The following is a 45,254-nucleotide window of genomic DNA, read 5'->3' on the forward strand; positions in this document are numbered from 1 at the left end:
GTAGCGCGCGAACGTCCCCTGCGCCGTCGTCACGTCCGCCCCCTCCAGAACGGCGCTCGTCGTCGGACCCGCCGCAGGCAGGATCGACGAGCAGCCCGAGAGCAGGATCGTCGCCAGGGTCGCCGCCGCGGCGCTGGCTTTCAGCGAGACCGGAACGGAGGGAACGCGCAGCATATGTGTCCTTGCCGTCCCGGCGCGGGCCTGTCGCCCGGCCCGCAGGATCGATCGGTGATGGAGCGCAGCCAAACCCTGCGATCGGCTTAAGGGCCGCCGCATCGGGCCTGACGCCTCAGGTCCGGGTGCTCGTCGAACTTTGCGGTCGCACTGTGGCACGGCCAAGTTTCGGGCACGGCCAAGTTTCGGGCACACCCGAGTTTCGGGCCACGCCAGGCTTTGCCGCCGTGGATGGGGCGGCGGCGTCCTTGATGCTGCCAAGATCTCGGTTCTAAACCGGGCCGTCGCGGCGCCGGGCAATGATTCCAGCGGCCGACGCCGCGAAGAGACTGCGATCCGGACCTCGTCCGCGGTCGAAGATCGTCGGGAAATCAGGTGAGTTTTCCCGGCTGTTGCATCGAAGACATAGCCGCGCCCGATCGCGCGGCTCATCTTCCGGACCGAATGGACGAGCCGTTCCGCTTCGCCGGAGTGGCGTCATGTGGGGTGAGCACGTGGGATCGAGCCTGACTTCGAGCATCGACCAGTCTCCCCGGGCTTCCGGCCCCCGCCCGTCGCCGGCCCGGCAGGTCTTCCTGTTCCTGCAGGGGCCGATCACGCCCTTCTTCGCCGAGATCGCCACCGCCCTCGAAGGGCGCGGCCACCGTTGCCTGCGGGTCAACCTGTGCTTCGGCGACCGCCTGTTCTGGCGCCGCCCCGGCGCGGTGAACTTCACCGGCAAGCGCGACGCCTGGCCCGCCTTCATCGCCGACCTGATCGACCGCGAGGGCGTCACCGACATCGTCCTGCTCGGCGAGCAGCGGTTCTACCACAAGGTGGCGATCACGGCCGCCAAGGCCCGCGGCGTGAAGATCACGGTGACCGATTTCGGCTACCTGCGCCCGGACTGGATCACCCTCGAGCGCAACGGCATGTCCGGCGAGAGCTGCTTCCCGCGCGATCCCGACGCCATCATGGAATTGGCCCGCCAGGCCCCCGAGCTCGACCTGAAGCCCCGCTTCAAGGACGACTTCAAGACCCAGGTCATGTGGGACATGGCCTATCATTTCTTCAGCAACTGGCTGTGGTTCCTGCACCCGGGCTACCGCTCGCACCAGGTCCACCATCCGGCGATGGTCTACATCGGCACCGGACTGCACATCCTGCGGGCGCGGCGCGACGGCCTCAAGGCGAACGCGCGCATCGCCGAGGTCCAGGCCTCCGGCGTGCCCTATTACGTGCTGCCCCTGCAGATGGAGAACGACTTCCAGCTGCGGGCCTATTCCCCGTACTTCGACCTGAAGACCCCGATCCACGAGGTCATCAATTCCTTCGCCCAGAACGCCCCGGCCGATGCCCGGCTGATGGTCAAGGTCCACCCCCTCGATCCGGGCGTGCGCAACTGGCGCCGCATCGTCGCGCGCTCGGCCCAGAAATGGGGCGTCGCCGACCGGGTCGACTACCTCGACGGCGGCGACCTGCCGAAGCTCCTCGAGAAGTCGAAGGGCGTCGTCACCGTCAACAGCACGGTCGGCCTGTGGGCGATGCGGGCCCAGACTCCGGTCATGACCCTCGGGCAGGCGGTCTACGACATCGATGGCCTGACCTTCCAGGGCAAGCTCGACGACTTCTGGACCGGCGGGACCACGCCGCGCCAGGACCTGTGGAACGCCTTCCTCAAGGCGATCGTCGCCCACATCCAGATCCGCGGCGTCTACTACAAGCGCGAAGGGCTGGATGCCGCCGTGCAGGCGGCGGCCGCCAAGCTCGATCTCGCCGACGGTGCCTGGCTCGAAGCGCGGGCGCGGGCCGCCCGCGGCGCGCGCGACACCCGCTGGACCGGCGAGCAGGCCTTCGGCATCGAGCGACTGCAGAACGCCTGAAGATCTTCGATCGCGGTCGGCGCGGCCTGCGGGGCGAGAAGCCCCGCAGCGGTGCGCTTCAGCCGTTCCGGTGCAGCAGGCGCCGGAAGGCCAGCGACCAGATGTGCTTGAGCGCCGCCTCAAGGGTTGGCGCGCGGCGCGCCAGTCCCGGGTCGCCGTCGGCCAGGCGCCGCACCACCACCTCCGGCGGGCAGGCGAGTCCCGTGCGCGGATCGAGATAGCGCGTGTAGCGGATCAGCGCCCCGGCCACGAGTTCGTCGAGGGTGAGCCTGCGCGTGCGGCGTGGGCACTCCGGGCTCCGGGTCAGGCCCCAGCCCGCGTAGAACGGCAGGCCGTGGGTGGTCACCGGCTTGCCGCGCAACAGCGCCTCGAACCCGATCAGCGAGGTGATGACCTCCACCGAATCGGCCGCCTCGATGGCATCGGGGGCCGAGACGTCGCGCAGGACCACGTCGGCGAGGCGCTCCAGCTCCGCCGGCGCGATGCGTCCGGGCCGCAGGCCCGCCTCCACGTCGGGATGCGGCTTGAAGGCGATGACCGCGCCGGGGTTGCGCTCGCGGGCGATGCGCAGGAGTGCAGCATTGGTGCGGATCCCGGTCGCCCCGAGCCGGATCGAGGCGTCGTCCTCCACCTGGCCCGCCACGAGGACCACGGGCCGGCCCTTCGGCAGCGCCGGCATAGCCCCGCTGCCGACGTTGTACTTGCTGATGCGCGCCTCGACGATGGCGGCCCGCAGGCGGACCGCCCGCTCGAGCACGGCCGCGTCGAAGTCCTCCGCCTCGAGGAGCCGTTCGAGGTCGCTCGGCGCCGTGGCGTCGTAGTAGATCCCGGTGCCGTCGAGGACGTAGGAGGCCCCCGGCCTCAGGGCGACCCCGAGGCCGATGGAGCGCAGGAAGCCGTCCTCCATCCGCACCAGCGGCACGCCGGCCGCGCCGCAGGCCGCCTGCGTCTCGGCGGGGGCCCGGCTCGACCAGGCGACGACGCGGCCGTAGCCGGAGAGGTCGCCCGCCGCCACCGCCGCTCCCTTGCGGGCGATGACCGGGGCGTTGCCCACCGAGGACAGGGTCTTGCGCAGCCACGGATGCTTCCAGGCCGGAAACCCGAGGCAGAGGGTACGCACGGCGTTCTCGCGGTCCCGCACCACCGAGAGGCCGAGGATGGCGACCGCTTCCTCGAAGCTGCAGGGCTCGCCGCCGTAGGGCTCGAAGTAGCGCGACGACACCAGGTAGCTCGCCGCGAACACCTCCTCGGCCGTGCGTTCGCGGGTGCGCCGGGCGAGGTCGAGGCGGTCGTCGGTGAAACCCCAGCCGGCATAGAAGGGCATCCCGAAGCAGGCCACCGCCCGCCCCGCCGTGGCCGCCTCGAAGCCGACGTGGCTGGTGACGACGTAGACGACCGCCCCCGCCTCCACCACCGACCAGGCCGCCACGGGATCGCGCATCAGCCGCGCTCCCTTCTCCGAGGCGATCCCGTCGAGGTGCCCCGGGCCCGACTGGTAGGGAGCGGCGGGGTCCATCACCACCACCACCTGCGCGCCCGGGTTCTCGGCGATGGCGGCGTCGAGCATGGCGGTGAAGCGCCCCTCCCCGGCCAGACCGAACCCGATCGAGGGATCGCCGCGGGGCTGATCGACCACCACGACGACGGGCTTGCCGGAGGCGTCGCCCTGGCGGGCGAGGGCGGCGCCGAGGTCGAGCCGGCGCGGGTCGTTGTCGACGGAGATCGCCAGCCGGCGCAGTTCGGCCAGGCCGGCCCCGGCGCGCGCGAGCAGGGCCGGGTCCTCCCAGCCGCCCATTTCGAGCATGACCTCGAGCTCGCTCGGCGCGGTGGCGTCGTAATAGACCCCGAGGCCGTCGACGATGTAGCTGAGCGAGCGGTCCCTGGGTCTTGCGGGCAGGCGCAGGAACCCCTCCTGCCAGCGGTCGGTGAGACGCACGCGGCGGGAGACCGGCTCGCTGGCGAGGCGCGGCACGCCGCGCTGCCCGCGCTGGCCGGGCGGCGCCGCCTCGGCCGAGAGCGTCCGCGGCCACAGGCGCTTGACCTTGCCCTGATCCATTCGGGTTCCCGTCTCCAGGGTCGATCGCGACGGCCGGTCCGGCGATACCGGAGGTCGCCCCTCGCTCCCCGCGCGCGGGCCGCCCGTTCGCCGACGGGCCGGGAGCGGGCCCGGTCCGTGCCGGGATCGACGACATGAGTGGCCCTTGCCGTACCGACACACCGCGCCGGACGTCAAGGCGGAGCCGGTTTGCCGCTGCCCGCGGGACTGGGCTATGCCTCGCAAGCTCCAATCCCCAACGGTCGATCCATGCCCGTCATCCTGATCACCGGCGCGTCGAGCGGCATCGGCGCGGCCCTCGCCCTCCATTATGCGGCGGCCGGCACCACCCTCGTCCTCAACGCCAGGGGCCTCGCCAGGCTGGAGGGCGTCGCCGAGGCCTGCCTGGCCAAGGGCGCCACGGTGCTCACCGAATCCCTCGACGTGCGCGACCGGGCGGCGGTCGGCGCCTGGCTGGCGCGGATCGACGCCGCGCACGGGCTCGACCTCGTCATCGCCAACGCGGGCATCAACGGCGGCGACCCGTCCGGCGGCGTCGAGACCGAGGCCGCCGCCTTCGAGACCGTGGACGTGAACCTCAACGGCGCCCTCAACGTCGCCCTGCCCGGCGTCACCCTGATGCTGGCGCGCGGGCGCGGCCAGATCGCGTTGATCTCCTCCCTCGCGGCCTTCGCGCCGCTGCCGGACGCGCCCGCCTACAGCGGGACGAAGGCGGCCCTTCTCGCCCATGGCCTCGCCCTGCGGGCCAAGCTGAAACCCCACGGCGTGCGCATCAACGTGGTGACGCCGGGCTACGTGAAGACCGCCATGGGTGGCGACTACGAGGGCTGGCGGCCGATGGAGATGAGCGCCGAGGAGGCCGCCCGGCGGATCGCCAGGGGCCTGGCGCGGGACGACGAGATCGTCGCCTTCCCGCAGCCGCTGGCGGCGCTCGCCCGGCTGTCTGCCCTGCTGCCGGAGCGCCTGCGCCGGCTCGGCATGCGCGATTTTGCGTTCAAGGTCGGCAAGGCGAGCCGCACGCCGCAGGACGGGCCGAGCCGATGAGCCGCCCGCGCATCGCCCTGTTCGTGCTGGAGGCCCTGCCCAACGCCCGGGCCGTGCGCCGCTTCGTCGCCGAGCATGCCGCCGACATCGCCTTCGTCGGGCTCTCCAACGCGGAGCGCCCGAGTACGGGCGGCCTCGTCGGCCAGGTCCGGCGCCATCTCGCCCGCTCGGGGCCGGGATTCCTGCCCTACCTCGCCGTGAACTTCGGCCTGCCCGACCTGCTGGCGCCGGCCGCCGGCCTGATCCAGCGCCTGGCCGGCACCACCGGCCGGGCGGGGGCGACCCCGCTCAGGGCCCTGTGCCGGGACCTCGACATCCCGACCCTGCGGGTGGACGACGTCAACGGCACCGAGGTCGCCGCGACGATCGGCCGGCACCAGCCGGACCTGATCGTCGCCTTCCACTTCGACCAGATCTTCTCGGGGCCGACCCTGGCGCGGGTGCGGCTGGGCGGGCTCAACGTCCACCCCGGCCTGCTGCCGCGCCATCGCGGGCCGGTGCCGACCATCCACGCCCTCGCCGAAGAGCCGCCGGCCTTCGGCGTCACCGTCCACCACCTCGCGGTGACCATCGACGCCGGCGCGATCCTCGCCCAGGAGGCGGTGGCCCTGCCGCCGGGCACCACGGCCACCCGCGCCTCCGTCCTCCTGCACGAGCACGGACGCATCCTGCTCGACCGGGTCCTGGCGCGGATCGACCTGTCGGGCGCCATCCCGGAGGGAGAGACGGCGGCGGTGCTGCCCTATTGCCCGTTTCCCGACCGCAGTCTTTTGGCCGACCTGAAGCGCCGTGGCCGCAAGCTGACCGACCGGGCCGACCTGGCCGACGCGCTGGCGCTCCATACCCGCGGCTGAGGGGCGGGGGGAGCCCGTCGCTCAGTGCCCGTCGAACTCCATCAGGGTCCGCACCGGAACGTCGAGGTCGCGCAGCTTCTGGGCGCCGCCGATCTCCGGCAGGTCGATGACGAAACAGGCCGCCACCACCTCGGCCCCGATCTGGCGCAACAGGTTCACCGCCGCGCAGGCGGTGCCGCCGGTGGCGATGAGGTCGTCGACCAGGAGCACCTTGTCGCCCGGCTTGATGGCGTCGACGTGGATCTCCATCTCGTCGGTGCCGTATTCCAGCGCGTAGGCGATCGAGACGGTGGCGTGGGGCAGCTTGCCCTTCTTGCGGATCGGCACGAAGCCCGACGAGAGCTGGTGGGCCACGGCCCCGCCGAGGATGAAGCCGCGTGCTTCGATCCCCGCCACCTGGTCGATCCGGCCGCCGGCATAGGGATGCACCAGCGAATCCACCGCGCGTCGGAACGCCCGCGGGTCGCTGAGCAGGGTGGTGATGTCACGGAAAATGATCCCCGGCTTCGGGTAATCGGGAATCGAGCGGATCGACTCCTTGAGGGCGTTGTGGCGGCGGGCTTCCATGCGGGCGGCTTTCTGTCTCGATCTGAGCGGGCGGGTTAGAGCAGATGCCGGATGGCGGGGCCAGAGGGCGGACGGATCGCGCTGGAAAGATCGCGACAGGGGGCCAATGTCCGGCTCGTGCTATAAGGAGCGACACCGCATTCCGGGCCGGCTCTCGCCCGGGGCGTGAGGAGCCGACCATGGACGACGCCACGCGCCAGCAAAAGGCCTTCACAACCGGCCGGGAGACACTGATCCGGGACTATGCCGCCGGGGACGTGAGCTGGAAGGCGCTGCGCGAAGCTGGCTTCGAGGACTACGTGACGGTGCTGGCCCACCTCGGCGAACTCGGGTTGCGACCACCGGTGGCCCCCATGGACGGCCCGAACGTCGAGAGTCGCGGTCGCGGTCGTGCCATCCTGCGCGAGGCCCTGCGGGCCCGGACATGACTGCGCCCCTCCGCCTCATCGTCACCGACACCTCGCCGCTACTGACGTTGGTGCTTGCCGACTCGCTCGACGTGCTGCTGCGGCCCGGGCTGCCGATCCGTATTCCGGATGCCGTCTATATCGAAGCGACGCGGGTTCGTGGCGCGCCCGGTGCCGAGCAAATCGTGGAATGGATCAACGCTAACCTGGACGCAGTCCAGATCGTACCCACCGATATCGGCATCGATCAGCAACGGCGTCTGGCGGAAGGACGGTCTATTCGGGGACTCGGCGAGCAGGCCGCCCTCGAAACGCTCGATCGCCTCCTGAAAAGCGATCCCACGGCCCAGGCGCTGCTGCTGTTCGAGGACAGTGACGTGCGCAAGCGCCGTGCCGTGGTCGAGGAGCGGGTCAGCCTCATCAGCACGGGGGACTTCCTGCGCGAACTCGAGGCCGCCCGGTTGATCCAGTCCGTCGACTTCATCTTGGACCAGGCGGCGGCCCGTGGCCGCAACGTCGAAAGGCAGCGGCGTGGCGCCGCCGACGGCGATGCACGTGAAGGACTCCGTGAGCAGATTACTCGACGCACGGGCTCGTCCTTCTGAAAGAGCGGACGTCACGCCGCGGCGTGCGCCTTGCGCAGCAGCTTCACGAGCTCCCCGTGGAGCACCTCGTTGCCGCTGGCCACCGACTTGGCCAGGAGCGGTTCTGCGCCGCCGTCGGCGCTGGTGACGAAGCCACCGGCCTCGCGCACCAGGATGATGCCGGCCGCGATGTCCCAGGTCTGCAGGTCGCGCTCCCAGTAGAGGTCGGAGCGGCCGCAGGCGACGTAGGCGAGGTCCAGCGCCGCCGATCCGAAGCGGCGGGCGCCGCCGGTCACGGCCATCACCGCCGCGACCTCGCGCAGGAGCTTCGGGTGGTCGCCGCGCCCGAGGTAGGGCGAGCCGTAGGCCACCAGCGCATCGGGCATCTCGTTGCGGCCCGATACGCGCAGGCGGCGGTTGTTGAGGTAGGCGCCCTTGCCGCGCTCGGCCACGAACAGCTCGTCCTTGATCGGATCGTAGATCACGCCGGCCACGATCTGGCCCTCGCGCTCGAGACCCACCGAGATCGCGAAATGCGGGATGCCGTGCAGGAAGTTGGTGGTGCCGTCCAGGGGGTCGACGTGCCAGGTGTGGCTCTTGTCCTGGCCCTCGACGTTGCCGGATTCCTCCAGGATCAGCCCGTAGCCGGGCCGCGCCTTCATGAGGGCGTCGCGAAGCACCTCCTCGGCCTTGCGGTCGGCGGCGGAGACGAAGTTGCCGGGCCCCTTGCGCGAGACCTGAAGGTTCTCGATCTCGCCGAAATCGCGCTTGAGGCCACGGGCGGCCTTGCGCACGGCATCGACCATCACGGTCATGAGGGGTGAGCTGATCATCGTCGCTTCGAGTCCGGGTCGTTGACGGGCAGGAGGGCTGACCGGCCCGGCACGGGCCACGGCCTGGCCCACCCTTCGTCGGGAGGCCGGTCCGCCCGATCCGGGTTGTCCTGGCTGGGGGTTCCCTAGCAGATCGCGTCGCGACAGGACACGCCCGAGCGTCCCCGTGGACGCGGGCCTGAGGCGCACGGCCCAGGGGGCTTTCGTGAGACGGGCGTCAGTTGCCGCCGGCGCGATCGGCCGCGAGCTTTTCGGCCCTGGAGCGCTCCTCGGCGCTCAGGCCGGTCAGGGTCTGGTCGAGCCAGGCGTCGGTGAGGCCCTGGGCCGAGGCCGCGAGGTTCCAGGCCGCCGCCTCCACGAGGTTCTTCTGCACGCCGCGCCCCACCGCGAACAGCCGCGACAGGCGGTTCTGCGCGATGGCATTTCCGCGGGAGGCGGCGTGCGTGAAGTAGCGTGCGGCGCGGACCTCGTCCTTGGGCAGGCCGGTGCCGTTGAACAGGAGGATGGCGAACTCGACCTCGCCGGCGAGATCGCCGTTGTCGGCCGCCCGCCGGAACCAGTCGGCGGCCTTGGACGCGTCCTTGGGGACGCCGCGGCCCTGGAGATAGAGCACGCCGATGTTGTGCTGGGCGGCGCCGATCTCGCCCTGTGCCGCCTTCTCGAACAGGCTGGCGGCCCGCGCCAGGTCGGCCGGGGCGCCGGTGCCCAGGAGCAGCAGGCCGAGGTTGTAGGAGGCGGTGACGTCGCCCTTGGCGGCGGCCTGTTCGAGCCAGGCGCGTCCGGCCTTGGGGTCCTTGGGGCCGCCGCGGCCGTCGATCGCCATGAGGCCGAGGGCCGCCATGGCGTGCGCGTCGCCCTGGGCGGCGGCCAGCCGGTACCATTCGGCCGCCTTGACCGGGTCCTGCCGCACCCCGAGGCCCTGGTTGTAGAGTTCGCCCACCAGCGTCATGCCGGCGGCGTCCTTGGGGTCCGCCTCGATGCGCTTCGTCGCCTCGCGGAAGGCGGTGGCGTATTGCCCGCGCTGGTAGGCGCCGAAGGCCACGTCCGGCGTCTTGCTCGACGGGCCCGGCACCGCCCCGATCGCGCCCGGCGTATAGGGGGTCGGCAGGTCCTTGAGCGGGGCGACCTTGATCGTGCGCGGGGTGGCGGGCACCACGTCCTTGGGCACCCCGTCTCCGGGCGTCTCGGCCGACGCCGTGGACATCGCCCCGAGCAGCGCCAGCAGGGCCAGTGACGGACGCGTTCTCACGAGGCGGCGTCCCGCAGGGCCGCCTGCTCGGCCAGCACCGCCATGATCGCGCCGAGATCGGCGGAGGCGTCGAGCCACAGCCCGCCCTCGATGCCGACGAACTCGGTTCCGGTGGCGGCCAGCGCCGCGACCTGCCCGATCTCCTGCGCCACGGCGATGCAGGGCGTCTCGAAGATCTCCGTCCACCATTGCGTGCGCGCCAGCACGAGCTCCGCGTCGGGGGCGACGCCGTCGGGGTAGAGCCCGCCGAACATCACGTAGTCGACCCCCGCCTCCCCCGCCTCCATGGCGGCGTGCTTCGACTCGCCGCCCCTTGCGCCGAGGATGCGGCCGTCGGCGAGGCGCCCGCGCAGGTCGCGCAGGTCGCCCTCGCCGGGCTTGTCGAGATGGACGCCGTCGGCGCCGCCCCGCGCCGCCACGCTCACGAGGTCGCCGTCATAGCCCGCACAGGCGACGAGGACGGCCGCTCCGGCCTCCTGCACGCCCGGTGCCAGCCGCTTGACGAGGTTGACGAGGCTGCGCTCGTCGGCCGGCGCCAGCCGCAGCACCACCGCCGCCACGTCGGCGGCCGCGGTGGCCCTGCGGATCGCCGCGACGAGGCCATCGACGTGGGAGGCCTCGACCCGGTGCGGGGTGAGCAGGGCGAGGCGGGTGCGCGGTGCGGTCATGGGGTCCTGGCGTTGACGTCGTGTCCGGTCCGTCTACCCGATCCGGGGGTCGAGCGAACCGTCGGCATAGCGTTTGGCCATGGCCGAGACCGAGACCGGACGGATCTTCGAACCCTGGCCGGCGGTGCCGAACTCCTCGAACCGCTGCTTGCACAGCTTCTGCATCGCGTCCATGGCCGGCTTCAGGTACTTGCGCGGGTCGAACTCGGCCTTGTTCTCGGCCAGCACCTTCCGGATCTGGCCGGTCATCGCCATGCGGTTGTCGGTGTCGATGTTGATCTTGCGCACGCCGTGCTTGATGCCGCGCTGGATCTCCTCCACCGGCACGCCCCAGGTCGGCTTCATCTCACCGCCGTACTGGTTGATGATGTCCTGCAGGTCCTGCGGCACCGAGGACGAGCCGTGCATGACGAGGTGGGTCGTCGGCAGGCGGCGGTGGATCTCCTCGATGACGTTCATGGCGAGCACGTCGCCATCGGGCTGGCGGGTGAACTTGTAGGCGCCGTGGCTGGTGCCCATCGCCACCGCCAGGGCATCCACCTTGGTGGCCTGCACGAACTTCACCGCCTCGTCCGGGTCGGTGAGGAGCTGGTCGTGGCTGAGCACGCCTTCCGCGCCGTGGCCGTCCTCGGCCTCGCCCTCGCCGCTCTCCAGCGAGCCGAGCACGCCGAGTTCGCCCTCCACCGAGACGCCGGCCCAATGCGCCATCTCGGTGACCTTGCGGGTGATCTCGACGTTGTAGGCGTAGTCTGCCGGGGTCTTGCCGTCGGCTTTCAGCGAGCCGTCCATCATCACGGAGGTGAAGCCGTACTGGATCGCGGTGGCGCAGGTGGCTTCGTTGTTGCCGTGGTCGAGGTGCATGCAGACCGGGATGTGGGGGTAGATCTCCACGAGACCGTCGATCAGCTTGGCCAGCACCACGTCGTTGGCATAGGCGCGCGCGCCCTTGCTCGCCTGGAGGATCACCGGCGAATCGGTGGCGTCGGCCGCCGCCATGATGGCGAGCCCCTGCTCCATGTTGTTCATGTTGAAGGCGGGCACGCCGTAGCCGAACTCGGCGGCGTGGTCGAGGAGTTGCCTGAGGGTGATGCGTGCCATGATCCGGTTTCCCAATCATCTGCGGTCGGCACAGCAAGGCCGATCCTGATCCATCACCTCGTCCTGAGGTGCCGTAGCGAAGCGGAGGCCTCGAAGGAGCCCTCCCGTTCTCGATGTGATCCCCGGACCCTCCCTCGAGGCCCGCTGCCGCGTGCCCCTCCGAATGAGGTCGAGGGAGGGACGACGCTTATTCCTTCACCCGCAACGCCTCGACGCCCGGGAGCACCTTGCCCTCCAGCCATTCGAGAAAGGCGCCGCCGGCGGTGGAGACGTAGGAGAAATCCTGCGCCACGCCGGCATGGTTGAGGGCGGCCACCGTGTCGCCGCCGCCGGCCACGGAGACCAGCTTGCCGGCGCGGGTGCGCTCGGCCGCATGCCGGGCCGCGGCCACCGTCGCGGCGTCGAAGGGCGTCAGCTCGAAGGCGCCCAGCGGTCCGTTCCAGACCAGGGTCGCCGCCTCGTCGATGGCGCCCTCGATCTCGGCGACGGAGGCCGGGCCGGCATCGAGGATCATGCCGGTCTCGGAGACCGCGGCGACCGGGACGGTCTCGTGGGGGGCGTTTGCCTTGAACTCGGTCGCCACCACCGCGTCCACCGGCAGGATGATCCGGCACCCGGCCGCCTTTGCCGCGGCGAGGATGCGCAGGGCGGTCTCGGCGAGATCCTTCTCGCACAGGGACTTGCCGACGCTCGAGCCTTGCGCGTGCAGGAAGGTGTTGGCCATGCCGCCGCCGATCACCAAGCTGTCGACCTTGGTGACCAGGTTTTCCAGGAGGTCGATCTTGGAGGAGACCTTGGCGCCGCCCACCAGCGCGATCACCGGCCGGGTCGGTGCCTCGAGTCCCTTGGTGAGGGCGTCGAGCTCGGCCTGCATCAGGCGGCCGGCGAAGGCCGGCAGGAGGTGGGCGAGGCCTTCCGTCGAGGCATGGGCCCGATGGGCGGCCGAGAAGGCCTCGTTGACGTAGACGTCGCCGTTGGCGGCCAGCGCGGCCGTAAAGGCGGGGTCGTTCGTTTCCTCGCCGGCATGGAAACGGGTGTTTTCCAGGAGCAGCACCTCGCCGTCGCCCAGGGCGGAGACGGCGGCGGCGGCGGCCTCGCCGATGCAATCGTCGGCGAAGGCGACCGGGCGCCCGAGCCTCTCCGACAGGGTCGCGACCACGGGCCGGAGCGAGTCGCGCGGCTCGGGCTTGCCCTTCGGGCGCCCGAAGTGGGCGAGCAGCACCGCGCGTCCGCCCTGGTCGGCGATCTCTTTGATGGTCGGTACGATCCGCTCGATCCGGGTCGCGTCGGTGACGCGTCCGGCCTCCATCGGCACGTTGAGATCGACGCGCAGCAACACCCGCTTGCCCGAGAGCGAGCCGGCGTCGTCGAGGGTACGGAACGCGGTCATGCTGGCCTTTTCACGCTGGAATCCTGTCGGCGGCTCGCCCGGCTCAGACCGGGATGAGCGCCTGGAGGTTGAGCCGCTGGACGGCGATGGTCAGGACGACGGTGAGCACCGCGGTGATGACGGCGGTGAGCACGAGGGCCCCGGCACCCGGCAGGCGCTTGGTGCGGTCCGCGATCGCCCGCACCTCGCTGCGCAGGGCGGTGAGGTCGGACTGGCGCGCCGCCTCGTTCATGCGCTGGGCTGCGCCCTCGACCTTGTCCTCGACCTTGGACAGCAGCGCCTCGGAGCGGGCGTACTTGTCCTCGATCCGGGCGCATTTGTCCTCGATCCGGGCGAGCTGGTCGCCCGCCGCGGAGGCCGATGTCGTCCTGACCGCGGTCACAGGCTCCGGTGCGGCTGCGGCCACCGGAGTCGCCGCCGCGACGACGGCCGCGGTCGGCTGTGGCGAGGAGGAAATCGGGGACGAGGGGGTCGGCGATGAGCCGCCGGGAATGAAGTCGCTGCCGGCCGTGGTCGTCGTCGAGGCCTTCGTCGTCGGGGAGGCCGTGGTCGTCGGCGAAGTCTCGGTCATCTCGGGCACACCTGGTCGCGGGCGGGGAGGATGCGGGGCGCGTCGGTCGTCGATCCGACCGCTCCGGGCGGCCCGGCGTCAAAGACGCCGTCCGCCCGGAGCGGGTGGTCCGATCCCGAGCCTAGAGCAGCTTGCCCATGGCCACGGCGGTGTCCGCCATGCGGTTCGAGAAGCCCCACTCGTTGTCGTACCAGGCGAGGATGCGCACGAAGGTGCCGTCCATCACCTTGGTCTGGTCCATGTGGAACGTCGAGGAATGGGGGTCGTGGTTGAAGTCGATCGAGACGTTGGGCGCGTCGGTATAGGCGAGCACGCCTTTCAGCGGGCCGTCGGCCGCCGCGCGGATCGCGGCGTTGATCTCCTCGACGGAGGTCGCGCGCTTGGCCGTGAAGACGAGGTCCACCGCCGAAACGTTGGGGGTCGGCACGCGGATCGAGGTGCCGTCGAGCTTGCCCTTCAGTTCCGGCAGGACGAGCCCCACGGCCTTGGCCGCGCCGGTGGAGGTCGGGATCATCGACAGGGCGGCGGCACGGGCCCGGTAGAGGTCCTTGTGCATCTGGTCGAGCGAGGGCTGGTCGTTGGTGTAGGAGTGGATGGTGGTCATGAAGCCGCGCTCGATCCCCACGAGGTCGTGGAGCACCTTGGCCACCGGCACCAGGCAGTTGGTGGTGCAGGAGGCGTTCGAGATCACCACGTGGTCGGCGGTGAGGGCGTCGTGGTTGATGCCGTAGACCACGGTGAGGTCGGCGCCGTCGGCGGGGGCGGACACGATCACGCGCTTGGCGCCGGCGTCGAGATGGGCCTTGGCCTTGTCGCGGCTCGTGAAGATGCCGGTGCATTCCAGCGCGATGTCCACCCCGAGCTCGCGGTGCGGCAGCTCGGCCGGGTTGCGCACGGCGGTGACCTTGATGCGCCGGCCGTCGACGACGATGAACTCGCCGTCGACCTCGACCTTCGCGTTAAAGCGGCCGTGGATCGAATCGAACCGCAGGAGATGGGCGTTCGTCTCGACGGGCCCGAGATCGTTGATCGCCACGACCTCGATGTCCGTGCGTCCGGCTTCGTGGATGGCGCGCAGCACGTTGCGGCCGATGCGTCCGAACCCGTTGATGGCAACCTTGACCGTCACGGCCTGATATCCTTCTTCTGTCGAGGGGCCGGGCGTCCGGCGCCCCCGTGAGGCCCACATCGGCACGCCGGGGCCGCCGGGCAAGAACACTCTCGCGCGAGATCGCTCCCGCGAACGACACCGCGTGGCCCGGATGCCGGCGTTTCGCGCCGCGCCCGTTCCTGAGCGGTGCCACGTTTGAACCTGAGATGAACCGGCCGGCCCCCGCGCTGGCGCGGGGTCGGACCGTTCGCGGCCCCGCGGGGCCTGTCGTCAGGCGGACGAGGGCTGACTATCATGGCCGTTCGGGCTGGCAAAGGTTGCCGGGTGACGATCGGACGCGAAAGTCAGGTTGATTTCCCGACCCGGCCGGCTCGACAATGCGGGCCGTCAGAACGCGCCTTGGCGATGATGTCCCGATCGTAAGGCCCCGCACCGTGAGATCCCGATCGTGAGCCACGCCGCCGGCCCCGGCATCCTGCGCCTCGAAGCCGCCCTGACCCGGCTCGAGGAGGCCGTCGCCCAGCGCTTCTCGGCGGTGCGCGCACCGGGCGAGACCGAGATCGAGCTCGCGATCATGGGCGAGGACAGGGCGCGGCTCGCCGCCGAGCTCGATGCGGCCAGCGCCCGGCTCGCCGCGGTGGAGGCCACCACCGACGACGTCGGGCATCGCCTGGGGCGCGCCATCGCCACGGTCGAGGGCGTCCTGCTGCGGCCCCGCCGCCATCCCGACCTCTGAGCGGACGGCGCGCCCATGCCCCAGATCAACGTCACCATCGACGGCAAGAGCTACCGGATGGCCTGCGCCGAGGGCGAGGAGCCGCACCTGGCCGCCCTCGCCGCGAGCTTCGGCGCCAAGGTCGCCGAGATGCGCCAGGCCTTCGGCGAGATCGGCGACATGCGCCTCCAGGTGATGGCGGCGCTGACCCAGGCCGACGAACTGCTGGAGGTCCGTCGCCGTCTCGCCGACCTCGAGGCCGAGACCGGGGCGATCCGCGAGCGCCTCGCCTCCCTCGACGCCGAGCGGGCGGTGGACGAGGCGCAGCTGGAGGACGGGCTCAACCGGGCGGCCGAGCGGATCGAGCGACTGGCCCACAGGCTGGCGACGGGGTGAGGTTCCCCCTGGCGCCGCGCCCCCGCCGACGCTACATACTGCTGGCGGGGCTGCAGAGTCCGTCAGGAGCACTTTCCCCGGGGCCTTATCGACTCCCCCGGGAGCTGTCCCTGGCCTCGTCCCTGGACTTGGTCAACACGGCGCCCACCTACACTGTAGGTTTCCCGGGATCGATCCTCCAACGGCTCACGTGGCTCCGCACTCCTCCTCCCCCACCTCCGGCCTCAAGGCCACCCTTCGCGAGGCCGTCCTCGCCCGGCGCGACGGGCTTTCGCCCGAGGCCCGCCGCGACGGGTCCGTGGCCGTCGCCGATGCGGTCATGGCCATCGACGCCCTCGCCGGGGCGCAGATCGTCGGGGCGTTCTGGCCGATCCGCAGCGAGGTCGATCCGCGCCCGCTCATCGACCGGCTGTTCGCCCGCGGCCAGCGCGTCGCCCTGCCGAAGGTGACGCCCGAGGGCCTCGTGTTCCGCGAGTGGAAGGCCGGCGAGGCCCTGGTCGCGGGCCGCTTCGGCCTGAGCGAGCCGCGCGACGACCTCCCTCCCCTCGATCCCACCGCCCTGATCGTGCCGCTGGCGGCCTTCGACCGCCGCGGCCATCGCATCGGCTACGGGCGCGGCTACTACGACCGGGCGATCGCGCGCCTCAGCGGCAACGGCCCGGTCCTCACCATCGGGATCGCCTTCGCGGTCCAGGAGATCGAGGCGGTCCCGGCCGAGCCGCACGACCGGCCCCTCGACCATCTCGTGACCGAGGCCGGCCCCGTCTCCCTCCTCCGGACCTGAAGGCCCGCCGCCGATGCGCCTCCTCTTCCTCGGTGACGTCGTCGGGCGTCCCGGCCGCTCCGCCGTGACCGGCCGCCTGCCGGCCCTGCGCGAACGCTGGCGCCTCGATTGCGTGGTGATCAACGGCGAGAACGCCGCCGGCGGCTTCGGCATCACCGAGGCGATCTGCGACGAGCTCCTCCAGGCCGGGGCCGACGCGGTGACGCTGGGCAACCACTCCTTCGACCAGCGCGAGGCCCTGGTCTTCATCGCCCGCCAGACCCGCCTCGTGCGCCCGGCCAACTACCCGCCGGGCACGCCCGGGCGCGGCGCCACGGTGGTGGAGACCCGCGCCGGCGCGCGCGTCCTCGTCCTCAACGTGATGGGGCGGATCTACCTCGACGCCCTCGACGATCCCTTCGCGGCGGCCGAGCGCGAACTCACCGCCTGCCCGCTCGGCGAGGTCGCGGACGCGGTGATCGTGGACGTCCACGCCGAGGCGACCAGCGAAAAGCAGGCCTTCGGGTACTTCCTCGACGGCCGCGCCAGCCTGGTGGTGGGCACCCACACCCACACCCCGACCTCGGACCACCGCATTCTGCCCGGCGGCACCGCCTACCTCTCCGACGCCGGCATGTGCGGCGACTACGATTCGATCCTCGGCATGCAGAAGGACGAGCCCCTGCGCCGCTTCCTGCAGAAGACCCCCGGCGCCCGCCTCGAGGCGGCGCAGGGGACCGGCACCCTGTGCGGCATCGCGGTGGAGACGGACGACGCCACCGGCCTCGCCACGCGGGTGGCGCCGGTGCGCCTCGGGCCGCATCTGGAGGAGACCTGGCCGCGGGAGTGGGATTGAGGCGGTCCCAAGGGATAGCGGTGCCGCGACGCACGACGCCGGTCGGTCTGCAGATTCCGATTGGACGATAGGACGGGCCCTTTGACGACTGCATCCATGGGCACCTGTCAGCATTTTGACTTGAGGAACATTGCTTTCGCCGCAAGCGCCGGTTGACGGACGTGCGATTTCCGAACACAACTTGAGGGTGTTTTATGCGGCACTGAAGTTGTGGGAAGGACGTCCTCGTGGGTCAGCCGGATTTCGAGCGGATCAATGCCGCGATTCAGCGAGCGGGCGCGCGATGGGACGCCGGTCCGACGTCCATCAGCGAATTCTACGATGTCGAAGCATCGCCGACTGGGCGGTTCGGCCTTTCCTTTGACCCGGAACGGGCCAAGAAGGAGGTCGTCAAGGCGCGAAATGCCGAATCGGCGCTATTCAAGGTTGTCGCACCGCCGCCGCCGAAACTCGACTGGCGTAATAGCGGCGGTCAAAACTTCGTGACACCAGTCAAGGATCAATCGAGCTGCGGCTCCTGCGTCGCATTTGCGACATGCGCCGCCGTGGAAAGCCGGATTCTCATCGGTACCGGGAATCCCGGCGGGTCGATCGACCTCTCGGAGGCCCATCTCTTCTACTGCGGCGCGCCGAACTCTTGCGACCAGGGGTGGTTCTACACGAAGGCGCTGGACTACGCGAAAAAGCACGGCATCGGCCAGGAGTCGGATTTCCCCTACACGCCCGGCAATCAGGCGTGCCAGCCGATTCCGCCCATCGTCAGCGTGCCTCGCTACCAGACCGCGGTATCCCAGATGGCCCGCAAGCAGGCTCTCCAGAAGGGGCCGGTGATCGGCGGATTTCGCGTGTTCCAGGATTTCTATGCTTACCGAAAAGGCATCTACACTCATGTGGCGGGTGAGTTTCTCGGATGGCATGCCGTTGCCGTGATCGGCTATGACGACGCCGAGCAATGCTGGATCGCCAAGAACAGTTGGGGATCGGGATGGGGCGAGAAGGGCTATTTTCGCATCGGATATGGTGAATGCGGAATCGATTCCGAGGTGTTGTTCTACGATCCCGAGATCGCACTGGCGAGCACGACCGTGGTCGCTCGACAGTTGTCGCCCCGCCGTACGAAAGCCGCGAAGCTCACTGAAAAGCTTGCTTGAATCGCGTTGCGGGCGCGATATGAGCGGGCCTTTCGGAGGACGTCGTGATGGATCTTGAGCGGCGTGGTCCCATCGACGCCCGCCCCGGCGAGACGATCGAGATCGCGGCGCCGGGAGAAGGAATCGGAGGGTTCCTCTGGCATGCGGAAGTGCCTCACCATGCGGCGACGATCGTTGGTGAGACGCTCGGCCCACCGTCCGATGGGGTTGGGGCCGGAACGGCAAAGGTCTTTCGCGTGCGCCTCGAAGGGCCGGGTGACACGACGTTGCGCCTCGTTCAGACACGGTCCTGGGATTCGGTGCCCGGGCGTGTCATCGAGGTGCCGATCCGGTGCGTCTCAGGACGTTAGCCAGCCACGCGTCTCGTGTCTGTGTTCGTGATGGAGGTCGTCTTGCCATCAGTCGTCTTGCCATCAATTGCGTGCAAAGCTGGCGCGGCCGTCATTTCGAGGCCCCCGACGACTTGATCGTGGCCAGACCTGCGGCCAGTGTGCGCTCGGTCCCGCCGCGATGCGCGCGCGTCTCGACGTGTCGTGAACGCTAGCAAGTCAGCGTCGAAGAGTTTCCCATCAGCCCATGGCGACCCCTCCCGCGAATCCCGACGCACCGCTGGTCAAGCCGGGCATCTACCTGATCCGGATGTTGGTCTTCCTGACCCTGGTCGGGTTCCTCGCCTTCGTCCTGTTCAAGCAGATCACGCCGGCCTTCCTCGCCAATCCCGGCCTCAACGGGCTGATCCTCGGCGTGCTGCTGCTGGCGGTCCTGCTCGCCTTCGGGCAGGTGCTGCGCCTCAACCGCGAGACGGCCTACGTCAATGCGGTGGCGATGGGGCAGGAGCCGGCCAAGGGGCCCTCGCTCCTGGCGCCGCTGGCACCGGCGATCGCGGCGCGGCGCGAGGGGCGCAGCCTGCCGGCCACCCGCGCCTTCCTCGACAGCACCGCCGCCCGCCTCGACGAGGGTCGCGAGATCCTGCGCTACGTCGCCGGCCTCCTCATCCTGCTCGGCCTGCTCGGGACCTTCTGGGGCCTCATCGACACCCTGAGCGCGGTCGGCTCGGTGATCCGCACCATGCGCGGCGGCGGCGAGGCCGGCGCGATGTTCGACGAACTGAAGAACGGCCTGGCCGTTCCCCTCAGCGGCATCGGCCTGGCCTTCTCGGCCTCGCTGTTCGGTCTGGCCAGCTCCCTCGTCATCGGCTTCCTCGACCTCCAGGCCGGACAGGCCCACGCCCGCTTCCACAACGACCTCGAGGACTGGCTGACCTCGGGCGAGACGCAGGAGGCCGCCACGGCGCTCCCCGCCGTGCCGGCCTCGGCCAAGGAGCTGACGGAGGCGGTGGAGCGCCTGACCACCGTGGTCGCCGAGGGCGCCAACGGCCGGGTCGCGACCCAGGCGATGACCAACCTCGCCGAGGGCATCCAGGGCCTCGTCCAGCACATGCGCGCCGAGCAGCAGATGATCCGCGACTGGGTCGAGGCCCAGGCCAGCCGCGAGCGCGAGCTGAAGCAGGCGCTCGACCGCCTCGGCCGCGAGCGGGCCTGATGGCCTCGCTGCGCACGCGGCGCGACCGGAGCCTCAACGTCTGGCCGGGCTATGTCGACGCCCTGGCCACGCTGCTGCTGGCGGTGGTCTTCCTGCTGACGATCTTTGTGGTGGGGCAGTTCTTCCTGTCCCAGGAGATCACCGGCCGCGACACGGTCCTCAACCGCCTCACCCGCCAGATCGCCGACCTCACGGACCTGCTGGCCCTCGAACGCTCCAACAAGCGGGCGCAGGAGGAGAGCGCCGCCAGCCTGCGCAGCACGCTCACGGCGACCGAGGCCGACCGCGACCGGCTCCAGGTCCTGGCCGAGGGGGCGCAGGGCAGCGGTTCGCGCGTCGAAGAGCGCGACAAGCAGATCGCGGTGGAGCGGGCCAACACCAACCGCGCCCTGTCGCAGGTCGATCTCCTCAACGAGCAGATCGCCGCCATGCGCCGCCAGCTCGCCGCCCTCGAGGACGCGCTCTCGGCCTCCGAGAACCGCGACAAGGAGAGCCAGGCCCGCATCGCCGACCTCGGCAGCCGCCTCAATGTCGCCCTGGCGCAGCGGGTGCAGGAGCTGGCGCGCTATCGCTCCGACTTCTTCGGGCGCCTGCGCCAGATCCTCGGCAACCGCCCCGACATCCGCATCGTCGGCGACCGCTTCGTGCTGCAATCGGAGGTGCTGTTCCCCGTCGGTTCGGCGAGCCTGAAGGCGGAGGCCGGCCCCGAACTCGACCGCATCGCCACGGCGATCATCGACCTCGCCCGGCAGATCCCCGCCGACATCCCCTGGGTGCTGCGCATCGACGGCCACACCGACGCGCGCCCGATCGCCAGTTCGCAGTTCCCCTCGAACTGGGCGCTCTCGGCCGCCCGCGCCATCGCGGTGGTGCAATACATGGCGGGCAAGGGCATCCCGCCCCAGCGCCTCCTGGCGGCGGCCTTCGGCGAGTTCCAGCCCCTGGAGGCCGGCACCACCGAGGAGGCCTACGGCCGCAACCGCCGGATCGAGCTCAAGCTGACCGAGCGATGAGGGGAGCGGCCTGCAGCCGCTCGGCGACCAGGGCCTGGAGCGACCACAGGTGGCGGTCGCGGATGCCGAGTTCGGCACAGGCCAGCGCGGTGCGGCGCAGGTATTCGGCGCTGGGGCCGAGGCCGCCGTCGGCCCGGGCGATGAGGTCGGCGATCTCGGCCTCGCCGAGGCGGCCGGTGTAGCGGTCGCAGGCCGGGTTCGCCACGAAGGTCAGGGCCTCGACCACGCCCTCGCGCGTGGCCACGGGCACCCAGCGGGCGCGGTAGCCGTTGCCGCGCATCTCGCGGCGCCACACAGGCATCAGCACCTCCCGCCAGTCGCCCGCGGGCAGGCGGAAGGCGACACCGTCGCAGACGCCGCCGGCCACCAGCGCCAGGACGAGGCCGGGGTGATCGGTCGAGCCGCGAAAGCGTCGCTGCAGGAGGCAGAAGCGCCGGTGCCAGCCGCGCACGCGGCCCAGGCGCTGCTCCGCGATCGCGAATTCCGGCTGCCAGATCAGCGAGCCGTAGCCGAACACCCACGGCCCCCCGCCGGCCGGGGCCGGGCGTGCGTCGAGTTCGCTGTGGAGGGCGGCCTCGACGTCCGCGTCGGTCATGAGCGGCATCGCGGCGGCATCGTCGGCCGGCCGCCGGGGATGCGCGGCGGCGATCAGTTCGGCGGTGAGGGTCAGGTCGCGCTGCGGCATCGCGGGTTCCACGGGCACGAGGGCTCGGTCTCGCGCGTCTGCGGCACAGGCAATATTCGGGCAGATCGGATGCGGGCGGCCGGTTCCCCGGCCGCCCGACGGGAGCGTCAGCGGACGCCGAGCAATTCCACATCGAAGATCAGGGTGGCGCCGGGCGGGATGACGCCACCGGCGCCACGCGAGCCGTAGCCCTGGTCCGGCGGGATCACGAGGCGGCGCTTGCCGCCGACCTTCATGGTGGCGACGCCCGTATCCCAGCCGGCGATGACCTGGCCGGCGCCCAGCGTGAAGCTGAAGGGCTGGCCGCGATCGACGGAGGAATCGAATTTCTTGCCCGGCTTGCCGCCTTCGTCGAGCCAGCCGGTGTAGTGGACGTTGACCTTCTGGCCGGCCTTGGGCTCGGGGCCGGTGCCCACCACCTCGTCCTGGTATTTCAGGCCCGACGGGGTCGTCACGTACTCGGCTGAGGCGGATGCGGTCATGGCGATCAACGAGGCTCCGGCGATGAGGGAGAGGAAGCGGGGAAGGAGTCTGGGCATGCGGCGGGGATGTCCTGTCTGACGTGCCGAGGCGGTGGGTTAGCACAGGCGAGGGGCCGCTGCCGAGGGGGCGATCAGCGGCGCGACGAGCCCGGCAGGGCAAGCACGGGCGTGGCGATGCCGTGCAGGGCATTCGCGGCGATCGCCATGGCCAGCGCCCGCGCGTTCACGGCGAGCGCCATGGCCGTGGCGGCACCGGTCACGCCGATCCAGGCGAACAGGAGCCCGGTCAGGAGCGCGGCCAGGACCAGCGCCGACAGGGTGATGCCGGCCGCCAGACGCTCGCCCCCGAGCATCGCCAGGATGTGTTCGCCCGGCCCGAACAGGCTGGCACCGAGGCTACCCCCCACGAGGATCGCCAGGATGGGAAGACCGTCGCGAAACCCGGGCCCGAACAGGTCGAGGAGCCAGGGCGCCACGGCGAGGAGCCCGCTGCCGACGAGGGCGGTGCCCAGGGCGGTGAGCCGGGCCTGATGCCGCACGAGGTCCTGGAGGGCCCCGCGCTCGCCGGTGGCGGCCAGGGCGGCGAAGCGATGCGCGGTGGCGGCGGTGGCGGCATAGGCCACGAAGGCAACGAACTGCTGGATGCGGGTGGCGGCGAAATACAGGCCCACCGTCTGGGGCGATGCCACGAGGCTCAGGACGACGACGTCGGCGACGCCGAGGCCGGCGCCGGCGAGGTCTCCGGCCGCGATCGGAACGCAGGCTCCGAGCCACGTCCGCCACGCGTAGCGGCGGGGCCCGTTCGGGATCGACCGGCCGAGGAGCCGGCGCAGGGCCAGGGCCTGGACCGACAGGGCGACGGCGGTGGCGACGAGCAGGCAGGCGAGCGCGGTCGCGGCTTCCGGCGGCAGGCCGAGGCCGATCGCGGCCAGGAGCGCTGCCATCATGACGCCCTGGCGCAGGAGGTAGGGCGGGGCGATGGCGAGCACCGCCCGGTTCTGGCTGCGCGCGAGGCCCTCGCAGTAATCCTGCAGGGCGAACAGGGGCAGGATCAGGGCCGCCACTAGGATCGGCCCCGCGAAGGGCCCGCCGGGCAGGGAACCCTCGATCCAGACGAGGCCGAGGCCGAACCCGGCGAGCGCGATGCCGCAGGTCAGCGAGAGGCATGTACCGGCGCGCAGGAACCCGCGCACCGCGTCGAGGTCGCCGTTCGCCCGATGGACCGGGAGGAAGCGGCAGGCGCCCTGCGAAAAACCCAGGCTCGCGGCATGGCCCAGGATGGCGATCCAGACCGAGACCGCCGCGACGATGCCGAATTCGGCAGCACCGAGCAGGCGCGCCATCAGGACCTGGGCGCCGTAGGCGAAGCCGGCGGCCGCGATCCGGATGCCGAACACAGTCGCCGCCGCGCGGGAGGCGGTGCGCACCGACCGGCCGGCCGGCACGGACGCCGGGCCGGAGCGCCGGATGCCGACGAAGGCATCGGCCGGGATGGATCGCGTCGCCGCCGGAACCGTCACGGAGCCTCCGGCCGCCCGCCCTCGGACGCCGATGCTCCCCTCGAGACCGGCCTCCCGGGCGGGAAGCCTAAGGCTCCCGCGTTTCGGTCCGGTAAACCGTCACTGGCCGCTGCCGGCCGGGCCGGGGGCCGCCGCCCTCGGGCCGTCCTTGGGCGGCGTCACGGCGGTGCCGGTGACGGTGGCGAGATCGGGCTGGAGCAGCGACAGCGAGATCGCGCGGGTCACGTGCTCGGCCATGCAGCGCAGGCCGAGGTCGTTGAGGCGGAACTGCTTGCCCAGCAGATGACCCTCGCCCTTGTCGCCGCTGCCGGCGAGGTAGCGCATCGCCTCGTAGCGCTGCACCAACGGCACGCCCTCGCTCGCGGCCACGTCCTTCACCGCCTTGACGATGCTGGTGTAATAAGCGTCCTCGGCCAGGCTCGCCGTATAGAGTGGGTCGACCAGCACGATGTCGATCTCGTGGGATTTGACCCATTGCACCGCCTCGCGCAGGGCGTTGGCGAAATCGCCGACATCGACGCGGGCGAGCGCGTCGTGGGTGCCCACCTGCCAGATCACCAAGTCGGGCTCCGATTCCGCCACCATGGTCCGCAGCCGCTCGGCGGCGCCGGAGGCGACCTCGCCGGACAGGCCGCGGCTCTCGATCTCGACGTCGACGTTGGGGATCGACCGCTCCAGGGCCGATTCGAGCTTGACGGGATAGGAGGTGGAGGCGCCCGCGCTGGCGGCCGGTGCGCCGATGGCCAGGACGCGCACCGGGCGCTTTTCCTTCAGCGCCGCCTTGACCGCGTCGAGCCGATTGAGGGTGTAGAGCCGCGAGCCGGGCACCCTGCACTCGGGCGACAGGGTGGCGTCGAGGGCCTCGCCCCCCTCCGCGGTCGCGGTCGAGCGCGGCGGGGACACGACCATCGCCGGCGGCGCCTGCATGGCCGGCGCTTGCATGGCGGGCGCCGCTGGCATGGCCGGTGCTTGGGTAGCCGGCGATTGCGGGGTCGCCTGGGCGCGCGCCGAGGGGGCGACGAGCCCTAGCGTGAGGCCGAGGACGAGGGCCGTGGCCTTCGGGAGCGCCATTCGACGAACCATGCTGTGACACCCAGAGCGATCAATCCCGATCCTACGACGACACAGTCGACGAATACACCGCCGCCGGTCTGGAATCTGACGAATTGGGCCCCGAGGCTGAGGAGGGACCCGATGGAGAAGACCGCCAGCGAATTCCGGCCCAATCCTGCGAGATAGCGCGCCACCGGGCCGATCCGCGGGGCGACGAGGCGGTAGACGGCCTGGAAGGCCAGCAGGACGCCCACGAAGTGGACGAGGCGGGCCGGCGACAGGTAGGTCTTGTCGAAGGTGAACAGCAGGCGCGGGTCCGGCACCAGCAGAGGATCGGGCCGGATCTCCCAGACCGAGAGCACGATGCCGGCCGCGACGATGACGACGCCGAGCGGCACCAGCCGCGCCGTCCACAGCCGCAGCCAGGCGTGCTCCCGGTGCCAGCCCTGCATGACGATGCCGAGCACCAGGAGCAGCTGCCAGCACAGGGGGTTGAAGAACCAGTCCCCCTCCCCCGGCCACGCGGGCAGGTTCCATTCGAACACGAGGCTGGCGCCGTAGACGGCCACCGAGAGGGCGAGCGCCAGGGCGCGGCTCCGGCGCGCCAGGAGCACGAAGGCCGGAGCGACCCCGATCAGCACCACGTAGAGCGGCAGGATGTTGAAGAACCCGAGCTGATGGGTGAGCAGCACGAACCCGACCATGGTCTGGATCGGGTCGGCGAAGAAGCCGCCCGCATTGTGCCACTCGAGGATGAGGGGGTTGTCGAGGGCCAGCGCCGTGCCGGCGATCATCGCCAGCGCCAATGCCATCGTGGTGATCTGGGCCCGGTACACCTCCACCGTGCGCGACAGCAGCCGCAGTACGCTGGTGAGGGCCGGTTCGGGCGTGCCGTCCTTGCCGTGGGTGGCGATCCCGATCGACCAGCCGGCCAGGAACACGAACAGCTCGGCCGCGTCCGAGATGCCGTACTGCGAGTAGGTGTACCGCTCGAAGGTGTTGCCGGGGATGTGGTTGATGAAGATCGTCACCAAGGCCAGGCCGCGCCAGAAATCGATCGCGTTCGGGTCGCGCATCCGCAGGGTGGCTCCGGTGTCGGCTCGGCGAGGGGCCGGCCCTGATAAGGCCGTGACCTCCCAACTGCAAAGGCCGATCCACCCGTCGTTGCGCATCTTCGACGCCCGCGGCCCGCCCGGCGGTCGTGGTGCACCGAACAAGCGGTACGATCGCGAGTTGGCATGGAGTATGGTCCCGACCTCAACACCGAGCGCCCCACCATGAATGCTCTCAAGCCATTGTGCGATCAGGTGATCGTCATCACCGGCGCGTCGAGCGGCATCGGCCTCGTCACCGCACGGCTGGCGGCCGCGCGCGGCGCGCGGGTGGTGCTGGTCGCCCGCAACGCCGAGACCCTCGACATCCTGCGCAACGAGATCCTCGACGCCGGCGGCCAGGCGATCGCGGTGCCGGCCGACGTCGGGGTCCGCGAGGAGGTCGAGGTGGTCGCCGAATGCGCCATCGAGGCTTACGGCCGGATCGACACCTGGGTGAACAACGCCGGCCTGACGATCTACGGCCGGCTCTGGCAGGTGAGCGACGCCGACCACGAGCGCCTGCTCCGGACCAACCTGTGGGGAACGGTGCTGGGCTCCCTGATCGCGGTGGAGCACCTGAGGAGGGCCGGCGGCGCCCTCATCAACGTCGGGAGCCTCGGCTCGGACCTCGCCTTCCCGCTGCAGGGGATGTACGGCGCCAGCAAGCACGCCGTGAAGGGCTTCACCGACAGCCTGCGGATGGAGCTCCTCGAGGATGGCGCCCCGATCTCCGTCACCCTGATCAAGCCGGCCTCGATCGATACCCCCCTGCCCCAGCACGCCCGCAACTACATGGACCGCGAGCCGAAGCTCCCGCCGCCGGTCTATCCCCCCGAGGAGGTGGCCGAGGCGATCCTGCATGCCGCGGTGCATCCGCGGCGAGACGTCTTCGTCGGCGGTGCGGCCAAGGCGTTGGCGAGCTTCAAGACCTTCGCGCCGGGCGCCTACGACGCGCTGTCGCCGGCCGTGAGCGCCCTGCAGCGGCGCAAGGAGGCGCCGCGCGATCCGGCGGGATCCCTGCATGCCGCGGGCACCGACGGCCGGGCGCGGGGCGACCACCCCGGTTACGTCATGCGCACGAGCGCCTATACCCGCGTCGAGCGGAACCTGGTGCCGGCGCTCGGCCTCGCTGGGGTGCTGGCGGTGGTCGCGCTGCTCGCCGCGCGGTCGGGGCGGCCCGCGAAGGGGCGGCGGTCCTGAGCGGGCGGAGCGGGGGATTGCGATCCGGTTCGAGCGGGACGAAGGGCTGACATGGAGCAGGCTGTGGACAGGACATCGGGGCGCGACGACACCGTCGTGGCCCTTTCCGAACGCCGGGGCCGTACCGTCTCCCTCGATCGCCGCATCCTGCGGTCCTCCGGCGGACGCGGGATCGCCTACGTCGAGGCTGGCTCGGGTCCCGACCTCGTCCTGATCCACGGCGCTCTCACCACCCTGGACGACATGTGGCTCGGCCCGATGACGGCCCTGAGCCGGCACTTCCGTGTCATCGCCGTCGACCGGCCCGGCCACGGCGCCAGCGACCGCATCCGCTTCCGCGACGGCTCGCCCTGGGCCCAGGCCGCGATCGTCCGCGAGGCGCTGCGGGCGCTGGGTCTTCACCGGCCGGTGATCGTCGGCCATTCCTTCGGCGGGGCGGTGGCGCTGTCCTACGCCATGAGCTTTCCCGACGAGATCGCCGGTATCGTGGCGCTGGCGCCCATCTGCTTTCCCGAGCTGCGCCTCGAGCAGCTGCTGTTCGGCCCGCGCGCGGTCCCGGTCCTCGGCGACGCCCTCGCCTTCACGGGCGGGGCCGCCTTCGACACGGCGATGCTGCCGCTCCTGTGGCGGACGATGTTCCTGCCCCAGGCGATGCCGCCGCGGTTTGCCGCCGAGTTCCCCTTCGCCTGGGCACGCCGCCCCGCGCCGATGATCGCCAACGGCGAGGACGCCGCCGCCCTATGGCCGGCGCTCACCCGCCTCGCCATGGCCTACGGCCGGTGCCGCGTGCCCGTGCACATCCTGGGCGGCGACGCCGACCTCGTCGTCGGCAACCTGCTCCACGGCTGGAACGCATCGCGTCTCATCCCGGGCGCGCGCTTCGACCTCATCGCCGGGGCCGGGCACATGCTGCACCACTTCCACGCCGATGCGATCACGGCGGCGGCGATGGAAATGGGCCGGGCCTGAGGGCTTTCGCACGAAGGCGGACACGCTTGCATGCCGGGTGATGGATCGGGCGGCCCCGTCGAGGGTTGTATGCCGACAACACCCGCGGACGAACCCCTCCGGGTGGCGGCTTTTCCGGCCGTTCCACTTGTGCTTGCGGGTCGACCCGTCCCTACAGCTGTCCGAGCCTTCGCGATGTGCCGAGTTCACCGATGACGTCACCCTCCTTCGACGCCGCACCCGTTCCCAGCGGCGTCCCCGGGCTCGATCAGGTCCTGTCCGGCGGCTACGCCGGACAACGCGCCCATCTCATCGAAGGCCGGCCGGGCTGCGGCAAGACCACCCTCGGAATGCAGTTCCTGATGGACGGCGTCGCACGCGGCGAGCGCGGCCTCTACATCACCCTGTCGGAAAGCCGGCGCGAGCTGATGTCGGTGGCCGAGCGCCACGGCTGGTCGCTGGACGGCATCGACATCTACGAGCTGGTGCCGCCGGAGCTGAGCCTCGATTCGGAGAAGCAGCAGAGCCTCGTCCATTCCTCGGACCTGGAGCTCGGCGAGACCGTGCAGATGGCGCTCGCCGAGATCGAACGCGTCAAGCCGGTTCGCGTGGTGTTCGACAGCCTGTCGGAGATCCGGCTGCTGTCACAGGGGTCGCTGCGCTACCGGCGCCAGGTGCTGGCGCTCAAGAGCTATTTCCTCCTGAACAACGCCACCGTCCTGATGCTCGACGACCTCAGCTCGGACGACGACGACCTCAACCTGCATTCGATCAGTCACGCGGTCATCCGCCTGGAGCAGATCACGCCGGCCTACGGCACCTCGCGGCGGCGCCTCAACGTCATCAAGATGCGAGGCGCCCGCTATCAGGCCGGGTACCACGACTTCCTGATCCAGGAGGGCGGCGTGCGGGTCTTTCCCCGCCTGATCCCGGCCGACCACCACCGCGCCTTCGTCCCCGGCTCGGCCGAGAGCGGCATCCCGGGGCTCGACGGCATCCTCGGGGGCGGGGTGGATCGCGGCACCAGCACCCTGATCATCGGGCCGTCGGGCGCCGGCAAGTCGACCCTGGCCCTGTGCTACCTCCTGGCGGCGTTGAAGCGCGGCGAGCGCGCCTTCGTCGTCAGCTTCGACGAGACCGCCGGCATCCTGCTGCAGCGGGCGGCGGGCATCGGCATGGACCTGGCGCCCTACCTGCGCTCGGGCCTCCTGCGCATCGAACAGGTCGATCCCGCCGACGTCACGCCGGGCGAGCTCGCCGGCCGGATGCGCGACGCCGTCGAGAAGGACGGCGTGGGGGTCGTCCTGATCGACAGCCTCACCGGCTACATGAGCGCGATGCCGGACCAGCCCTACCTCGTGCTGCAGATGCACGAGATGCTGACCTTCCTCAACCAGCTCGGCGTCGTGACCATCCTGATCCTGGCCCAGCACGGCATGATCGGCCGGGCGGATTCGCCCGTGGACCTCACCTACGTCAGCGACACCGTGGTGATGCTGCGCTTCTTCGAGGCGGCCGGACGGGTGCGGCGGGCGATCTCGGTGCTCAAGAAGCGCACCGGCCCGCACGAGGACGCCATCCGCGAGTTCAAGATCGACACCGGCGGCATCAGGGTCGGCCTGCCCCTCACGGGGTTCCGTGGCGTCCTGACCGGCGTGCCCATCTTCGAGGGCGAACGCGGCACCCTGCTGCGGGACCGGGACACCGATGCCCCAGCGTGATCGCCTCGCCTTCGTCCTCGCCCCCGCCGGCCGCGATGCGCAGGTCGCCGCCGCCATCCTCGACGAAGTCGGCATCGCCTCCGAGGTGAAGGCGAACCTCGACGACCTCGTCGCCGAGATCGATCGGGCCGCCTGCGCGGTGGTGACCGAGGAAGCGCTGCTGCGGTGGGACCGCCGCGCCATCGCCGAATGGGTGGACCGCCAGCCACCCTGGTCGGACTTCCCCTTCGTTCTCCTCAGCCTGCGCGGCTCGACGCCGGATCGTCGCCTCACCGACCTTCTCGGCAACGTCACCGTGCTCGAGCGGCCGTTCCATCCGGCGGTGCTCGCCAATGCCGTGCGCTCGGCGCTACGGGCGCGGCGGCGCCAGCGCGAGGTCGAGGCCGCCCTCCAGGAGCGCGAGCGCACGCACGAGCGCCAGGCGTTGCTGATCCGCGAACTGCACCATCGCGTGAAGAACACGCTGGCCACCGTGCAGGGGCTGCTCGGTGCGACCGCGCGCTCGACGCGCGACGTCGAGACCTTCTATCACTCGTTCTCGGACCGGATCGTCTCGCTGGGCAAGACCCACAACCTCCTCACCGAGGACTACTGGCAGACCGCGCCCCTCGAGAACCTGCTGCGCAACGAGCTCGACCCCTACAATTCCATCGGCGGGGCCCGCATCCGGCTCGACGGCCCGGCCGTGGAACTGGCCGCCGATCTGGCGGTGCCCACCGGCATGGCGATCCACGAGCTGACCACCAACGCCGCCAAGCACGGCGCCCTGGCGCAGCCCGACGGGCGCATCGACATCACCTGGACGCTTCACCAGGACGATGCCAAGCGGACCCTCGACCTGTCCTGGGTCGAATCCGGCGGACCGGCGGTGACGCCGCCCACGCGAAAGGGCTTCGGCTCGATCCTGCTGCAGCGGGTGCTGGCCCAGCAATGCAACGCCGAGGTCAGCATCGACTACGCCGCCACCGGACTCGTCTTCCGCATGCGGGTGCCGCTCACCGAGGAGCGGCTGGTGCCGACCTACTGACGATTGGAGCGACGGGGCCGGATCATCCCATTTGCGGTTGATCGCTTCGTGATGCGGACATGGGCTTCGCTCGGGCGCCGCGCGGGCTCGGCGATACGGTTCCCGCTTGATCCAAGCGGACACCGTGTCACTCCATCACCGCCGCCTTCATGATCACCACCATGATCGCCCGCGACGGTCCCTCGCCGATGCAGCGCAGGGTATGGGGCCGGTCGCAGCGATAGCGCAGGGTCTCGCCGGCGCGGGCGCGGTGATGGGTGCCGGCGACGTCGACCTCGAACACGCCCTCCGTCACCGTCAGCGATTCGACCGATCCGCGCTGGTGCGGGTCGGAATCGAGGATGCCGCCGGGCTCGGCGGTCACCTCGTACCACTGCAGCCACTCCACCGTCTTGATCCAGCCGATGATCGACAGGCGGACCCGCCCGTCCTCGGAGACCAGGTTCGGGGTGTCGGCCCGGGAGATCTTCTCGATGAAGGGTTCTTCGTCGTTGGTGGCGAGAACCCGCTCGATCGACACGTCGAGGGCCTGGCTGAGGCGCCAGATCGTGGCCAGCGTCGGGTTGGTCTCGTTGCGCTCGATCTGACTGATGATCGATTTCGCCACACCCGACTGCTCGGCGAGTTCCGACAGCGACAGGTTGTAGGCCTTGCGAAGGCGCTGGATCGTCTTGCCGAGCTGGCCCGACAGGACCTGCGCCCCGGTCAGCACCTCGCGCGGACGCCCCCGCTCCGTCGTCACCTCGTCCTGCATCTCGCCAAACCCGTGCCTCGTTCCGTTAACCGGACGATCGTGCGCTACTACAAACGGATTCTCGCGTCCGGCGCAAGGTGGAGGAGGGTGCCGGGACCGCCGGCCTGGACCCATCCGTCATCGCCAGAGGGCGTGGAAGTGGTGGATCGGCCCGTGCCCCTTGCCCACCGGCAGGCTATCGGAGGCGGCGATGGCGGCGGTGACGTAGCGCTTGGCCTGGGCCACCGCCTCCGCCAGGGGAACGCCGCGCGCAAGGCCGGCCGCCACGGCCGAGGACAGGGTGCAGCCGGTGCCGTGGCTGTTGCGCGTGGCGATGCGGGGTGCCGAGAAGCGCCGCATGGTGCCGTCGGCCCCCATCAGGTGGTCGATGCTCTCGGTCCCCTCGGCGTGGCCGCCCTTGACCAGCGCGGCCCGGGCGCCGAGGGCGAGGAGCTTGCGCCCCTGCGCCACGGCGGCGTTCTCGGTGGCGGCGGCCGGCTCGCCGATGAGGCACCCGAGCTCGGGCAGGTTCGGGGTCACGATCTCGGCCATCGGCAGCAGGTGCCGGCGCAGGGCCTCCACCGCCTCGTCGGTGATGAGCCGGTCGCCGCTGGTGGCCACCATGACGGGGTCGAGGACGATGGGGATGCGGCCGGCGTACCGTCCCAGCCCCTCGGCCACCGCCACGATGGTCTCCACCTGCGACAGCATCCCGATCTTCACCGCCGTCACCGCGAGATCGGAGAACACGCTCTCGATCTGGGCGAGCACGAAGACGGCCGGCACGTCGTGGATGCCCTGGACGCCGAGGGTGTTCTGGGCGGTGAGCGCCGTGATCACGCTGGCGCCGTAGACGCGCAGGGCCGCGAAGGTCTTGAGATCCGCCTGGATCCCGGCGCCGCCGCTGGAATCGGACCCGGCAATGGTGACGGCGATCGGTGTCATGGGCTTCCCGTCGGATGGTGAGGTTCCGTTGCCGGCGAGCTTACGTGCGCGCGCCCCGTGCCGCGAGGGCCGAATCGACCCTATGGCGCAGATCGGCGGCGCGGCCCTCGACGGAATCGCCGGTGAACAGCGCCGAGATGACCGCGACGCCGTCCGCGCCCGCCGCGATCACCGCGGCGCAGTTGCTGGCGTCGATGCCGGCGATGGCGCCGAGGGGAAAGTTGGTGCCGCGGGCCAGCCGCGCCCGGAACGCCACCCGGCCGAAGCCGTCGAGGCCCACCGGCGGATCGGGGTTGTCCTTGCTCGCGGTGGCGAAGACCCCGCCGATGCAGCCGTAGTCCACCGGCAGGCGGTAGAGTTCGTCCGCCTGCCCCCCGGTCTTGAGGGTGAGCCCGATGATCGCGTGGCGCCCCAGCAGGCGCCGGGCGTCGGACGGATGCAGGTCGCCCTGTCCCAGGTGCACGCCCTCGGCGCCGGCCGCCAGCGCGAGGTCGACCCGGTCGTTGACGAGGAGGGGCACCTGCCGGCTGGCCAGCGCCGCATGGATCGCCCGGATGCGCGCCAGCGCGGCCCTGGCGTCTGCGATGTCCTTTTCGCGGTACTGGATCAGCGTCGCGCCGCCGGCCGCGGCCTGTGCCGCCATGGCCGCGAGCCTGGCGCCGTCGCCGCCGCAGACGCCGACGTCGAGGATGCCGTAGAGGCGCAGATCCACCGGCACGGCCGGCCCCGCCGCCTGTCCCTGTCCGATCACCGTGACGGTCTCCCCGCGGTCCGTTTCGTCCTCCATAAGGCCAAGGCCGGCCCGCAGGAACCCGTCGCCGCCGCCCTTCCGGTGGCGAGGCGCGCGCGAAGCCCCCATGTCGACGGTCGGCCCGGACCCTGGAGGAGATGCCCGTGGACAAGACCCAGAAGCAGCGGATGCTGGCCGGCGAACTCTACCACCCCGGCGACGACGAGATCAGGGCCGATTCCCGGCGCTGCATGGAGTGGCTCGCCCGCTACAACGCCACCCTGGCGATGCCTGCGCGCGACCGCATCGCGCTCCTGCGCGAGATCTTCGCTGGCGCCGGCGACGGCGCGGTGGTGCGCCCGCCGTTCCATTGCGACTGCGGCTACAACATCACGCTGGGCACCGACACCTTCCTGAACTTCGGCTGCTTCATCCTCGATATCGTGCCCGTCACCATCGGCGACCGCACCCAGATCGGCCCCGGCGTGCAACTCCTCACCGCCGATCATCCGCGCGAGGCCGCCGCGCGCGAGTCCGGCCTGGAGTTCGCGCGGCCGATCACCATCGGCACCAACGTCTGGATCGGCGGCGGCGCCCTGGTCCTGCCGGGCGTCAGCATCGGCGACCACGCCATCGTCGGTGCCGGCGCCGTGGTGACGCGGGACGTGGCGGCGGGAGCGACCGTCGCCGGCAACCCCGCACGACCGCTCGCGACATCGCCGCGTTGACCGCGGACCGCAATATGCCAAGACCACCGGTGCGGTAGCGATGCGGGAATCATGTCGAGCCTGACGACGGCCAAGGACCCGCCCGACCACGCGCTCGGGACCGGGACGAGCGATGCCCTGTCCCATCCCTCCGCCGTGGGGCTGGTGGCGGTGATCGTCGCCGCCACCGACGGGGAGCCGCGCGCGCTCACCGTGCAGGTGCCCGGGCAGGCGCCCGGCCGCCAGGACGGCCTGCCGTTCGGGCCGCTCGTGCCCGAGCATCCGACCCTGGAACGGGGCCTGCGCGCCTGGGTCGAGCGCCAGACCCACCAGCGCCTCGGCTACGTCGAGCAGCTCTACACCTTCGGCGACCGAGACCGGCAGGGCGACGAGGCGGCGGGGCTGCATTCGCTCTCCGTGGCCTATCTCGCCCTGGTGCGCGAGATGCGCCCGGCCGGCCTCGCCGAGGCCTCCTGGCGCAACTGGTATCGCTACCTGCCCTGGGAGGACTGGCGGGCGGGGCGCCCGGAGTCGCTGGGCGCGATCGAGCCACGCCTCATGGCCTGGGCCGGCGAGGTCGCCGACCCGAAGCTGCGGCGCCGGCGCGAGGACCGGCTCGGCCTCACCTTCGGCCTCTGCGGCGGTGCCTGGAACGAGGAGCGGGTGCTGGAGCGCTACGAGCTCCTGTTCGAGGCGGGCCTGATCCCCGAGGCGCAGGGGCAGGCGGGGAAAGGCGCCTGCGCCGAGGCCGCCGTCACCGGCCACCCCATGGCCTTCGACCATCGCCGTGTGCTCGCCACGGCGATCGGGCGGCTGCGCGGCAAGATCAAGTATCGCCCGGTGGTGTTCGAACTGATGCCCCCGACCTTCACCCTGTTCCAGCTGCAGCGGACGGTGGAAGCCCTGTCGGGCGCCGAACTCCACAAGCAGAACTTCCGCAGGCTGGTGGCGCAGCAGGGGCTCGTGGAGGAGACCGACGACCTCACCAGCGGCACCGCCGGCCGCCCGGCCCGCCTCGTGCGCTTCCGCCGCGAGGTGCTGCTGGAGCGCCCGGCGCCGGGGTTTCGCCTGACCCCCGCCCGCCGTCCGGGCTGATCGCACCGCACGCGGTCCGACGCGACGGTTCATTGCACCGCGAAATTGTTATGCTCAACTCCAGCATATCTGGACAACCGCGATTCCGGGCCCTACGTTAGTCGGCGCAATGCTCAATTTGAGCATAAGTGAGGAGGCGTCCATGGCGGCCACCACGCACCCGGCGAGCCAGTCCCCGACGGCGGCTTTCCCGCTGCCGCAGATCTACGAGCGCGTCAGTCGGCACGTCCCGGCCATCGAATGGCCGGCGCTCGCCGACGACGTCGCCGCGATCCTGGAGCTGAAGAAGACCCGCAACGCGGTCATCCTCGCGCACAACTACCAGGCGCCGGAGATCTTCCACACGGTGGCCGACATCGTCGGCGACAGCCTGGCGCTGGCCCGCGAGGCGGTGACGGTGGATGCCGACGTGATCGTGCTGGCCGGCGTCCACTTCATGGCCGAGACGGCCAAGCTCCTGAATCCCGGCAAGACGGTGCTGATCCCGGACCTGCGCGCCGGCTGCTCGCTGGCCGATTCGATCACCGCCGCCGACGTCAGGGGCTTGCGCGCAAAGCACCCCGGCGTGCCGATCGTGACCTACGTCAACACGTCGGCCGCCGTGAAGGCGGAGTCGGACGTGTGCTGCACCTCCGGGAACGCGGTGGAGGTGGTGCGTTCGCTCAACGCGCGCCAGGTGCTGATGATTCCCGACGAGTTCCTGGCCCAGAACGTCCAGGCCCTGGTGCCCGAGGTCGAGATCCTGACCTGGGCCGGCCATTGCGAGGTCCACGAGCGCTTCACGCCCGCCGACATCCGCGAGGTTCGCGAGAGCTATCCCGGCGTCACGGTGATCGCGCACCCCGAATGCCCGCCCGACGTGGTGGCCGAGGCCGATTTCTCGGGCTCCACCGCGATGATGATGAACTTCGTGACGCAGAAGCGCCCGGCGCAGGTGGTGCTCGTCACCGAATGCTCGATGGGCGACAACATCGCCGCGGCCAACCCCGACATCGAGTTCATCAAGCCCTGCAACCTGTGCCCGCACATGAAGCGGATCACGCTCGGCACCATCCGCCGTGCCCTCGAGACGATGACCCACGAGGTCACGGTGGAGCCCGAACTCGCCGAGCGGGCGCGGGCGGCGGTGGAGCGCATGCTCGCGGTGCGGGCCCGATGAACGCGCCCGCCCGCTTCCCCTTCCGGCCGCTCGCGGCCGACCGCGTCGTGGTGGTGGGGGCCGGCGTGGCCGGCCTCGCCACGGCGCTGCGCCTGGCGCCGCTGCCGGTGACCGTGGTGACGGCCGCGCCCCTGGGCTTCGGCACCGCCACCGGCTGGGCCCAGGGCGGCATCGCCGCCGCCATGGGCGAGGACGACGAACCCGCGCTTCACGCCCTGGACACGCAGGCCGCCGGCGCGGGGTTGACCGATCCGGCGGTGGCCGAGGCGGTCGCGAAGGCCGGCCCCGGCCTGATCGACTGGCTGGTCGGCCTGGGTGCGCCTTTCGACCGAGACGAGGCCGGCGCCCTGGCGCTCGGTCTCGAGGCCGCCCATTGCCGCCGCCGTATCGTGCGGGCCGGCGGCGATTCCACCGGCCGCGCCGTCCTCGAGACCCTGGTGCGGGCGGCCGCCGCCTGCCCGTCCATCGAGGTGCTCGTCGCCCGCGCCCGCGACCTCATCCGCGACGACGCGGGCGGCGTCGCCGGCCTGGTGTGCGAGCGCGACGGGGTCTCGTTCCCGCTGCCGGCCCGGGCCGTGGTGCTCGCCACCGGCGGTCTGGGTGCGCTCTACGCCTCCACCACCAACCCCACCGGCGCCACCGGCCGTGGCCTCGCCATGGCCGCGCGGGCGGGGGCCGTGTTGCGCGACATGGAGTTCGTGCAGTTCCACCCCACCGCCATCGCCACCGGCGCCGACCCGATGCCTTTGGCCACCGAGGCCCTGCGCGGCGAGGGCGCGCGCCTGATCGACCGGGACGGCGCGCCGGTCATGGCCGGCATCGCCGGGGGCGACCTCGCCCCGCGCGACGTCGTCGCCCGGGCGATCTTCCAGGTGCGCGGCCGTGGCACCGAGGTGTTCCTCGATTGCCGCGGTGCGCTCGGCCTGCGCATGGCGAGCCGCTTTCCCACCGTGGCGGGTCTTTGCGCCGCGGCCGGGATCGATCCGCAGCGCCAGCCGATCCCGGTGCGCCCGGCCGCCCATTACCACATGGGCGGGATCGCGGTGGATCAGGACGGTGCCGCCTCGGTCGCCGGCCTCTACGCCTGCGGCGAGGTCGCCTCCTCCGGCCTGCACGGGGCCAACCGCCTCGCCAGCAACTCGCTGCTGGAGGCGCTGGCCTTCGCCCCGCGCATCGCTGCCGCGATCGCCGCCGCGGCGCCGGCCGGGGCCTGTGCCGCGCCCTGGGAGACCCGGCCGGAGGCGGGCGACCTCGCCGACCTGCGCGCCACCATGGAGCGCCGTGTCGGGGTCGTGCGCGAGGAGGCGGGCCTGCGTGCGGCGGTGGCGCGCCTGACGCCCGCCGCCCGGCATTGCGATGCGGCCCTGACCGGCCTGATCGTGGCTGTCTCGGCCCTGTCGCGCACCGAGAGCCGCGGCGCGCATTGGCGCTCCGACCACCTCGAGCAGCTGCCCGCCCGCCACACCGAGGTGACGCTGGCGCAGGTCTGGCGGATGGCGGACGCCGCGGTGCCGGTGGGCGCCTGAGCCCCCGGGACGCTCGCTCGATCTCTCTCCCTCCGGGAAGGGCCGGTCCCGTCCCGGAGGGGCGCGGCCACCCTCCGACAGTTCTTGCCACGAGTGACCCGATGCGCGACGATCTCCTCCCCCTCCCCCGCCTCCTCGTCGAGCCCATCGTCCGTGCGGCGTTGCTCGAAGACCTCGGGCGGGCGGGCGACATCACCACCGACGCCATCGTACCCGCGAGCGCCTGCCTCGAAGGCGTCATCGCCGCCCGCCAGCGCGGGGTCGTCTCCGGTGTCGATGCGGCGGTGATCGCCTTCGCCCTGATCGATCCCGCCGTCGCGGTGGCGGTGGAGCGGGGCGACGGCGCCCTCGTCGCCCCCGGCGACGTGGTGCTGCGCCTGTCCGGCCCGGCCCGCGCCATCCTCACCGCCGAGCGCGTCGCCCTCAACCTGCTGTGCCGGATGTCGGGGGTGGCCACCGCCACCCACGGCCTCGTCGAGGCGGCGCGCCCGCACGGCAAGGCCAGCATCGTCTGCACCCGCAAGACCACGCCGGGCCTGCGCGCGCTGGAGAAGCACGCCGTGCGGGCCGGGGGCGGCTCGAACCACCGTTTCGGCCTCGACGACGCCGTGCTGATCAAGGACAACCACGTCGCCGTGGCCGGCGGCATCGTGCCCGCCATCACCCGTGCCCGCGCCCGCGCCGGGCACCTCGTGAAGATCGAGGTCGAGGTCGATACCCTCGACCAGCTCGAAGAAGCCCTCTCGGTGGGGGCCGATGCGGTCCTCCTCGACAACATGAGCCCGGAGCAGCTCGCCCGCGCCGTGGCGATGATCGCCGGGCGGGCCCTGGCCGAGGCCTCCGGCCGGATCACCCGCGAGACCGTCGGTGCGGTCGCCGCCTCGGGCGTCGATCTCATCTCGTGCGGCTGGATCACTCACAGTGCGCCGATCGTCGACCTGGGGCTCGACGCCGCCTGAATCGCAGCCCGTTACGGCCAAGCCGCCACACTGTTGCCACGGAGTCACGACGCCGGGGCAAGTGTTGCCGCAGTGCGATTTGACCTTGGCTTTGGGCGGGGCGCGTTTACGTCTTGGCGATGCTCGTCGCGTTACGGTGCGCCGCTGTAGCCCCCGCGTTCTCCCAAGATTTTGCCTGTATTCGAGAGGCCTTGATGCGTCGTTTCGCTCCCGCCCTGACCGGGCTCGCCTGCATGACGGGGGCTTGGGCGACGCCCGCCGCCGCCTACGAGATCGATCCCCTCACCCGCCAGCCGCTCGACAACGCCCTCATGGTCCGGGTGCGGCCGCAGAGCGAGCCGATCGCCACGCCGATCCCCACCGCCAACGCCTCCCTCAACCCGTCCGACCCGCTGGCGGCGGCCGTGCCGCAGATGTCGGCGATCCAGCGCGAGACGGTGGCCTACAACGGCCCCTACGGCGCCGGTACCATCGTCGTCTCCACCACCGAGCGCCGGCTGTACTACGTGATGGGCAACGGCCAGGCCCTGCGTTACGGCGTCGGCGTCGGCCGTCCCGGCTTCACCTGGGGCGGCGTGCAGAGCATCACCATGAAGCGCGAGTGGCCCGATTGGCGTCCCCCGGCGCAGATGCTGCGTCGCCGGCCCGACCTGCCTCGCTTCATGAAGGGCGGCCTCGAGAACCCGCTGGGCGCCCGCGCGATGTACCTCGGCAATTCGATCTACCGCATCCACGGCTCCAACGAGCCGGAGACGATCGGCGGCGCCGTCTCGTCGGGCTGCATCCGCATGACCAACGACGACGTCGCGGACCTCTACACCCGCACCAAGGTCGGCACGAAGGTCGTCGTCCTGCGCTGAGCCGGGCGCGTGCGATGAAGAGAGGGGCCGGCGGTGACGCCGGCCCCTTTTTTCTGACGCCGACGGAGCGCCATCGTGCCGAAGACCCGACTGGCCTCGTCGGAACCTGCTTGGCGATGTCGGAACCTATTTGGCCTTGTCGGCGATGGCGGCCAGGCCCGAGGTGTAGATCCCCTCGATGGCGTCCTTGGCCACCGTGTCCGGCGCGCCCTTGGCCTTGAAGCTTCCGGTCCAGGTCACCTTCGAGCCGGAGCCCGAGGGGGCCACCGCGATGGTCGAGGAGTAGTCGGACACCGGCAGCGGGCTCTCGACGATGGCGTAGGTGTAGGTCATGGCCTTGTCGTCGCGGGAGGTCTGCGACTCGACGATGGTGCCGCCGCCCTTCAGGCTCAGGGTCCGCAGGCTGGTGCCGCCCTTGGTCGAGGGCTCGCACTTGGCGATCGCCGGGTGCCAGGACCCGATCCCGCAGAAGTCGCCGATGGTCGACCAGACCTTGGCCGGCGGAGCGGACACATCCACGGACTTCATGACGTCGAGGGCGAGGCCCGGCGCCGTTCCGGCGATCAGGGCGAGGGCCGGCAAGGCGCAGAAGCGCAGGGCGTTACGCAGCATCGTGGGTGTTTCCTTCGATTTTTTTGATCGTGCACGGGATGATTCCCGGTCCGGGCCCGTGGGCCTGCGGTAGAGCTAGACAGGATCGGATCCACGGCAAGTGCCGCCGGAGGACAAGGCCCGCCCTGGGAGATGCGAGGCTTGTCAACGTCCGGTCCGCCGGCTAGGGTTTTCGCTCGCATCACGCTCGAGCCAACGATGGGCATCGCGTGATCATCGGGAGAGACGAGCCTTGGCCAGCGCCGGCTCCACGCATGCGATCGCAGGAGCCGCTGTCGCGGCGCCGCACTCCTGTGCGCTTTCCGGCTTTCCCAAGTCTTCGGGCTTTCCCAAGTCTTCGGGTCTTCTCGAGCTCCTGCTTACACGCCCCTGAGGGCCGTCCGGGCGCTTGGCGCCTGGGCTCTCAGGGGAGCGTCGTCCGGCACCGCACCGCTCGCCGTGAGAGCCCGTGCCGACCTTCGATCGCCGTCTTCGAAACCTTCAGGCGCGACCGCGAGCCCGGCGCGCCGCCACGGGACCTCCCAGCCATGACCACCCCGACCCCGGCGCGCGACCGCGTCCTCATCTTCGACACCACCCTGCGCGACGGCGAGCAATGCCCCGGCGCCACCATGACGCTGGACGAGAAGCTCGCGGTGGCCGAACTCCTCGACGCCATGGGCGTCGACATCATCGAGGCGGGCTTCCCCATCGCCTCCAACGGCGATTTCGAGGCGGTGGCGGCCATCGCGCGCCGGGCCAAGCGCGCCACCGTCGCGGGGCTCGCCCGCGCCATCCCCGCCGACATCGCGCGGGCCGGCGAGGCGGTGCGCCAGGCCCGGCGCGGGCGCATCCACACCTTCGTCTCGACCTCGCCGATCCACCTCGCCCACCAGATGCGCAAGTCGCAGGACGAGGTCGTCGAGATCATCCTCAAGACCGTGGCCCAGGCCCGCGACCTCGTCGAGGACGTGGAATGGTCGGCCATGGACGCCACCCGCACGCCCATCGACTACCTCTGCCGCTGCGTCGAGGCGGCGATCGGGGCGGGGGCCACCACCATCAACCTGCCCGACACCGTCGGCTACGCCACGCCGTCCGAGTACCGCGCCATGTTCGAGGCGGTGCGGGCGCGGGTGCCCAATTCCGACAGGGCGGTGTTCTCGGTGCATTGCCACGACGACCTCGGCCTCGCCATCGCCAATTCCCTGGCCGGCATCGAGGGCGGGGCGCGCCAGGTGGAATGCACGATCAACGGCATCGGCGAGCGCGCCGGCAACGCCGCCCTGGAGGAGATCGTCATGGCGATCCGCACCCGGGCCGACGTGATGCCATACGAGACCGGCATCGAGTCGACGATGCTCACCCGCGCTTCCAAGCTCGTGAGCCACGCGACCAACTTCCCCGTCCAGTACAACAAGGCCATCGTCGGCCGGAACGCCTTCGCCCACGAGAGCGGTATCCACCAGGACGGGATGCTCAAGCACACCGAGACCTACGAGATCATGACCCCGGCTTCCGTGGGCGTGGCCAAGACCGCCCTGGTGATGGGCAAGCACTCGGGCCGGGCCGCCTTCCGCGCCAAGCTCGAGGAACTCGGGCTCAGCCTCTCCGACAACCAGCTGCAGGACGCCTTCGAGCGGTTCAAGGCGCTGGCCGACCGCAAGAAGCACGTCTACGACGAGGACATCGAGGCCCTGGTCGACGAGAACCTCGCCACCGCCCACGACCGCATCCGCCTGGTCTCCCTCTCGGTGATCGCCGGCACCCGCGGGCCGCAGCGTGCCACCCTCGAACTCGCCATGGACGGCCGGGTCGTCAGCGAGGAGGCCGAGGGCAACGGGCCGGTGGACGCGGTGTTTAACGCGATCAAGGCGCTGGTGCCGCACGAGGCCGAACTCGAACTCTACCAGGTCCATGCGGTCACCGAGGGCACCGACGCCCAGGCCGAGGTCTCGGTGCGCCTGAAGACGCCCGAGCGCAGCGTCACCGCCCGCGGCGCCGACCCCGACACCCTGGTCGCCTCCGCCCGCGCCTATCTCTCCGCGCTCAACAAGCTCTCGGCCACCGCCGTGCGCCTGCACGCCCAGCACGCCGCGGCGCAGTGATCGCCCACGCGTCAAGAAAATCGCCGTCCGGGGGTGGACACCCCCGGACGGCCTTGCTATCAGCCGCCTCCTGACGGGGCGGCTTGGTGGTCCCCCCGGTTGCCGCAAGGCAATGGGTGCATAGCTCAGTTGGTAGAGCAGCTGACTCTTAATCAGCGGGTCCAAGGTTCGAACCCTTGTGCACCCACCAAACTTTTCAAGCGACCGAAGCTCTGGACAAACGTCCGGAGCTTTCGTGTTTTCAGGGTCTTACTGACGTTACGCCGTGCCCTTATCCGGTCCTGAACTGGCTTCGGTCGGCACCGCGATCAGCCGGTCCTGTGCCCGCTTCCGTGCCACCTTCTCGATTTCGGCATGGAGATCGGACGTTCGCAGATGGCCGTATCGCGCCGTCATCTGCAACGAAGCGTGGCCGAGGATGCGGGAGAGGCGGTACATGTCCCCGTCCTGCTGGACGAACCAGGACGCGAAGGTGTGCCGGAGATCGTGCCACCTAAGATCGGTGATCTTCGCCCGGCGGCATGCGCTAGCGAACCCCTTCTTCATATCGCCGAATCGTTCGCCGTCTAGGTTGCAGATCAGGTAGGGCGATCGAGGCCGCCCAGGTGCATTCAGCAAGGCTCTAATCGTCTCCATCGCTCGGTCGGATAGCGGCACGCGGCGGGGTGAGTCGGTCTTTGTTCGCGTCAGATGAACCTCCCGCCTGGGGAGATCGACGTCACTGATGGTCAACCCAAAAAGCTCGTCCTTCCGCAGGCCGGTCTCAACTGCCAGGACGAGCGGTGGCCGCATCTCAGGCGACGAGGCTGCCCATAAGCGCTCGAACTCCTCGGGCTTCAGGAAGCGCGTTCGAGGCCGAGATTCCTTGAGACCACGCTTGCTGAAGGAAGCGACGGGGTTGGTCTCCAACCATCCCCAGCGCATGGCCATTCCGCAGAGGGCAGACAGGAATGCGAGATCACGCCGGATCGTGGCGTCGGTCACGCCGGTCCGCTTTCGAGCCCCGACGAAGTCTGCGATGACCCGCCGGTCAATCTCATCGAGGTACAGGGGACCGAAGCTCGGCTGAAGCGCGCGGCTGCTGGAGCCGTAGCAGTGGCGGGTCTTGGGCTTGATCGACGTCTCGACGAAGTAGCGCTCGACGGCTTCCCCGAAGCGATGACGGGGCGTATCTCCCCGAGCCTTCGCGGCGGCCTCGTCCAAGAGCCGTTGCAGGTAGGCTTGTGCCTCAGCCTTCCGCGTCGTCTTGGCCGAACGCCGGATCGTGACGCCACCTGACTGGAAGCGCACCCACCACGTCGTGCCGCGCTTGTAGACCGTCGCCATTCCATCCTCACCGAGACCGTTGGAGGAGCGGACCCCAGCACGATCCTGGAATCTCGCAAGCGAATGGTGGGGTCAGGGTTGGATGCCGATTGCCCGTCAGACTCGGCAGCACTGCATCGCAGCGGTTGGGGCAGGAAAGCTCGACAGGTCAGCGAAAATAGCACGGCAAGCTGTCAATAAATCTTTTGCCAAAAATAGAACAAAAAAATAGTGAGGTCTCATCATGCGGAATTTAGGCTGAGCATATCGGCCGTTGCGGCCGAGTAAATTTTTGAAGAAAGATTTTATTATGGCTTTTGATTACAGATAAAATATTTGGACGGTTTCTAATCATCGCTTTGAAGAGTTCGCTAGGCTCGTTCGTATTTTGATGGATGCGGCCGATATTGCTACGGAGGGTAGCAGGAAGCACTGGACCCTCAATGTCAGTTCCAACAACATTGAGTTCAAGTTCAAGAAAGAGCGTCAACGCGGTTGCTTCGGCGAGCGCGTCGATGACATCCTCATTGCAATTGGTGCAGAGATTCACGAAGTCCCCTCCGCGCGGCTCCCGTCGAAGCCCTACGGCCGCTGCTGAACTGGCTCGCTCGCCAGCCCCGTTAAAGAAGGAACAGGGTCGTTCCGGACCACAAGTCCGGAGCGGCCCGGTCCCCATCAACGCGTGGTGAACGCTATCGGTTTGGAGTGTCGCCACCGGTCGAAGTGCCAACGAACGGCAAACGTTCAAGTCGATGGTGCCAAAGGCATCGGAGGAAAAAACGTCCGACGACCGGACGTTCGATATGAGCGTGCTGGTCGGGAGGGACGCTAGTAGGAACGATCGCAGCACGATGGGCGCCAGACCCGACGTCAGGCTGCCTCGACGATCTCTCCTTGATCCTGCTCGGCCAGCATGGCGGCCCTGATCCGCTGCACGGTGGCCGTCCCTGCACCGGTCCGGCGGGCCGTCTCCCGAATGCCTGTACCCACGGTCAGCAGTGCGCGGATCGTCTCGACCTTGGCCGCATCCATCGGTGGGCGGCCCAGGCGGGTGCCCTTGGCCTTCGTGCGCTCAAGCCCCGACTTGACCCTCGCAACGATCATCGAGCGCTCGAACTCGGCGAACACCCCCAGCATCTGGAAAAGCATCCGGCCGGTGGGCGTGCTCGTGTCGAGGGCCTGCTGGTGAAGGTAGAGATCGACGCTACGCGCCTGGAGTTCGCCGAGGAGCCCGATCAGGTCTGGCAGCGACCGTCCGAGACGATCGACCGACCATGCGGCCACCAGATCGACCTCACGCCGCGTCACCGACTTCAGCAAGGCATCGAGCCCAGGACGCCGATCGCGCCCCTTCGCTCCTGAGATGCCATCGTCCGAGAAGATCGACACCACGATCCAGCCCAGCCGCCCGGCAACGTCGTGAAGCTGCCGAAGCTGGTTCTGGGTGGTTTGGCCATCCGCTGTTGACACGCGGACATAAAAGGCAACGCGCTTCGTCATCCCCCAACGCTGCCACGCCTCGGCAAACCGTCAAGCAAATGGTGTGGCCGAAAACAGATGGTTCTGAGTCAGGGCAGAAGGGACGTCCGCTCGAAGGGAAATGGGGACGGATTGGGGAAGGGTTTTTGGGACAGGGGACGGTGCGATGGGATGGTGGCGATCTGAACGCGCGCTATGTCGCTTTTAGTTCGTGATCAGGAACAGAGATGACTGGCGACACTCAGATGGTATCCCCCGGCCGTGTTGGCATCTTCTGGGGCATCCGCTCCTCAGCGTCAGCATCCAAGAAGTTCGTCATCGTCACTTGATCAGCCCCCATTGAAGTGGTCCGCCCTTTGGTATGGCTTTTGAGCCTGGAGGACGGACAAGATGGCAAAGCACCCGAAGCCCGAGGAGATCGTC

The 45,254-nt window shown here is 70.5% G+C and carries 45 protein-coding genes, 1 tRNA gene, 1 other RNA gene and 1 pseudogene; 27 read left to right on the plus strand and 21 right to left on the minus strand.

Features of this window, described 5'->3' with window-relative positions:
* Positions 1-144, minus strand: a pseudogene (locus ASF39_RS22295) (sugar transporter); the annotation flags it as partial.
* A 509-nt stretch (positions 145-653) separates the two neighbouring features.
* Here ASF39_RS22295 and ASF39_RS08000 point away from each other — a divergent pair.
* Entirely contained in the window at positions 654-2,036 is a 1,383-nt protein-coding gene (locus ASF39_RS08000; protein WP_082494436.1) for a capsular biosynthesis protein, read from the plus strand.
* A 58-nt stretch (positions 2,037-2,094) separates the two neighbouring features.
* Here the strand turns inward: ASF39_RS08000 and ASF39_RS08005 are convergent, their stop codons facing one another.
* Positions 2,095-4,092: a capsular polysaccharide biosynthesis protein gene (locus tag ASF39_RS08005; RefSeq protein WP_056282604.1), complete on the minus strand. Its 1,998-nt coding sequence runs from the start codon at positions 4,090-4,092 to the stop codon at positions 2,095-2,097.
* A 249-nt stretch (positions 4,093-4,341) separates the two neighbouring features.
* Here ASF39_RS08005 and ASF39_RS08010 point away from each other — a divergent pair, with 249 nt between their 5' ends.
* Both ASF39_RS08010 and ASF39_RS08015 read left to right on the plus strand, forming a co-directional pair.
* A complete protein-coding gene (locus ASF39_RS08010) occupies positions 4,342-5,136 on the plus strand; it encodes an SDR family NAD(P)-dependent oxidoreductase (protein WP_056282607.1) in 795 nt (264 codons plus the stop codon).
* Entirely contained in the window at positions 5,133-5,990 is an 858-nt protein-coding gene (locus tag ASF39_RS08015) for a formyltransferase family protein (RefSeq protein ID WP_055881349.1), read from the plus strand. The genes ASF39_RS08010 and ASF39_RS08015 overlap by 4 nt, the downstream gene beginning before the upstream one ends.
* Before the next feature lie 21 nt (positions 5,991-6,011).
* On the opposite strand, the gene ASF39_RS08020 is transcribed toward ASF39_RS08015, so the two are convergent.
* Positions 6,012-6,557: an adenine phosphoribosyltransferase gene (locus tag ASF39_RS08020; protein ID WP_055881352.1), complete on the minus strand. Its 546-nt coding sequence runs from the start codon at positions 6,555-6,557 to the stop codon at positions 6,012-6,014.
* Positions 6,558-6,736: 179 nt separating this feature from the next.
* Here ASF39_RS08020 and ASF39_RS08025 point away from each other — a divergent pair, with 179 nt between their 5' ends.
* Positions 6,737-6,985: a hypothetical protein gene (locus ASF39_RS08025; RefSeq protein ID WP_056282609.1), complete on the plus strand. Its 249-nt coding sequence runs from the start codon at positions 6,737-6,739 to the stop codon at positions 6,983-6,985.
* Positions 6,982-7,569 carry a hypothetical protein gene (locus ASF39_RS08030; RefSeq protein ID WP_056282612.1) on the plus strand — a complete coding sequence of 196 codons (588 nt, stop codon included), beginning with the start codon at positions 6,982-6,984 and terminating at the stop codon, positions 7,567-7,569. Before ASF39_RS08025 ends, ASF39_RS08030 begins: the two co-directional genes overlap by 4 nt.
* 11 nt (positions 7,570-7,580) lie before the next feature.
* Here ASF39_RS08030 and ASF39_RS08035 read toward each other — a convergent pair whose 3' ends face one another.
* The 7 genes from ASF39_RS08035 to gap all read right to left on the minus strand — a co-directional run bounded on the left by ASF39_RS08035 (position 7,581) and on the right by gap (position 14,486).
* Complete coding sequence (locus tag ASF39_RS08035) at positions 7,581-8,381, minus strand: inositol monophosphatase family protein (RefSeq protein WP_056282618.1); 801 nt, start codon at positions 8,379-8,381, stop codon at positions 7,581-7,583.
* A 217-nt stretch (positions 8,382-8,598) separates the two neighbouring features.
* Positions 8,599-9,630, minus strand: coding sequence for a tetratricopeptide repeat protein (locus ASF39_RS08040; protein WP_244472317.1), 1,032 nt, complete (start codon positions 9,628-9,630; stop codon positions 8,599-8,601).
* Positions 9,627-10,298, minus strand: a complete 672-nt coding sequence (locus ASF39_RS08045; protein WP_056282620.1) for a thiamine phosphate synthase — start codon at positions 10,296-10,298, stop codon at positions 9,627-9,629. The genes ASF39_RS08040 and ASF39_RS08045 overlap by 4 nt, the downstream gene beginning before the upstream one ends.
* Before the next feature lie 33 nt (positions 10,299-10,331).
* Positions 10,332-11,396 carry a class II fructose-bisphosphate aldolase gene (gene fba, locus ASF39_RS08050; RefSeq protein ID WP_055881364.1) on the minus strand — a complete coding sequence of 355 codons (1,065 nt, stop codon included), beginning with the start codon at positions 11,394-11,396 and terminating at the stop codon, positions 10,332-10,334.
* A gap of 187 nt (positions 11,397-11,583) precedes the next feature.
* Positions 11,584-12,786 carry a phosphoglycerate kinase gene (locus ASF39_RS08055; RefSeq protein WP_056282622.1) on the minus strand — a complete coding sequence of 401 codons (1,203 nt, stop codon included), beginning with the start codon at positions 12,784-12,786 and terminating at the stop codon, positions 11,584-11,586.
* 43 nt (positions 12,787-12,829) lie between these two features.
* Positions 12,830-13,357, minus strand: a complete 528-nt coding sequence (locus tag ASF39_RS08060) for a hypothetical protein (RefSeq protein WP_056282628.1) — start codon at positions 13,355-13,357, stop codon at positions 12,830-12,832.
* 121 nt (positions 13,358-13,478) lie between these two features.
* Positions 13,479-14,486, minus strand: a complete 1,008-nt coding sequence (gene gap / locus ASF39_RS08065) for a type I glyceraldehyde-3-phosphate dehydrogenase (protein WP_055881373.1) — start codon at positions 14,484-14,486, stop codon at positions 13,479-13,481.
* A 430-nt stretch (positions 14,487-14,916) separates the two neighbouring features.
* Between gap and ASF39_RS08070 the strand changes: the two genes are divergently transcribed.
* The 9 genes from ASF39_RS08070 to ASF39_RS08100 all read left to right on the plus strand — a co-directional run bounded on the left by ASF39_RS08070 (position 14,917) and on the right by ASF39_RS08100 (position 20,904).
* Positions 14,917-15,204, plus strand: coding sequence for a DUF4164 domain-containing protein (locus ASF39_RS08070; protein WP_244472318.1), 288 nt, complete (start codon positions 14,917-14,919; stop codon positions 15,202-15,204).
* Positions 15,205-15,219: 15 nt separating this feature from the next.
* Positions 15,220-15,579, plus strand: coding sequence for a cell division protein ZapA (locus ASF39_RS08075; RefSeq protein ID WP_055881380.1), 360 nt, complete (start codon positions 15,220-15,222; stop codon positions 15,577-15,579).
* 44 nt (positions 15,580-15,623) lie between these two features.
* Positions 15,624-15,780, plus strand: a non-coding RNA gene (gene ssrS, locus ASF39_RS20355) — 6S RNA.
* Positions 15,770-16,363, plus strand: a complete 594-nt coding sequence (locus ASF39_RS08080) for a 5-formyltetrahydrofolate cyclo-ligase (RefSeq protein WP_056282634.1) — start codon at positions 15,770-15,772, stop codon at positions 16,361-16,363. Before ssrS ends, ASF39_RS08080 begins: the two co-directional genes overlap by 11 nt.
* 13 nt (positions 16,364-16,376) lie before the next feature.
* Complete coding sequence (locus tag ASF39_RS08085) at positions 16,377-17,198, plus strand: TIGR00282 family metallophosphoesterase (RefSeq protein ID WP_055881390.1); 822 nt, start codon at positions 16,377-16,379, stop codon at positions 17,196-17,198.
* A 227-nt stretch (positions 17,199-17,425) separates the two neighbouring features.
* A complete protein-coding gene (locus tag ASF39_RS08090) occupies positions 17,426-18,349 on the plus strand; it encodes a C1 family peptidase (protein ID WP_082494437.1) in 924 nt (307 codons plus the stop codon).
* Between the two features lie 47 nt (positions 18,350-18,396).
* Positions 18,397-18,699 (plus strand): protease inhibitor I42 family protein, encoded by a 303-nt coding sequence (locus ASF39_RS20360; RefSeq protein ID WP_082494438.1) that lies wholly within the window; start codon positions 18,397-18,399, stop codon positions 18,697-18,699.
* A 226-nt stretch (positions 18,700-18,925) separates the two neighbouring features.
* Entirely contained in the window at positions 18,926-19,891 is a 966-nt protein-coding gene (locus ASF39_RS08095; RefSeq protein ID WP_056282639.1) for a MotA/TolQ/ExbB proton channel family protein, read from the plus strand.
* On the plus strand, positions 19,891-20,904 hold the full coding sequence (locus ASF39_RS08100; protein ID WP_056282644.1) for a peptidoglycan -binding protein: 1,014 nt from the start codon (positions 19,891-19,893) through the stop codon (positions 20,902-20,904). The genes ASF39_RS08095 and ASF39_RS08100 overlap by 1 nt, the downstream gene beginning before the upstream one ends.
* Here ASF39_RS08100 and ASF39_RS08105 read toward each other — a convergent pair.
* From ASF39_RS08105 to ASF39_RS08125, 5 genes are all read right to left on the minus strand, one after another.
* Positions 20,885-21,589, minus strand: a complete 705-nt coding sequence (locus tag ASF39_RS08105; RefSeq protein ID WP_056282647.1) for a gamma-glutamylcyclotransferase — start codon at positions 21,587-21,589, stop codon at positions 20,885-20,887. The two genes, ASF39_RS08100 and ASF39_RS08105, sit on opposite strands and share 20 nt — an antisense overlap.
* A 107-nt stretch (positions 21,590-21,696) precedes the next feature.
* Positions 21,697-22,128, minus strand: coding sequence for an FKBP-type peptidyl-prolyl cis-trans isomerase (locus ASF39_RS08110; RefSeq protein WP_055881406.1), 432 nt, complete (start codon positions 22,126-22,128; stop codon positions 21,697-21,699).
* A gap of 74 nt (positions 22,129-22,202) precedes the next feature.
* Positions 22,203-23,591, minus strand: a complete 1,389-nt coding sequence (locus ASF39_RS08115) for a lipopolysaccharide biosynthesis protein (protein ID WP_156648431.1) — start codon at positions 23,589-23,591, stop codon at positions 22,203-22,205.
* Between the two features lie 99 nt (positions 23,592-23,690).
* Positions 23,691-24,533 (minus strand): GDSL-type esterase/lipase family protein, encoded by an 843-nt coding sequence (locus ASF39_RS08120; protein WP_244472319.1) that lies wholly within the window; start codon positions 24,531-24,533, stop codon positions 23,691-23,693.
* Between the two features lie 83 nt (positions 24,534-24,616).
* Positions 24,617-25,720, minus strand: coding sequence for an OpgC domain-containing protein (locus tag ASF39_RS08125; RefSeq protein ID WP_056282650.1), 1,104 nt, complete (start codon positions 25,718-25,720; stop codon positions 24,617-24,619).
* Between the two features lie 162 nt (positions 25,721-25,882).
* Here ASF39_RS08125 and ASF39_RS08130 point away from each other — a divergent pair, with 162 nt between their 5' ends.
* From ASF39_RS08130 to ASF39_RS08145, 4 genes are all read left to right on the plus strand, one after another.
* Entirely contained in the window at positions 25,883-26,938 is a 1,056-nt protein-coding gene (locus tag ASF39_RS08130; RefSeq protein WP_244472320.1) for an SDR family oxidoreductase, read from the plus strand.
* A 63-nt stretch (positions 26,939-27,001) separates the two neighbouring features.
* Positions 27,002-27,907, plus strand: coding sequence for an alpha/beta hydrolase (locus ASF39_RS08135; protein WP_244472321.1), 906 nt, complete (start codon positions 27,002-27,004; stop codon positions 27,905-27,907).
* Between the two features lie 191 nt (positions 27,908-28,098).
* On the plus strand, positions 28,099-29,607 hold the full coding sequence (locus tag ASF39_RS08140; RefSeq protein WP_056282654.1) for an ATPase domain-containing protein: 1,509 nt from the start codon (positions 28,099-28,101) through the stop codon (positions 29,605-29,607).
* Positions 29,594-30,634 (plus strand): sensor histidine kinase, encoded by a 1,041-nt coding sequence (locus tag ASF39_RS08145; RefSeq protein ID WP_056282657.1) that lies wholly within the window; start codon positions 29,594-29,596, stop codon positions 30,632-30,634. Before ASF39_RS08140 ends, ASF39_RS08145 begins: the two co-directional genes overlap by 14 nt.
* A gap of 127 nt (positions 30,635-30,761) precedes the next feature.
* Here the strand turns inward: ASF39_RS08145 and ASF39_RS08150 are convergent, their stop codons facing one another.
* The 3 genes from ASF39_RS08150 to thiE all read right to left on the minus strand — a co-directional run bounded on the left by ASF39_RS08150 (position 30,762) and on the right by thiE (position 33,063).
* The gene (locus tag ASF39_RS08150) at positions 30,762-31,388 is read right to left on the minus strand and encodes an XRE family transcriptional regulator (RefSeq protein WP_055881422.1); all 627 of its coding nucleotides are present in this window, start codon (positions 31,386-31,388) and stop codon (positions 30,762-30,764) included.
* Between the two features lie 117 nt (positions 31,389-31,505).
* Positions 31,506-32,312, minus strand: a complete 807-nt coding sequence (gene thiD, locus ASF39_RS08155) for a bifunctional hydroxymethylpyrimidine kinase/phosphomethylpyrimidine kinase (protein ID WP_056282660.1) — start codon at positions 32,310-32,312, stop codon at positions 31,506-31,508.
* Positions 32,313-32,352: 40 nt separating this feature from the next.
* Complete coding sequence (thiE, locus tag ASF39_RS08160; RefSeq protein ID WP_055881781.1) at positions 32,353-33,063, minus strand: thiamine phosphate synthase; 711 nt, start codon at positions 33,061-33,063, stop codon at positions 32,353-32,355.
* A 143-nt stretch (positions 33,064-33,206) separates the two neighbouring features.
* Between thiE and ASF39_RS08165 the strand changes: the two genes are divergently transcribed.
* From ASF39_RS08165 to ASF39_RS08190, 6 genes are all read left to right on the plus strand, one after another.
* On the plus strand, positions 33,207-33,770 hold the full coding sequence (locus ASF39_RS08165) for a sugar O-acetyltransferase (protein ID WP_056282706.1): 564 nt from the start codon (positions 33,207-33,209) through the stop codon (positions 33,768-33,770).
* 51 nt (positions 33,771-33,821) lie between these two features.
* Positions 33,822-34,844: a hypothetical protein gene (locus ASF39_RS08170; RefSeq protein ID WP_082494440.1), complete on the plus strand. Its 1,023-nt coding sequence runs from the start codon at positions 33,822-33,824 to the stop codon at positions 34,842-34,844.
* A 142-nt stretch (positions 34,845-34,986) separates the two neighbouring features.
* Positions 34,987-36,003 carry a quinolinate synthase NadA gene (nadA, locus tag ASF39_RS08175; RefSeq protein WP_056282665.1) on the plus strand — a complete coding sequence of 339 codons (1,017 nt, stop codon included), beginning with the start codon at positions 34,987-34,989 and terminating at the stop codon, positions 36,001-36,003.
* Positions 36,000-37,529, plus strand: a complete 1,530-nt coding sequence (locus tag ASF39_RS08180; RefSeq protein WP_056282668.1) for an L-aspartate oxidase — start codon at positions 36,000-36,002, stop codon at positions 37,527-37,529. The genes nadA and ASF39_RS08180 overlap by 4 nt, the downstream gene beginning before the upstream one ends.
* A gap of 101 nt (positions 37,530-37,630) precedes the next feature.
* On the plus strand, positions 37,631-38,488 hold the full coding sequence (gene nadC, locus ASF39_RS08185) for a carboxylating nicotinate-nucleotide diphosphorylase (protein WP_056282671.1): 858 nt from the start codon (positions 37,631-37,633) through the stop codon (positions 38,486-38,488).
* A gap of 194 nt (positions 38,489-38,682) precedes the next feature.
* Positions 38,683-39,348 carry a L,D-transpeptidase gene (locus tag ASF39_RS08190; protein ID WP_055881437.1) on the plus strand — a complete coding sequence of 222 codons (666 nt, stop codon included), beginning with the start codon at positions 38,683-38,685 and terminating at the stop codon, positions 39,346-39,348.
* Positions 39,349-39,474: 126 nt separating this feature from the next.
* Here ASF39_RS08190 and ASF39_RS08195 read toward each other — a convergent pair whose 3' ends face one another.
* Entirely contained in the window at positions 39,475-39,960 is a 486-nt protein-coding gene (locus ASF39_RS08195; protein WP_056282675.1) for an SRPBCC family protein, read from the minus strand.
* 527 nt (positions 39,961-40,487) lie between these two features.
* On the opposite strand from ASF39_RS08195, the gene ASF39_RS08200 reads away from it, so the two are divergent.
* Both ASF39_RS08200 and ASF39_RS08205 read left to right on the plus strand, forming a co-directional pair.
* Complete coding sequence (locus ASF39_RS08200; RefSeq protein WP_056282677.1) at positions 40,488-42,047, plus strand: 2-isopropylmalate synthase; 1,560 nt, start codon at positions 40,488-40,490, stop codon at positions 42,045-42,047.
* A 114-nt stretch (positions 42,048-42,161) separates the two neighbouring features.
* Positions 42,162-42,237 (plus strand) — tRNA-Lys (locus ASF39_RS08205).
* Between the two features lie 68 nt (positions 42,238-42,305).
* Here ASF39_RS08205 and ASF39_RS08210 read toward each other — a convergent pair.
* Positions 42,306-43,373, minus strand: coding sequence for a site-specific integrase (locus tag ASF39_RS08210; protein ID WP_056282680.1), 1,068 nt, complete (start codon positions 43,371-43,373; stop codon positions 42,306-42,308).
* Positions 43,374-43,743: 370 nt separating this feature from the next.
* Here ASF39_RS08210 and ASF39_RS21125 point away from each other — a divergent pair, with 370 nt between their 5' ends.
* Positions 43,744-43,950 (plus strand): hypothetical protein, encoded by a 207-nt coding sequence (locus ASF39_RS21125; RefSeq protein WP_156648432.1) that lies wholly within the window; start codon positions 43,744-43,746, stop codon positions 43,948-43,950.
* 272 nt (positions 43,951-44,222) lie between these two features.
* Here the strand turns inward: ASF39_RS21125 and ASF39_RS08215 are convergent, their stop codons facing one another.
* Complete coding sequence (locus ASF39_RS08215) at positions 44,223-44,852, minus strand: recombinase family protein (RefSeq protein WP_056282684.1); 630 nt, start codon at positions 44,850-44,852, stop codon at positions 44,223-44,225.
* Positions 44,853-45,254: the final 402 nt, after the last annotated feature.

Source organism: Methylobacterium sp. Leaf108, from assembly GCF_001423265.1.
Classification (GTDB): Bacteria; Pseudomonadota; Alphaproteobacteria; order Rhizobiales; family Beijerinckiaceae; genus Methylobacterium.

What these genes read in the sequence shown, in the direction of transcription:
- thiD (WP_056282660.1), bottom strand. Translation starts at nt 32,312, where the DNA reads ATGACACCGATCGCCGTCACCATTGCCGGGTCCGATTCCAGCGGCGGC.
- ASF39_RS08170 (WP_082494440.1), top strand. Translation starts at nt 33,822, where the DNA reads ATGTCGAGCCTGACGACGGCCAAGGACCCGCCCGACCACGCGCTCGGG.
- ASF39_RS08010 (WP_056282607.1), top strand. Translation starts at nt 4,342, where the DNA reads ATGCCCGTCATCCTGATCACCGGCGCGTCGAGCGGCATCGGCGCGGCC.
- ASF39_RS08145 (WP_056282657.1), top strand. Translation starts at nt 29,594, where the DNA reads ATGCCCCAGCGTGATCGCCTCGCCTTCGTCCTCGCCCCCGCCGGCCGC.
- ASF39_RS08075 (WP_055881380.1), top strand. Translation starts at nt 15,220, where the DNA reads ATGCCCCAGATCAACGTCACCATCGACGGCAAGAGCTACCGGATGGCC.
- nadC (WP_056282671.1), top strand. Translation starts at nt 37,631, where the DNA reads ATGCGCGACGATCTCCTCCCCCTCCCCCGCCTCCTCGTCGAGCCCATC.
- ASF39_RS21125 (WP_156648432.1), top strand. Translation starts at nt 43,744, where the DNA reads ATGGATGCGGCCGATATTGCTACGGAGGGTAGCAGGAAGCACTGGACC.
- ASF39_RS08085 (WP_055881390.1), top strand. Translation starts at nt 16,377, where the DNA reads ATGCGCCTCCTCTTCCTCGGTGACGTCGTCGGGCGTCCCGGCCGCTCC.
- ASF39_RS20360 (WP_082494438.1), top strand. Translation starts at nt 18,397, where the DNA reads ATGGATCTTGAGCGGCGTGGTCCCATCGACGCCCGCCCCGGCGAGACG.
- ASF39_RS08180 (WP_056282668.1), top strand. Translation starts at nt 36,000, where the DNA reads ATGAACGCGCCCGCCCGCTTCCCCTTCCGGCCGCTCGCGGCCGACCGC.
- ASF39_RS08055 (WP_056282622.1), bottom strand. Translation starts at nt 12,786, where the DNA reads ATGACCGCGTTCCGTACCCTCGACGACGCCGGCTCGCTCTCGGGCAAG.
- ASF39_RS08210 (WP_056282680.1), bottom strand. Translation starts at nt 43,373, where the DNA reads ATGGCGACGGTCTACAAGCGCGGCACGACGTGGTGGGTGCGCTTCCAG.
- ASF39_RS08005 (WP_056282604.1), bottom strand. Translation starts at nt 4,092, where the DNA reads ATGGATCAGGGCAAGGTCAAGCGCCTGTGGCCGCGGACGCTCTCGGCC.
- ASF39_RS08060 (WP_056282628.1), bottom strand. Translation starts at nt 13,357, where the DNA reads ATGACCGAGACTTCGCCGACGACCACGGCCTCCCCGACGACGAAGGCC.
- ASF39_RS08025 (WP_056282609.1), top strand. Translation starts at nt 6,737, where the DNA reads ATGGACGACGCCACGCGCCAGCAAAAGGCCTTCACAACCGGCCGGGAG.
- nadA (WP_056282665.1), top strand. Translation starts at nt 34,987, where the DNA reads ATGGCGGCCACCACGCACCCGGCGAGCCAGTCCCCGACGGCGGCTTTC.
- ASF39_RS08110 (WP_055881406.1), bottom strand. Translation starts at nt 22,128, where the DNA reads ATGCCCAGACTCCTTCCCCGCTTCCTCTCCCTCATCGCCGGAGCCTCG.
- ASF39_RS08200 (WP_056282677.1), top strand. Translation starts at nt 40,488, where the DNA reads ATGACCACCCCGACCCCGGCGCGCGACCGCGTCCTCATCTTCGACACC.
- ASF39_RS08100 (WP_056282644.1), top strand. Translation starts at nt 19,891, where the DNA reads ATGGCCTCGCTGCGCACGCGGCGCGACCGGAGCCTCAACGTCTGGCCG.
- ASF39_RS08150 (WP_055881422.1), bottom strand. Translation starts at nt 31,388, where the DNA reads ATGCAGGACGAGGTGACGACGGAGCGGGGGCGTCCGCGCGAGGTGCTG.
- fba (WP_055881364.1), bottom strand. Translation starts at nt 11,396, where the DNA reads ATGGCACGCATCACCCTCAGGCAACTCCTCGACCACGCCGCCGAGTTC.
- ASF39_RS08215 (WP_056282684.1), bottom strand. Translation starts at nt 44,852, where the DNA reads ATGACGAAGCGCGTTGCCTTTTATGTCCGCGTGTCAACAGCGGATGGC.
- ASF39_RS08120 (WP_244472319.1), bottom strand. Translation starts at nt 24,533, where the DNA reads ATGCAAGCGCCGGCCATGCAGGCGCCGCCGGCGATGGTCGTGTCCCCG.
- ASF39_RS08030 (WP_056282612.1), top strand. Translation starts at nt 6,982, where the DNA reads ATGACTGCGCCCCTCCGCCTCATCGTCACCGACACCTCGCCGCTACTG.
- ASF39_RS08140 (WP_056282654.1), top strand. Translation starts at nt 28,099, where the DNA reads ATGACGTCACCCTCCTTCGACGCCGCACCCGTTCCCAGCGGCGTCCCC.
- ASF39_RS08000 (WP_082494436.1), top strand. Translation starts at nt 654, where the DNA reads ATGTGGGGTGAGCACGTGGGATCGAGCCTGACTTCGAGCATCGACCAG.
- ASF39_RS08125 (WP_056282650.1), bottom strand. Translation starts at nt 25,720, where the DNA reads ATGCGCGACCCGAACGCGATCGATTTCTGGCGCGGCCTGGCCTTGGTG.
- ASF39_RS08020 (WP_055881352.1), bottom strand. Translation starts at nt 6,557, where the DNA reads ATGGAAGCCCGCCGCCACAACGCCCTCAAGGAGTCGATCCGCTCGATT.
- ASF39_RS08190 (WP_055881437.1), top strand. Translation starts at nt 38,683, where the DNA reads ATGCGTCGTTTCGCTCCCGCCCTGACCGGGCTCGCCTGCATGACGGGG.
- ASF39_RS08130 (WP_244472320.1), top strand. Translation starts at nt 25,883, where the DNA reads ATGGAGTATGGTCCCGACCTCAACACCGAGCGCCCCACCATGAATGCT.
- ASF39_RS08015 (WP_055881349.1), top strand. Translation starts at nt 5,133, where the DNA reads ATGAGCCGCCCGCGCATCGCCCTGTTCGTGCTGGAGGCCCTGCCCAAC.
- ASF39_RS08045 (WP_056282620.1), bottom strand. Translation starts at nt 10,298, where the DNA reads ATGACCGCACCGCGCACCCGCCTCGCCCTGCTCACCCCGCACCGGGTC.
- ASF39_RS08195 (WP_056282675.1), bottom strand. Translation starts at nt 39,960, where the DNA reads ATGCTGCGTAACGCCCTGCGCTTCTGCGCCTTGCCGGCCCTCGCCCTG.
- ASF39_RS08095 (WP_056282639.1), top strand. Translation starts at nt 18,926, where the DNA reads ATGGCGACCCCTCCCGCGAATCCCGACGCACCGCTGGTCAAGCCGGGC.
- ASF39_RS08035 (WP_056282618.1), bottom strand. Translation starts at nt 8,381, where the DNA reads ATGATCAGCTCACCCCTCATGACCGTGATGGTCGATGCCGTGCGCAAG.
- ASF39_RS08105 (WP_056282647.1), bottom strand. Translation starts at nt 21,589, where the DNA reads ATGCCGCAGCGCGACCTGACCCTCACCGCCGAACTGATCGCCGCCGCG.